Below are 55,781 nucleotides of genomic sequence, written 5' to 3'. Positions count from 1 at the left end.
TGCTGTTCCCCGAGATCGGCACGAATCTTGTGCAGGTACACGGAATCGAGGAATTCCCGGACGGGAGTTTCGACGGCTGCGAGGTCGTCGTCACGCAGACCATCGTGAACCAGCGCGTCGCGCCCGCGCCGCTCGAAGTGCGGGGCGCCTCCTGCGTGTGGGGCGAGGACGGCCGCCTGACGGTCTGGCTTTCCACCCAGAACGCCCAGCTGGCCCGCAGGTCGATCGCGAACGGACTCGGGGTCGGCGAGGACAAGGTCCGGGTCATCACGCCGGACGTCGGCGGCGGTTTCGGGGCGAAGATCGGGGCCGACCCTGACCCGGTCGTGCTCGGCTGGGCGGCGCGGCAGGCGGACCGGCCGGTGCGCTGGATCGAGTCCCGCAGCGAGAACCTCACCTCGATGACGCACGGCCGCGGCCAGCAGAACACCGTGACCATCGGTGGCCGCCGCGACGGGACGGTCGAGGTGTTCCGGCTCGACGTGGTGCAGGACGCGGGCGCCTATCCGCGGTCGGTGTTCCTGCCCACGCTGACCGAGCTGATGGCGTCCGGCGTCTACCACTTCCCGAAGATCGAGACGCGCAGCCGAGCGGTGGTCACCAACACCACCCCGATCGCCGCTTACCGTGGCGCGGGCCGGCCCGAGGCGACCGCCGCGGTGGAACGGGCGATGGACCTGTTCGCCGCCGAGCTCGGGCTGGACCCGGCGGAGGTCCGGAAGATCAACTTCATCCGCCCGGAAGAATTCCCGTACAAGACGAAAACGGGCGCCCACTACGACTCCGGCGAGTACGAGGCCGTGCTCGACAAGGTACTGACGGCCGCGGACTACGCCGGGCTGCGGGCCGAGCAGAAACGCCGGCGCGAAGCCGGGGATCCGGTCGCGCTCGGGCTCGGTATCGCCAGCTACGTCGAGATCACCGGCGGCGACAGCTCGGGTGAGAGCGGTCGCGTCGACATCAACCCGGACGGCACGGTCACCGCCTACACCGGCAGTTCGCCGCACGGGCAGGGGCTGGCCACGTCGCTGGCGATGCTGCTGTCGGACCAGCTCGGCATCCCGATGGAGCGGATCACCGTCAAATACGGGGACACCGACGACGTGCCCAAGGCGATCGGCACGTTCGGTTCGCGTTCCCTGCAGCTGGGCGGTTCCGCCGTGCGGCAGGCCGCGGACCAGGTGATCGCGAACGCCCGCGAGATCGCCGCGGACCTGCTCGAAGCCGCGCCGGACGATCTCGAACTCGACGTGGACAGCGGCGCCTGGCGGGTGCGGGGCGCGCCGTCGAGCGGCTCGGTGGACTGGGTGCAGCTCGCGGCCCGCGCCGAGGAAGGCGTGCTGTCGGCCGACGTGTGGTTCAGCGACGGCACCCCGACGTTCCCGTTCGGCGCCCATCTCGCGGTCGTCGAGGTCGACACCGAAACCGGGAAGGTCGTGGTGAAACGCATCATCGCCGGCGACGACGCCGGCCCGGTCGTCAACCCGCTGGCGTTCCGCGGGCAGCGGCACGGCGGGCTCGGCCAGGGCATCGCGCAGGCGTTGCTGGAGGTGATGGCGTACGACCCCGACGGCAACCCGACCACGGCCACACTCGCCGACTACTCGTTCATCACCGCGACCGAACTACCGGACTTCGAGCTCGTCGACTCGGCCACGCCGACGACGCGGAACCCGTTGGGAGTCAAGGGAATCGGCGAGGCGGCGACGATCGGCTCGACACCGGCGGTGCACAACGCGGTGGTGGACGCGCTGGCGCACCTGGGAGTGCGCCACCTGGACATGCCCATGACCCCGCTGCGGGTGTGGGAAGCGCTCTCTTTGAAAGGTGAGGCGAAGTGAGGGTCTCCATCGAGGTCAACGGCACGGCGGTGACCGAGGAGGTCGAGGACCGCACGCTGCTGGTGCACTACCTGCGGGACAACGCGGGGCTGACGGGCACGAACATCGGTTGTGACACCACGTCATGCGGTGCCTGCACGGTGCTGCTGGACGGTGAGTCGGTGAAATCGTGCACGGTGCTCGCGGCGCAGGCCGACGGGCACCGGGTCACCACGGTCGAAGGACTGTCCGATCGCGACGGTGAGCTGCACCCGGTGCAGCGGGCGTTCCGGGAGCAGCACGGGCTGCAGTGCGGGTTCTGCACGCCGGGCATGATCATGGCGTCGGTTTCGTTGCTGGCACACAATCCCAAGCCCACCCGGGATGAGGTGCGGGAGGGGCTGGAAGGCAACCTGTGCCGCTGCACGGGATATCACAATATCGTCAGCGCCGTGATCGAGGCGTCGGGACAGGAGGTGGACCGGTGATCCCGGCTCCGTTCAGCTATCGCCGGGTGTCCACTGTGGACGAGGCGCTGACCGTGCTCGGCGAGCACGGTGACGAAGCGAAGGTCCTCGCGGGCGGGCATTCCTTGCTGCCGCTGATGAAACTGCGGTTCGCCACGCCGGAGATCGTCGTCGACTTGGCGCCGATCGACGAGTTGCGATACGTGCGCGTCGAGAGGGACACGGTCGCGATCGGTGCGCTGACGCGGTATCACGATCTGCACCATGACGAGACGCTGCGCGAGCACGCCCCGTTGCTGGCGCACGTGGCCGGTGCGATCGGTGATCAGCAGGTGCGGCACCGCGGCACCATCGGTGGTTCTCTCGCGCACGCCGATGCGGCGGCCGACCTGCCCGCGGCGCTCCTGGCTTCCGGCGGCTCGCTCGTGGTGCGCGGTCCCGGCGGGCAGCGCGAGATTCCGGCGGACGAGTTCTTCCTGGGCCCGTTCACCACCCCGCTGGAGCCCGATGAGCTGGTCACCGAGGTCCGGGTGCCGGTGGCGACCGGAATCGGCTGGGGTTTCGAGAAGTTCACCCGCCGCTCGATCGACTGGGCCATCGTCGGGGTCGCGGTGCTCGGGCAGGCGGTGGGCCTGATCAACATGGGTGGCACCCCGATCCGCGCGACCGCGACGGAAGAGGCGCTCGCCTCCGGCGCGTCCATTGTGGACGCTGCCGCGCTGGCCGCGGACGGTGCGTCGCCGGTCAGCGAACCCCATGCCAGCGCCGAATACCGCGGGCACCTGGCGCGTGTGCTGACCGCACGGGCGTTGAATACCGCGGCTGTGTGATTCCACTTCGGACCGGAAAAAAGAAAAACAATTCCACGATAAAGCCGGTGAAAATCGCCGGACGCGATCTTCCCGATCGATGCGGATCGGGTAGTCGATGAGGCATTTCCGGGAACGCGATTGACATCAATGTCGTGACCCGCGCATACTCGCTCAGTGGATATGGGGCGCACGACGCTCATTTATTGATGTCTCATTCTGCGGGGCGGTTCACGTGGATTCGGTGCACGCGGATATCGTGGTTGTGGGCGGTGGAATCATCGGCAGCTGCGTTGCTTTTTATCTCGCGAAATCAGGTGCGGATGTCGTCGTTCTCGATCCGGAACCGGGTCAGGGTTCCTCGGCGGGCAATGCGGGAATGCTCGTGCCCAGTCAATCCGTGCCGTTTGCGAGTCCGGCCACCGTCGCCGCCTGGGTTGCCGCACTGGCCAGCCGGGACAGCACCATCAGTTTCCGGCGGCCGGTACCGCTGAGCCTGGTGCCGTGGTTCGCGCGCATGGCGATCGAGGCGCGTCCCGGACGGGCCCGGCGAGCCACCCGGAATTTGTTCGAACTCGCCGGAAAGAGCCTCCACCTCTATCAGGAGATGGTCGATAACGAAGGAATCGACCTGCATCTACGCCCGGTGGGATCATTGCGGGTTTTCCGCAGCGTGGTCGCACTCGAGCGGCAGCGCCGAGCGCTGGACGAATTGGCTGGATGTGGCGCCGAATTCGAAATGCTGGGGCCGCGAAAACTCCGGGAAATCGAACCGGCTCTGCGGACGGGTCTCGCGGGCGCGATCAAGTTTCCGCATGATCGCAGTCTCGATCCCGCGCGTGCGACGCGGGCTATCGCCGATGCGGCACGTGCCCGGGGTGCCCAATTCCGAGCCGAGCGTGTCGTCGGTTTCCAGCGCGCCGGAGGGCGGGTCGTCATGGTGCGGACCGACCGCGGCTGCTTGAGCGCGGACGAATTCGTCGTCGCGGCCGGTGCCGCCAGCGCGCAGGTCGGGAAATTGCTGGGGGCGCGGCTGCCGGTGCGGGCCGGGTACGGATTGAGCGTCACCTATCCCACCGGGAGCCCCCTGCTGCGCAGTTCGGTGATGCTCGAGGAAGAGCATGTGGTGATCAACTCCCGGGAGTCCTGGGTGCGGTTGACCACCGGAATGGAATTCGGCGGGACGGCACACGACAGACCCGGTGCCGGCGCCGTCCGGCGGCTCGACGCGGTGACCCGGGCCTACGTGCCCACGCTGCCGGCCCATGACACCGCCCAGCCGCCGTGGCGGGGTGCCCGGCCGATGACGCCGTCCGGAACACCCTGCATCGGCCGGATCGCCGCCAACGTCATCGCCGCGACCGGACACGGCACCCTGGGCATGACCTTGGGCCCGGTGACCGGGCACCTGGTCAGCTCACTCGTCGCCGGCTGAGGCACTGCCCGCCGGAAACCCGGACTCTCACGTTCTGGAGAAAGCCTTGAACGCTTCGCACAAGCAGTTGCTCGTCGGCGACGCACACAACGATCTGCTGGCCCTCGTCGCGTTGCGCGACCCGGACCGCTGGGGCACCTACTTCCGTGATCACTGGCATCCGCAGTTGGTGGCGGGCGGGGTGAAACTCCAGGTGCTGCCCGTCATGATCGACCACGAGTTCCGCCCGGAAGGGGCGCTGCGGCGCACCCTCCGGATGATCGAGGCCGCGTACCGCATCGCCGAGGAGAACTCCGACCTCGTCGCCTTGTGCCAGTCGGGAGCCGAGATCGACGCCGCGCTGGCGGAAAACCGCATCGCACTCGTGCTCGCACTGGAGGGGTGCGCGCAGATCGACGAGGACGTCGAACTGCTCCAGACCATGACCAGGCTCGGGGTGCGCATGGTGTCGCTCACCCATTTCGGCCGCACGGCGCTGGCGGACGGGTCCGCCGAACAGGGCACCGGCAGCAGGCTGAGCCGGGCCGGGGTCGAGGCCGTCGGGTTGCTGGACCGGCTCGGCGTGCTGATCGATGTGTCCCACCTCAACCACGCGGGGGTGGCGCACGTACTGGAACTCACCACCAGGCCGGTCATCGCGAGTCACTCGGCGGCGTTCGCATTGCGCGCGCACCACCGGAACCTGGATGACCACCAGATCAAGGCCATCGCCGCCACCGGCGGGGTGATCTGCTTGAACCTCTACGCCGGTTATCTGACCGACGACGATCCCACGATCGACCATGTGGTCGAGCACATCCTGCATATCGCGCGGATCGCGGGCGAGGATCACGTCGGCATCGGAAGTGACTTCGTCGCGGAATTGTTCGCGGAGACGATGCCTGCCTGGCAGCGTCCACTGGTGATCGAAGGGACCGACGCCGAAAGGCTGGTACCGGGCCTGACCGGGCCTGCCGGCTTTCCGTTGATCGCCACCGCAATGCTAGACCGGGGAATTCCCGGGCCTGTTGTCGAAAAGGTCATCGGCGGCAATCTCCGTCGCCTGCTGACGGAAACCGCAGCAATCGACTGACGCGCAGAAAGGAATGAATTCATGGAAGCCGGACGCGCTCTGTCTCCCGCACAGGTCGACGAGTACCGAACCAGGGGATTCCTGGTCGAGGAAAGCGTTTTTCCCGACAACGAGATGACAGCGCTGAATGCCGAAGCAGCCAAGGAGTTCGCGTCGGGAGGTGAACGCGTCACCCTCGAAGAAGGCACCGACACCGTGCGCGGTGTGCACGGCTGCCACCTGTACTCCGAGCTGTTCGCGGAGCTCGTTCGCTCGCCGAGGCTGCTCCCCATCGCCGAGCAACTGCTGGACGACGAGGTGTACGTCCATCAGTTCAAGATCAACGCGAAGCGGGCGTTCAGAGGCGAAGTATGGGAATGGCACCAGGATTACACGTTCTGGCACCGCGAGGACGGGATGCCGGCGCCCCGCGCGCTCTCGGCGGCGATCTTTCTCGACGAGGTGACGGAGTTCAACGGCCCGCTGATCTTCGTGCCCGGCGGACACCGGGCCGGAATGGTCGAAACGGACGTCGAAGGCGACGGCTGGGCCAATACGCTGACCGCGAGCCTCAAATACTCGATCGACATCGAATCCATGCACAGGCTGGTCGAAAGCCATGGCATGGTGGCCCCGAAGGGCCCGCGCGGATCGGTGCTCTGGTTCGACGCGAATATCCCGCACAGCTCGGTTCCGAACATTTCTCCACGTGATCGCGGTTTGCTGTTGATCACCTACAACAGCGTGCGGAACAAGGTCGACCTTTCCCGCGCCACGCGGCCCGAATGGCTTTCGGCTCGCGATTTCACGCCGTTGGCGGCAGCGCACGCCACCTCCCGGTGAGGGAATTCGATGCCGACTTCGTTCACCGGCCGGATTGCGGTGGTCACGGGTGCCTCGTCCGGTATAGGCAGGGCAACCGCCGAGGCGTTGTCGGCGGCGGGTGCTCGCGTCGCGTTGATCGGCCGCACTCCGGCCGCGCTGGCGAAGGCCGCGGCGGGCCTGCCCGGCGACTCACTCGAGTTGCCCGCCGACGTCGCCGACGACGCGGCGGTGACCGCCGCCCTCGACCGGGTCGAGGCCACCTGGGGCGTACCGGACCTCGTCGTCACCTCGGCGGGCGTGGCTGAGCCGGCGGCGCTGACCGAGCTCACCCCGAGCCGCTGGCGGCACACCATCGACGTCAATCTGTCGGGCACGTTCTACGTCGCTCGCGACGCCGGCGTGCGCATGCTCCGCGCCGGCAGCACCGGCGACATCATCATGATCGGCTCCGAACTGGCCACGATGGGCATGTCCTGGTACGCCGCCTACTGCGCCTCGAAAGCCGGTGTAGTCGGCCTCACCCGCGCCCTCGCGGCCGAGCTGGCACCCCGGATCCGGGTGAACGCGGTCTGTCCCGGGCCGGTCGACACCCCGATGCTCGCCGCGGAATTCGAAGCCTTCGGCGATGCCGGCGCGGTCCGGGAGCAGACCATCGCTCGAGTGCCGCTCAACCGGCTGGCCACCGCCGCCGAAGTGGCCGCGGCCGTGATGTATCTCCTCGCCCCGACCACCTACGCCACCGGAACGGCGTTGCACCTCGACGGCGGCACCACCAGCTGAGCACGGGAGAAAATCTATGCACGCCACCAAGATCGTGCACACGGTCGAGTCGCACACGGAGGGCATGCCCACCCGCGTCGTGATCGGTGGGGCCGGGGTGATACCCGGCGCGACCATGGCCGAGCGCCGCCGCTACCTGTCCGCGCATCTCGACGATTTCGCGCACCTGCTGATCCGTGAACCACGGGGGCATTCCGCAATGTGCGTGGCGATCCTGCAACCACCGGCCCGGCCCGGTACCGACTACGGCGTCCTGTATGCCGAACTGGCCGGCTGCGTGCCGATGTGCGGCCACGGCACGATCGGGGTCGCCACGGTGCTCGTGGAAACGGGCATGGTGGAGGTGCACGAGCCCACGACGACGGTGCGGCTCGACACGCCGGCCGGGCCCGTCGTGGCGGAGGTTGCGGTCGCCGACGGCAGGGCACGATCGGTCACCATCGACAGCGTCCCCGCCTTCGTGGTGGAACTCGACCGGGAGCTCAAGGTCGCCGGGTTCGGCGCGATACGGTGCGATATCGCGTACGGCGGAAACTTCTACGCCATCGCCGACCTCGCCGACGTGGGTCTTCCCTTCGAACGTGGCGCCCGGCAACGGATCATCGAAGCCGGCTTGGCGATCATGGCCGAAGTCAACGCGACAGGCCGCCCGGTGCACCCCGAGGATCCGGGAATCACCGGATGCGATCACGTGTATCTGGCGGCACCGGGCTCGACAGCGCAACGCTCCCGGCACGCGATGGTCATCAGTCCCGGGGTGCTGGACCGGTCTCCGTGCGGCACCGGAACCGGCGCTCGGATGGCCCAGTTGCGTGCCCGTGGGGCATTGGAAATCGGCCAGGAGTTCCGCAACGAATCGATCATCGGCACGCATTTCCACGGCACGCTGACCGCCGAGCACCGGGTCGGCGAGCGCACCGTCGTGCAGCCCCGGGTCACCGGCCGCGCATGGCTGACCGGGACGGCACAATACTTTCGCGACCCGCAAGATCCGTTTCCGGCCGGCTTCGAACTCTGAACGCCGGGGGACGAGAAGTGAGCACGGGACGGGGCCTGACCGGCCCATCGGCCCTGCGGTTCCTCCTCGTGGCCGCACTGGGGGGAGCCAGCTTCCCCAGCGTGCGAGTCGCACTGGAGGGACTGAGCCCGGCGCAGCTGGTGTTCGGCCGGGTACTGCTCGGTGCGGCGGTGGTACTGGTGATCGCCTGGATGCGCGGCGCCGCGCTGCCGCGCGGGCGCATCTGGGGGCACGTGATCGTGGCCGCGATGCTGGGCAACGTGCTGCCCTTCACCCTGTTGTCGTGGGGGGAGCGCACCACCGGGGCCGGCATCGCGGGTGTGCTCGTGGGAAGCACCCCGCTGCTGACGTTGGTACTGACGGCGCTGGCGTTGCCGGCGGAACCGGCGACCCGGCGCAAAGTGGCCGGCATGCTGGTCGCCTTTCTCGGCGTCGTCGTGCTGATCAACCCGTGGCACACGGCGTTCGGTTCCCTCGGTGGGCAGGTGGCCTGTCTCGGCGCGGCGCTGAGCTATGCGGCGTACTTCTTCTATGTCCGCAAGTGCCTCACTCCGCGCGGGCTCGCCCCGTTGTCGCTGATCGCCGGGCAACTGAGTGTGGCCGCGGTGCTGGAGGCTCCGGCGGCTCTGCTCCTGGGTGCGGCGGCGCCGCACCTCACCGCCAGGGTCGTGGCCGGGATGCTGGTTCTCGGGCTGCTGTGTACCGGACTGGGCTACGTGCAGCTGTTCCGGCTGATCGGTGAAGTCGGCGCGGCGACCGCTTCCGCGGTCAACTACCTCGAGCCGCTGTTCGCCGTGGTGCTCAGCGTCAGCCTGCTCGGCGAACCGGTCACCTGGAACATGATCGCCGGTGGCCTGGTGTTGTTCGCGGGCGTGGCTTACGCGGAGAACCGGATCGGCACCCCGCCGCGGTCCGGTCTTTCGGAGGAGTCGGTATGAGCATCAGGAACGTTCTCCGGATGGCCGCGGACGATCTGGACATGATCCGCGAGCGCGATCCGTCGATCACCTCACGCACCGAAGCGCTGCTTCATCCCGCGCTGCCGGCGATCTGGACCTACAGGGTCGCGCACCGGCTTCACCTGCGTCGCCTGCGCCGCACGGCCAGGGCGCTGTCAGCCGTTGCCCGGGTTGTGGGTGGCGGCATCGAAATCCATCCCGGGGCCCGGATCGGCCGTGGCTTCTTCATCGACCACGGGGCCGGCGTTGTGATCGGGGAAACGGCGGTGATCGGCGAAAATGTCACGATTTTCCACCAGGTCACGCTCGGCTCGGTCGGCTGGTGGCACGACCGGGAACGTCCCGCCGGGGCGCGCCGGCATCCGCGGGTGGGCGATCGTGTGGTGATCGGCGCGAATGCCACGCTGCTGGGGCCGATCACCATCGGCCAGGACAGTGTCATCGGCGCTCAGGCGCTCGTCATCGAAGACGTGCCGAGCGGGTCCCGGGTCCTGGCGGCGGCCGCCGGATCCCGGCCGCGATTCCGCGGTGGCGCAGCTTTCGTCAATGGTTCAGACCATTCTGCACTGGGCGGCTTCCCGACCTGGTGAGCCGATCGACCGACAGGGAGCATCGTGATGACCAGTATCAAGCGGCCACCCGCAGAGTCGCTCGCCGACCTGATCGGCGGCACGCCACTCGTCCGGCTGCACTTCGGGCCCGACGCGGTGGCCACCACCTATGCGAAGCTGGAGTCGGCCAACCCGTTGGCGAGCGTGAAGGACCGGACCGCGCTGTACATGATCGAAGGCGCTGAGCGGCGGGGACAGCTGCGCCCCGGTGAAGGCACGGTCGTGGAGGCTTCCTCCGGGAACACCGGAATCGCGCTCGCCGCCCTGTGCGCGATGCGTGGCTACGAATGCGTGATCGTATTGCCGGACAATGTGACCGCCGAGCGAATCCAGCTTCTGCGGTCGTTCGGCGCGGAGGTCGTGCTGGTGCCGTATGAAGCGAATTACGCGGCCGCGGTGGAACGGGCCGAGGAGATCCACCGCGCTCGGCCGGGCTCGTGGTTCGTCTGCCAGCACGAGAATCCCGACAATGTGCAGGCGCACTACGCCACTACCGGACCCGAAATCTGGGCCGATCTCGACGGGCGGATCGACATCCTGGTGTGCGGGTACGGCACCGGCGGCACGCTGACCGGGTCCGCGCGCTATCTCAAGGAGCAGAACCCGGCCATCAAGGTGGTGGCGGTCGAGCCGGAGCGGTCCCCGTTGCTGAGTCAGGGTGTCGGTGGCTTGCACTGCATCCCGGGCCTCAACGGTGGATTTCTCACGTCCACAACGGATGTCGGCTGTATCGACGAGGTCCTGACCGTCAGCGACGACGAAGCCCAGACGGCCGCGTTGCTGCTCGCTCGCACAGCCGGTCTTCTGGTGGGCATTTCCTCCGGTGCGGCCGCGCACGCCTGCCGGACCCTCGCCACCCGGACGGAACATGCTGGAAAGACCATCGTCACGGTGTTCCCGGACACCGGCGAGCGCTATCTTTCGTCGCTCGCCGGTGCTTCCGGTCAGTGAGAGGCAGGCTACTCGAACCGTGCCGGGTCACCGGCGCCGTAGCGGACGATTTCCGGTGCCTCGCCGGAGAAATCGACCACAGTGGTCGGTTCGGTGCCGCAGTCGCCGGAGTCGATGACGGCGTCGAGTGAGTGGTCCAGCTCCTCCTTGATCTCCCAGCCGTGCGTCAGCGGCTCCTCGCGGTCCGGCAGCAGCAGCGTGCTCGACAGCATCGGCTCACCGAGCTCCGCGAGGAGCGCTTGCGCGACAACATGGTCGGGGATGCGCACGCCAACGGTTTTCTTCTTGGGGTGCAGCAATCGGCGCGGCACCTCCTTGGTGGCCGGCAGGATGAATGTGTAGCTGCCTGGCGTCGACGCCTTGATTGCGCGGAACACCACGTTGTTCACGTGCACGAACTGGCCCAGCTGCGCGAAATCGCGGCACACCAACGTGAAATGGTGCCGATCATCCAGGTCCCGGATCGTGCGGATGCGGTCGATCCCGTCCTTGTTCCCCAGCTGGCAGCCCAGCGCGAAGCACGAATCGGTCGGGTATGCGATCAGCCCGCCGTCACGCACGATCCCGACGACCTGGTCGATCGAGCGCCGTTGAGGGTTGTCCGGATGGACATCGAAGTACTTCGCCATGGCGCGAGCTTAAGCGGGCGCCCGATCGAGACACGATCAGTCGTCCCTCACCGGCTGACGGGCCGAGGGAACCGCCGGTGCGCCCGGTCGAGGACGCGGCTGATCGGCGCCTCGTCACGGCGATCCCGGCGCCACGTCATGTACGTCACGATCGTGGGTTCGGGGTCATGGAGGCGGCGCAGGAGGATCCGTTCACCATCTGGTGCCGCGAAGTGGCTGTGATCCTGCCAGCCGGCGGGCAGGAACGAGCAGTGTGCGCCGTCGGAGAGCAGCATCAGCAATCCTTCCTCGACGGCGGCGTTGACCCGGTCCACCAGCGGAACCATCTCCAGGTAGGGATGGAGGACAGCGGGGAAGGTCCAGGGGTCGATGTTGGTGGCCAGGCGCAGTCCGACGATGTCGGAGGGCCCGATTTCCTCGAGGCGGTGAAACCGCGGCGTGTCCGGGAGCGCGATCACGAAGCGCTCCTCGAGCAGCGGGAGTTGTGCGAGCTCCGCGTCGTCTCGGAGCTCGGTCCACAGCAGGCCAAGCTCGAGCTCCCGCGAGCGCAGCAACTCGACCTGGTGGTGGGAATCCAGCGGGCGCAGCGACAGGGACGAGCGTCCGACAGCGGGGCGGATGACCTGATCAACGAGTGATTCCCGGAAGTCCGTGGGCAGCGAGCGCATGCCGACGCGGACCGGGGGTGTGTGCGCCGTGCGGAACATCGTGTGGATGAGATCGAACTCGGCGACGATGGCGCGTGCGCGGGGCAGTAGCGCCTCACCGGCAGCGGTCAGGGTCGCCGGACGCGTCGTGCGGTTGAAGAGGCGGGCGCCCAGCTCGGACTCCAGTTCCTGGATCCGCTCGCTGACCCGGGACGGCGCGACATGCAGCTGGCGAGCCGCGACGGTCACGCTGCCGGACTGCGCCAGAGCGAGGAAGACCTGCATGTGAACAAGCTGGGCCTTCATGCCGGGCTCACCGGCCGGCCGCCGCGAACTGACCTCGACACAACTTTCGACAATACCGAAAGTGTGGCTCTTGTTCCGGCTCTAGTGTCAACGACGAACACGAGCACTCAGGGAGAACCACATGCTGACGAAGCGCCCACGCCGGATCCGCGCGGCCTGGGAGGCGGGCACCGTCGCCTACGGGGTCGCGGTCCAGCTGCCCAGTCCTGACCTGGTGGAGATCGCGGGGCAGGCCGGACTCGACTACGCCTGGATCGACGCCGAGCACGGATCGTTGTCGCTGGCCGAGATCCGCGAGCTGATCCGCGGTGCGGACGCCGTCGGAATCGACGCCATCGTGCGGATCGCCGACCACGACACGTCGTTCATCCAGCGCGTCCTCGACCTGGGGGCGGCCGGGATCATGGCCGCTCACGTGTGCACACCCGAGCAGGCCGCCGCACTCGTGGCGGCGGCTCGCTACGCGCCCGCGGGCTTGCGGGGCGCCTGTCCGGCGGTGCGGTCGGTCGGGCACGTCACGACCGACTGGGCAGGTGACCGGCGGCGCGCCGACGAGGACGTTGTGGTCTTCGGGCTCATCGAGGACCTCGAAGGGGTGGAGAACGTGGAGGCCATCGCGTCGCGATCGGGTCTCGACGGACTCGTTTTCGGTCCCTTCGACCTGAGCATGGCCCACGGCCTCGACGGCGACGTCGCCCACGACGAAATCCAGAAGCTGCACGACCGCGTGGTCCGGGCCTGCCGCGAGGCCGGGATCGAATACGTCGTCGCGAACGCGGCGTGGGAGTTCGGGGGTGTCGCCGTCACCGGGTCGCGGACCGTCACCCTCGCCGGTGACCGGGGTGTGTTGTTCGACGGACTGCACCGGTTGCTGGACTCGGCGCGGTCGGCAGGAGCGGCAGGATCGCAGCCATGAGCGTGAGGGACACGAGCCTGACCGAGGGCGAGGTGCTCAGGTTCTTCACCTCGCTGTCCAACTGGGGCCGCTGGGGCGACGACGACCGCCTGGGCACGCTGAACACCATCACCGACGAGGTGCGCGCGGCGGCGGCCGCATCGATCCGCACCGGGCGCGCCGTGTCACTTTCCCGGGACATCGACCCTCGCACCCCCGACCCGCTGGCCTCCGGCAACTCCGTGGTGCAGCGGTTCACCGGCACGAACGAGGTCGAGGAACACTTCGGGCGGCCGTTGCGGTTCGACGCGGTCACCGAGTTCGTCGGGATCGCCGCGCACGGCTCGAACACCCACGTCGACGGCCTGGCCCACTACTCGTGGGACGGGCACAACTACAACGGCTTCCCCGCCTCCGAGACGACCTCGCTGGGCGGTGCGCGGAAACTGTCGGTCCACCACGCCGCGCTCGGTTTCCTGACCCGGGGCGTGCTGCTGGACATCGCGGCGTTGCACGGCGTCGACTGGCTCGGGCGTGGTCAGCCGGTCACCCCCGAGGACCTCACCGCCGCGGAACGACGGCAGGGCGTCACGGTGCGCCCGGGCGACGCGTTGCTGGTCCACACCGGCAACGCGGCCAGGATCCTGCACGAGGGCCCCGACGCCGTGGGCCCGGCGGCGCGGCAGGCCGGGCTGCACGCGAGTTGCCTGCCGTTCCTGCGCGAGCGCGACGTCGCCATGCTGGGTAACGACGGCGTGCAGGACGTGCAGCCCTCAGGGTACGGACCGGACCTGACGCGGCCCGTGCACACGGTGGCTCTGGTCGCACTCGGCCTTTGGCTGGTGGACAACATGGAACTCACCGAGCTTGCCGCGGTGTGCCGCGAGGAGCGCCGCTGGGAGTTCTTCTTCGCCGCGTTGCCGTGGCGCATGGTCGGCGTGACCGCCAGCGCCAGCAATCCCGTCGCGATCTTCTGACCTTGCCGCTGCGAAAGGACTTTCCTGTGCCCACTACGGCAGTTCTCGTCATCGACATGCAGAACGGCTTCCTGCATCCGGAAGGGTCGCTCGCCAGGGCCGGGATGGGCCTTCCGGACGCCGAGCCCGCCGTCCGTGCGACCCGTGCCCTGCTCGCCTCCGCTCGTGCGTCCGGTCTGCCCGTGCTCTACACGCGCCAGGTCGTCAGCGAGGGGGCTCCTGAGATGTCCCCCCGCTGGCGGGCGGCCGCGGCACCGGCCCTCGCCGTCGAACCGCGCATGCTCAGCCACGGAAGCTGGGACGCCGAGATCATCGACCGGCTCGCCCCCAAGACGGGCGAGGTGGTCGTCGACAAGAACCGGTACGACGCCTTCCTGTACACCGACCTCGAGGACATCCTGCGCGGCCTGGGGACCGAGCGCCTCGTGGTCGCCGGAGTGCTGACCAACGTGTGCGTCGAGTCCACCGTGCGGTCCGCGCTCGAGCGCCGGTTCAACGTCGCAGTGGCCGCCGACGCCACCGCCGCTTACGACGGGTTCCTGGCGCCCTCGCTCGCCGCCATGACCGCGCTGTACGGGACCGTGGCGCCGTGGTCCGAACTCGTGCCCGCGACCCGCTGACACCGGGCCACCCCCGCGGGACCGGGCGTCAGCCGGTTCCGAGGTTTTCCAGTGCCTGCTTCGCGAGTTCGTCATCACGGTCGGCCGCGCGCTGGTACCAGGCCCGGCCTTCCTCGAGGTTGCCGCGGCGCCAGTGCAGCGCGCCGAGGTTCACTTCCGCGGGCAGGTGACCCGCCTCGACAGCCTGGCGGTACCAGCTTTCCGCCTCGTCGAACTCGCCCCGTTCCTGCAGCACCATGCCCAGGTTCAGCATCGCCTCGGGCAGGCCGTGCGCCGCGGATCGCCGGTACCACTCTTCGGCCTCGCCGGTCCTGCCACGCTGCTCCAGCAGGACCCCCAGCCCGAACGCCGCGACCCGCCCGTGCTCGCCGTCGGCCGCCCGCCGGAACCACGTCTCCGCCGCGTCCAGATCGCCCTGGTGCCACAGGTTCCGCGCCAGATCGAGCGCCGCCTCGCCATCGCCGATCTCCGCCGCCAGCCGCCGCAGCGCCTCGACATCCGCGCGGTGCGCCCCCGGCTCACCCGTCGGCGACAACAATCCCATCAACCGCACCGCGGCCGGATCCCCGGACAACGCGACCCGCCGCAACAGCTCCGCGCCGCGCTTGCGGTCCCCGTGCAACAGCTCGAGCACGGCTTCCTTGCGCACCCCGTTCGGATCACCCGCCGACGCCGCGCGCCGGTACGCCTCACGGGCCTGATCGATCCGGCCCGTCTGCGCGAACAGCCCGCCGAGATTGGTCATGCCGGTGGTGTCCCCGGCGTCGGCCGCCCGTTGATACCACAGCTGGGCCGTCGCGAGGTCCTGGCGCTGCTCGGCCATGCTGCCCAGGTTCGACATCGCCCAGCTGCTGCCCGCATCCGCCGCACGCTGGAACCACTGCTGCGCGCGCGCCTCGTCACCGTCCAGCCGCGCGGCCCAGCCGAGGTTGAACAGCGCGAACTGGTCGCCGGAGCGGGCGAGCTCGGTCCACAACAGCACGGCGTCGCCGATGCGCCCGAAGCACACCGCGGCGCGCGCGATCCGGAAACGCTGGTCCGTGGTGAGCAGGTTTGTGCTCAGCAGGCCCTGCCACACCGCATCCGGCACCGCACCCGACGCGGCGTCGACGAGATAACCGGACGCGACATAGCGATTCGACCCGGCCGGGATCAGGCACGGCGTCGCGCCGCGCACCGGCTGGATCGCCCAGTCCAGCGCGCCCGCCAGGTCCGGCTCGCCGATGCGGCTGCGGAACCGCTCCGAGAGGTAACCGCCGTGCAGCGACATCAGCCAGTCCAGCGGCACCGGGTCGAGAAAACCGGCGCGCCGCAGGTCGACCGCCGCGCTGACCAGCGCCGCACCGGCCTCGTTCTCGCCGGAACGCCACCGCCGCAGTGCCTCCGGGCCGGCGGAGATGTGCTCGCCCAGCCCGATCTCCTCGACGATCGCGCCCGCGATCCGCGGATCGTCACGGTAGCGGTGCGCGGCCGCGGTTTCGGTGCGGTCGAGCTGCCGGCCCAGCTCGACCGGCGTGACCCGGGTGAGCACGCGGTGCGCGCTGTCGCCGTCGATGCCGAGATCGGCGCGGGCGCGCGTGCGCAGCGTCGCGAGCACGACACCGTTCAACGCCCGCAACAGGGTGTCGTCGAGGCTGTCGGTGGTCAGGTACCGCTCGAGATCATCCAGCCACACCACGGCTTTCGCCGGCGGGGCGGCCGCGAGTTCCCGCAGCGCCGCCTCGTCGCGCGGCACCATCACCGACTCCCAGCCGAAGCGGGAAGCGTTGCGCAGCAAGGCTTCGTAAGCCGTGCGAGTCTTCCCCGCGGCCGCGTCGCCCTGGACGAGGACGAGCCCGCCGCCTGCCAGCGCACGGTCGAGCGCGGCGTCCGCGGTGCGCGGTACGTACGGGGGCATCGCGGCCCCGCCGGGCACGGGCCACGCCGGGCGCACCCCGAGCGCGGCCGGGTCGAGGTCATCGATCCGCAGGACCCGGATCGCCGCCGTGCCGGCCGGTTTCGGCCGCGGTGGCGGATCGGGCGCGGGCACGGTCGGCCGGGGACGGAACGCGAGCAGCACAAGGAGCCCGGTGGCGATCGCGGCCAGTACCTCGACCGGCCAGCCCACGGCCTGAGGCAGCGTGCCCTGGCTGGTGAGCAGCCCCGTCACCACGGCGACCGCGGCGGCCACTCCCGCGCCGAGCAGGCGCCCCGTTCTGCTTCCCGTCTCGAACGACATCGCGGGTTACTTTTCCATAGCCCCCGCGGGCGAGGAATGACTGTTCGGCAACGTTCGCACCGCCGTGGATCGGCGCTGGTCCCGGCAAGGTCAGTACTGCAGCCGCGGGTCGTCGTAGTTCTTGAACTCGATGACGTTGTTCGACGGGTCGGCGAGCGCGATCGTGCGATGCTGCTCGGCGGTCCCTTCGAACCGCACGGCCGGCCCGGCGAGTACCCGCAGCTTCCGGTGCTCCACCACCCGCACGAGCCGGTCGAAGTCCTCGGCGCGGGCGAAGCTGAGCCCGAAATGCCGCGGGTACATCACCGCCTCCGCGGGGATGTCGTCGGAGAGATGGCAGACCAGCTGGTCGCCGAAGAAGTCGAACGTGACGCGGTCGGCGTAGCGGCGGGCGAGCTTGGCCCCGAGGCCGAAGACGTAGAACTCGACCGCCTCGTCGAGGTCACGCGCGGGAACCGCGAAGTGCGCGGCGTCGTGCATATCACGCATGGATGCTCCTTTGTGGACAGTGCTCAGGCGAAGGAAACGGTGCGGGGCAAGGTCATCTGGAGCAACGTGTCACCGCGGAGGCCGCGGCGGAGGGTCTCGACGGCGACCAGGTCGGCGGCGGCGATGTTGCCGAGGTTGACGTCCACGCCGATCGCCCGGATCAGGTCGACCTGGAGCTCCTTGGTGGGCGCCTCGAACAGCAGCCGGTCGGCGTCGACGCGGGCGAGGACGGCGTCCAGTACGTCGTCGCGCAGGTGCCCGTCCGGCCGCGCCATCCCGCTGCGGCCGCTTTCCCTGGTCTCGGTGATCACCAGTTCGGCGCCGGCGTCGAGATCCTCCAGGATCGCGCCGGCCCAGTCGGCGGGGGAGAGCGTCGCCGAGCGTTCCGCATCCTTGTAGCCGACCTCCGCCAGCACCGGCCGGTATCGCGTCATCCGCCGCACCCAGCCGGCCTTGCCCGGCTGGTCGAGCGGGATCGTGCCGTTGGAGACCTCGATGTGGGTGGCGCCGGTGCGGTCGACGAGCGTGAGGTAGTCGTCGAGCCGGCCCTGCACGAGGTACCACTCGAACAACGTGCCGCCGAAGTAGAAACCGATCCCCGCCTCACGCAGCACGGCGATCTTGCGGTCGAGGTCCCGGGTCACCAGCGCGGTGCCCCAGCCGAACTTGACCAGCCCGACATGGTCGCGGTGGCTGGAGATCACGTCGGTGAACTGTCCCGTGGGCAGGCCGGGGTCGATCATCATCGTGGTGTGGCTCATCGGGCTCCTCCTGTGGTGACGAGCGCGAGGTCTTCGCGCGGGGGTACGGGAATGGGCGCGCGCGCCCGGCCGGTGAGCGCGAGGCTCACCGGGGTGCGCCGGACGGCGGCGGTGAGCAGCCCGGACACGAGATAGGTCAACGGCAGCAGCACGAGCACCAGCACGGCCAGCACCAGTGCGTCCGGCGCGGTCTGTGCGAGACCGGCGAGTCCGGACGCCGTGGCGCCGAGCAGAATCCCTTGCAGCACGAGGGGATGCAGCAGGTAGACCCCGAACGAAGCGTCCGAAGTGGACATGACGAGCCGGGCACCGAACCGCCCGCGCTCCGCCCAGATCAGCCCGGTGGCGAGGAACGCCCACGCGATGGCCAGGCTTTCCACGACGATCACCGGCTGGAACACCATGCCGGCCTGCAACGGCGGCTGCCCGCCCCGCACCTGCCCGAGGTAGCCGCCGATCGCCAGGGCCACGACGCCCGCCGCGCCGCCGAACACGAGCCGTACCTGCCGCCGGGTCCATCCGACGAGCGCGTCCCGGTGCCAGGCGGCGATCGAACCCACCAGGACATACCCGGCGTAGCTGGGCAGCAGCGCGTCCGGGGCGCGCAGCCAGCCCGACAGCGGACCGAGATCCCACTGGTGCTGCACGGCGCTCGCGAAGATCAGCTGGAACACCACCGCGAGCACCAGCAGCGCGCCGTGCCACCGCCGTGCCGCCCGCAGCAGCATCCGTAACAGCGGGAACACCAGGTAGATCTGCATCGAGACGAGCAGGAAGTACAGGTGGTAGCGCGCGGTGCCGGTGAGCAGCTGCTGCACGAACACCTGGCCGAGATACGGGCCGCCGTCGGCGAAGAAGTACAGCACCGTCCACATCAGATACGGCACGGCGACGAACAGGTACCGGCGGCGCCAGAACGCCGGCCAGCGCACCGTCTTGCGCGTGCTGTAGGTCAGCACGAACGCGGTGAGCAGGAAGAACACCTCGCGGCTGACGTGGAAGATCATGCCGAGCGCGCCGTCGAGGACGCTCGGCGCCACCGGCGCGAGAGCCAGGACATGGGTGCCGATGACCAACCCGACCGTCAGCACCCGGACCAGGTCGACGTAGTAGAGGTGTTCCTTGTTCACGGGCGCCCTGCCGGCTCCGGTCGTAGCGCCCGGCGCAGTACCTTGCCCGTCGGGCCGACCGGCAGCGCGTCGATGACCTCGACGACCACCGGCCGCTTGTACCGCGTCAGCCGTTGCGCGCACCACGCGAGAAGGGACGCCTGGAGTCGTTCGGCATCGCGGCTCTCGGTGGTGACGAACGCGACCGGGACCTGCCCGAGCCGTTCGTGGGGCGCGCCCACGACCGCCGCCGCGGCGACGCCGGGATGCGCGAGTAGAACGTTTTCGACTTCCTGCGGGTAGACCTTCTCGCCGCCGCGGTTGATCACGTCGTCCACGCGGCCGGCCAGGTACAGGAACCCGGCTTCATCGCGGACCCCGATGTCCCCGGTGCGCAGCCAGCCGTCCGCGGCGCGGGCGGGGCGACTCCGTTCTGGACCGTCGAGTTCGACGTACTCGCGGACGATTTCCGGCCCGCGCAACAGAACGTCGCCCTCTTCGCCGGGCGCGGTCTCGCGGCCGTCCGACCCCGCGACGATCAGGTCCACGTCCACCGGCAGCCCTACCGACCCGTCCCGCCGCCGCGCCGGGTCCAGTGGGTTCGCGGTGAGCTGACCGGCGGCCTCGGACATGCCGTAGGTTTCCAGCACACCCAGCCCCGTGCGCGCGGTGAACGCCCGCGCGGTCTCGCGCGGCAGCGGCGCCGACGCGGAGCGGGCGAACCGGATCCGGTCGACGACCCGCGTGGGCGGGGCCGGGCACCGGGCGAGCGAGGCCAGGATCGCGGGAACCGCGTTGAGCCAGGTCGGGCGGTGCCGTTCCACCCGCGCCCAGTACTCGCCCGCCTCGAACCGGCGGTCGATCACCAGCTCGGCGCCACTTACTACCGTCGCGAGCAGGCCCATGACCTGGGCGTTGACATGGAACAACGGCAGCGGGGTGTAGCCGCGCTCGCCGGGGCCGAAACGATGATGCCGCGCGACCCGTTCCGCCGCGTGCAACAGCTGCCATTCGGTGAGCGGGATGCCCTTGGGTGCGCCCGTGGTGCCGGAACTGGTGAGCAGCACCGCGGGATGCGACGCGCCGGTCCGGTGCGGGGTGTTCGCCGACCGGATCCGGCGCGGGCCGGCGAAATCTGCCAGCACCGTGTTCAGTCCGGAATGGACAGTCGGGTCGTCACGATCGGTGGCGAGCACATCGATCCGCAAGCGGGCCAGCGCGCCGGCCAATTCGGCTTCCGTGAGCCGCGGGTCGACCGGCGCCGCGGTCGCGCCCGCGGACAGGCAGCCGAGGTAGGCCATGGTGAACAGCAACGGGTCGGCGATCACCAGTCCCACCCGGCTGCCCGGCGGGATCTCGTGGCGCCAGCGCTCGGCGTGCGCGGCGACCTCGCGCCAGGTCAGGACCCGCTCGTCCGCGCCGGAAAGGAACGCGGGCGAGTCAGGCCGCTCGCGGGCCCGGGTGGACAGCAACCGCGACACCATCGCCATGAAACCCTCCACACGCGTTTCGCCGGACTTTCGCCGAGTCTGGCCGGTTTCCCTATGCACGCGCTGGAAGCCGGATGAGAAAAAACTGAGAAGGCATCGTTTTTCCGTGGCTCGCGGGCACAATATCCGCATGAATCTGCGGCAACGCCTGCTCGTCCTCGCCGGTGCGCTGGTCGCACTGGCGGCCTGTGCACCGGCAGGCGTCAACGAGTCCGTGCAGCCGCAGGGACATGCCACACCGGTACCCGCCGCGGTGTCGGCCGGCACGACCACCGTGCCGCGGCAGCTCACGGTGGACGGGACGAAGCGGACGTATCTCGCGGTCGGGTCTTCCGTGCGGCACAAGGGAATTCCGTTGCTGATCGTGCTGCACGGCCGGGGCGTCACGGCGCAACTGGAGTCCGTGCGCACCGGGTTTCTGCCCTATGCCCAGCGTGGGCAAGTGAATCTCGTCTATCCACTCGGGATCGGCGAGTCGTGGAACGCCGGGCACGGATGCTGTGGTGTCGCGGCGAAGGAAGGCGTGCCCGATCCGCGGTTCCTGACCGCGGTCGCCACGGACGCGGCACGGTATTTCGAAAGCGACCCTCGCCGTATTTATCTCGCCGGTTACAGCAATGGGGCGAAATTGTCTTTCGAGGAGGTTTGCGCGCATCCGGGGGTTTTCGCCGGGCTTGCGACTTATGGCGCGGTTCCGCTCGCGACCTGTGGCGGTAAACCGATCTCGGCGTTGCTGGCCGGCGGGACGGACGATCCGGTGGTGCGCGCCGAGCATTTCTCGCCGACCGCGACGATCGCGCTGAACCAGGCGGTGACGCAGTGGCAGACCCGGAATGGCTGCCACGGCCCGGGAAGTGTCCGCCACACCGGCCGGCTCACCCTGACGTCGTGGACCGGGTGCCATGCCGGCACCGAACTGTCGTCGGCCGTCTACTCGGGACTGTCACATTTGTGGCCCACGGCCGCCCAGGCGGCGCCCCCGTACACCACTTATGTCGGCGAGGACGCCGCCGCCGCGACGATCATGTGGAACTTCCTGAGCCGCCAGCGCCTGCCCTGACGCATCATCAGCTCGCTCTGCGCGGCTCACGCAGTCCCGCGATGAGCAGTCCGACCAGCCGGCGCGCGTCGTAATCAGCGTCGTTTTCGGCGCCGATGCACAGGTTCCCGACGCCGCGCATCAGTTGATAGGCCTCCAAACCCGGGCTGATCTCGCCGGAATCCGCGGCGGCGTCGAGCAGCTGCGTGCACACCGGCATGAGGCGCTCGAGGAAGTAGGAGTGCAGCGTCTCGAAACCGGCGTTGTCGGACTGGAGTACCCCGGCGAGGCCGTGCTTGGTGACGAGGAAATCGACGAACAGGTTGATCCACTGCCGTAAGGCGGCGTACGGGGTTTCGCTGCTCTCCAGCAACGCCGGGCCGGCCTCGGCGCATGCTTCGACCTGGTGCCGGTAGACGGCGATGATCAGATCCGCGCGCGTCGGGAAGTGGCGGTAGATCGTGCCCATCCCGACCCCGGCCTTGGCCGCGATGTCACGGACGGGCGCGTCCACACCGGACGCGACGAACACCGACGCGGCTGCGTCGAGCAGCGTCTGCTCGTTGCGCCGGGCGTCCGCCCGCTTCGACCGGGCCGTTCCCTCTTTGCCGGCACTCACCAGCACTCCCTCCCGTTTGCCAACCGGAGCAATGTTCCGTATTGTCGGCGGAGCAATGTTCCGTTTACCCATGATGCCAGAGGGAGGATGTATGCACTACCGCACCTTGGGGCGGACCGGTGTGCAGGTGAGCTCGCTCACGCTCGGCGCGATGAACTTCGGCCGGATCGGGCGAACCACCCAGGACGAGGCCACCGCGCTCGTCGACGCGGCGCTCGAGGCGGGGATCAACCTCATCGACACCGCGGACGCCTACAGCGGCGGCGAGTCGGAAACGTTGGTGGGCAAGGCAATCGCCGGTCGCCGCGACGACATCGTGCTGGCGACGAAGGCCGGCCTGCCGATGGGCGACGAGCGCAACCACAAGGGCAGCTCCCGTCGCTGGCTGGTCACCGAGCTGGAGCGCAGCCTGCGCCGCCTCGGCGTCGATCACGTGGATCTCTACCAGATCCACCGGTGGGATCCGGCCACGAGCGACGAGGAAACCCTGTCGGCGCTGACGGATCTGCAGCGCGCGGGGAAGATCCGCTACTTCGGGTCCTCGACGTTCCCGGCGTACCGGATCGTGCAGGCGCAGTGGGCCGCCCGCGAGCATCACCTGAGCCGGTACGTCACCGAACAGCCGAGCTACTCGATCCTGCAACGCGGGATCGAAACCCATGTCCTGCCGGTCGCCGAGGAATACGGGCTGGGGGTACTCGTGTGGAGTCCGCTGGCGTCCGGCTGGCTGTCCGGCGCGATCCGCGAAGGCCGCGAAATCACCACCAGCCGCTCGGGATTCATGCCGCAGCGTTTCGACACCGCCATCCCCGCGAACCGGGCGAAGCTGGACGCGGTCGAGCAGCTGGCCAAGGTCGCCGACGAGGCCGGGCTGACCATGATCCAGCTCGCACTCGGCTTCGTCACCGCCCATCCCGCCGTGACCAGCGCGCTCATCGGCCCTCGCACGCTGGAGCACCTGAGCTCGCAGCTCGCCGCCGTGGACACTGTGCTGACTGCCGATGTGCTCGACGCGATCGACTCCATCGTCGCGCCGGGGGTGGACCTGGCCCCGGAGGAGAAGCTCGACGCCCCGCCGGCGTTGCTCGACCCGGCAGTGCGGAGGCGTCGATGACCGACGTCCGGTTCGGCCTCATGACTGCGCCGATGCAGGTCGGCTACCACGACATCCTGCGGGTCTGGCGCGAGGCGGACGCGATCGAACAGATTGAGCACGCGTGGTTGTTCGATCACCTCATGCCGATCGGCGGTGATCCGGACGGGCCGACCCACGAGGGCTGGACACTGCTTTCGGCGCTGGCGGCGCAAACCGAACGGCTGCGGCTCGGCCTGCTGGTGACCAGCAACCGGTTCCGCCCGCCCGCGATGCTGGCCAAGATCGCCACGACCGTGGACATCGTTTCCGGTGGGCGCCTCGACTTCGGGATCGGGGTCGGCTCGCGTCCTGGCCATCCGCTGGCGCGGCGCGAGTACGCGGCACACGGCCTGCCCTTCCACGACACCGCGCATGCCGTCGGCAGCCTCGCCGAGGCGTGCACGGTGATCAAGCGGCTGTGGACCGAGCCGGAACCGTTCGATTTCGACGGCACCTACATCCGGCTCACCGGGGCGTTCGGCAACCCGAAACCGGTGCAGCGCCCGCATCCGCCGATCCTGATCGGCGGGCGTGCGGCCGCCACGCTGCGGATCGCCGCCGAGCACGCCGACCTGTGGAACATCCCGGGCGGGGATATCGATGACGTCATCAGCCGCAGCGCGCTGCTGGACCGCTACTGCACCGAAATCGGCCGGGATCCGGCCTCGATCGTCCGCTCGATTCACCTGCCTGTTTCCTACGAGCAGCCGGGCGCTACGCGGGATGCGATCCGGGAAGCGGTCGACGGCGGTTTCCGGCATGTCGTGCTCGGGCTGGCGTCGCCGTATCCCGCGGGCGTGGCCCGGTGGGTCGCGGACGAGGTGATCAGCAAGTCGGCGTGATCAGCGGCCGGCGGCGTACCCCTGCATGCCGCGCGGGTTCGCCGCCGCCGAGAGCACCCCGGTCCCGGGATCCCTTGCCACGGCGCACAATCGTCCTTCCGACCACGGTGGCGCGACCGTGACGTCATGCCCGCGCCGCCGCAACCCGGCGATGATGTCGGCACCGATCCGTGATTCCACGGTGACGCTGCCCGGGGACATCGAGCGCGGGTAGAACGAGCCGGGGAAGCTGTCGGTGTGCCAGTTCGGGGCGTCGATCGCACCCTGCAGGTCCAGCCCGCCGCGCACCTTTTCCCGCAACGCCACGGCGAGGAAGAAATGGGTGTTCCACTGGTCCTGCTGGTCACCGCCGGGCGTGCCGAAGGCCAGCACCGGCACGCCGTCGCGGAGAGCGAGTGACGGGCTCAGCGTGGTGCGCGGGCGTTTGCCCGGCATGAGCGAGTTCGGCAGGCCCGGTTCGAGCCACGTCATCTGCAACCGGGTGCCCAGCGGGAAACCGAGCCCGGGGATGACCGGGTTGGACTGCAGCCAGCCCCCGCTCGGGGTCGCCGCGATCAGGTTGCCCCAGCGGTCGGCGACGTCCAGGTGGCAGGTGTCGCCACGGGTGGCGCCGTCCTTCGCGACCGTGGGTTCGCCCGCCCCGGCCGGGACCGGGATGTCGCCTCCGGTGAACCGGGCATGCTTGCTCAGCCGCGGTTCCCGGCCGTCCGGACGGCCGGGACGCAGCTCGCGTGAGGCCCGGTCCCCGACGAGCGCGCGGCGGGATTCGTTGTACTCACGGGAAAGCAGGGCGCGCAGCGGCACGTCCGCGCCGTCGCCGTACCACGCCTCGCGGTCGGCCATCGCGAGCTTCGTGCCTTCGATGAGCGTGTGGTAGTAATCCGGCGTCGCGTAGTCGAGCTCGCCGGGCAGCAGGGCCAGCTGCTGCAGGAACACCGGACCTTGGCTCCACAGCCCGGGTTTGGCGATCGTCCAGCCGTTCCAGGTGAATGTGGCCGGGTCCTCATAGGACGCCGAGAACGACGCGAGATCGTCTCCGGTGAGCGTGCCGGCATGCCGCTCACCAGTGGTGTCCATTGTGGACTTGGCGGCGAATTCCACGATCGCCTCGGCGATGAAGCCCTCGCGCCACACCTTCCGTGCCGCGTCGATCCGCGCCTCGCGCGTCGGGCCGGTGGCCTCGGCGAGCATGCGCCGCCAGGTCGCGGCCAGCGCCGGGTTCCGCAGTAGCTCGCCCGGCGCGGGCGATTTGCCGGCACGCAGGTAGATTTCCGCCGAAGTGGTCCATTCCGTCTCGAACAGCTCACGCACCGTCTCGACGGTGGCACCGATCCGCTCGACCGCGGGATGGCCGCGCTCGGCATAGCCGATCGCGTACTTCATCACCTCGTCCAGCGACTTGGTGCCGTGATCGCGCAACAGCAGCAGCCAGGCGTCGAACGCGCCGGGGACCGCGGCAGCGAGCGGACCGGTGCCGGGCACGAGGTCCAGACCAAGTGCGGTGTAATGGCTGATGGTCGCCCCGGCCGGGGCCGGGCCTTGTCCACAAAGGACCTGCGGGGCCGCACCGGTGGGCGCGAGGATCATCGGCACCTCGCCCGCGGGGCCGTTGAGATGGGGCTCCACCACGTGCAGCACGAATGCCGCCGCGACCGCCGCGTCGTAGGCGTTCCCGTCGTCTTCCAGCACGGCCATCGCGGTGGCCGAGGCGAGCCAGTGGGTGGACGACACCATGCCGAAGGTGCCCTGGAGGGTGGGCCGGGTCTGGAACATCCTCGCAGTCTCTCCCGGCGCGAGGCCGCACGTCCAAGACATCCGGCGCACCATTTCGATAGCGTCTGGCTATGGAACGGCGGCAACTGGAGTATTTCGTCGCGATCGTCGAGCACGGCGGGTTCACCCACGCCGCTCGCGCGCTGCGGGTCGCCCAGCCGTCGCTTTCCCGCGCCATCGCCAAACTCGAACACGAACTGGGCGTCGAGCTGTTTCACCGGGTCGGCCGCAACGCCGTGTTGTCCAGCGCGGGGGAGCTGATGGCCGACCGCGCCCGGCTGGTGCTGCGGGATTTCGATGCCCTGCGCGCCGCGGCGCGCGCGGTCGGTGCCGGGCCGGTGGGCCGGGTCGACGTCGCCGCGACGTCGTCGGCGCTCGAACCGGTCATCGGGGTGATCGCGGAGCTGGCCCGGCGGCATCCCGGCGTGCTGGTGAGCACGTCGTCGGCCCGGTCGGCGGCCGAGGTCGTGGCGCTGGTGGTGCGCGGCCGGTGCGAGGTGGGGGTGTGCGGCAGCGCCGAGCGGCCGGCCGGCCCGGGGCTGGTGGTCCATCACCTGCGGGACGAGGAGTTCCTCGTCGTCGCACCGCCCGGGTCGGAAATCGGGACTGGAGAAGGGATCCGGCCCGGAGACCTCAAGGGCATGCGGTTCGTCGTGACGCCACCCGGGACCGCGGTGCGGGCGCTGTTCGACCGGCTCGCCGTGAGCGTCGGCGACGTGCCGATCGCGGCCGAGGTGGCGGACCGCAGCGTCGTGCTTCCCATGGTGCTGGCCGGAATCGGGGCCGGGCTGATGCCCGACGGCTGGCGCGACGCGGCAGACCGGGCCGGCGCGCGGGTGTACCGGTTCGCCCCGCCGGAACGGATCCCGCAGTGGCTGGTGCACCGGTCTGGACCACTCACCGCGGCTGCGCAGGCGTTTGCCGGTGCGACGCTTTCGAGGGCGGCTGCGCTCGTTACCAGAACGTAAAGCGGTGAGCGTTCTGAATCGATACCGAAACCTAGCGTCAGTGCGGTGCGAGTCGTATGTTGTCGTACACAACATTCAAATGTTGCCGACCACAACATTTCCCTAGGGGACGCAATGAAGCGGAGAAAGACCCTCGCCCTGCTCGCCGCCGGCACCGGTGTCGCTCTCGCCATGACGGCCTGTGGTGCCAACAGTTCGGGCGGCTCCAGCAACAGCAATCAGTCGGGCGGTGCCAGTGGCGGCCCGAAGGTGGGCGTGATCCTGCCGGAAACCGCCACCTCCGCGCGGTGGGCCGGTTTCGACCAGCCGATGCTGCAGTCGGCGCTCACGAAGGCGGGCATGAGCCCGATCATCGAGAACGCGCAGGGTGACAACCAGAAGTTCTCGCAGTACGCGGACAGCATGCTCAGCCAGGGCGTCAAGGTCCTGATCATCGCGGCGCCGAGCGGGGATGTCGGCGCCACGGTCGAGCAGAAGGCCGCGCAGCAGGGTGTCCCTGTCATCGACTACGACCGGCTCAACCTGGGCGGCAGCGCGAACTACTACGTCAGCTTCGACAACACGCGCGTCGGTGAGCTGCAGGGCACCGCGCTCAAGGACGCGCTGGCGAGCAAGCCGGGCGCGCAGGTGATCGAGATCGAGGGCTCGCCGACCGACAACAACGCGACCCTGTTCCACAACGGGCAGGAGAACATCGTCGGCCCGCTCTACACCTCGGGCGCGCTGAAGAAGGTCGCGAGCCAGGCCATCGACGGCTGGGACAACCAGAAGGGCGGAACCACCTTCGAGCAGCTGCTGTCGGCCAACGGCGGCAAGGTCGACGGCGTGCTCGCGGCCAACGACGGCCTCGCGGGCGCGATCATCACCGTGCTGCAGAAGAACGGCCTCGCCGGCAAGGTGCCGGTGACCGGGCAGGACGCCAGCGCCGCGGGCCTGACCGCGATCCTGGCCGGCACCCAGTACTCGACGGTGTTCAAGCCGATCCAGCAGGAGGCCGACGCCGCCGCGCAGCTCGCCGCCAAGCTGATCAACGGCGACACCGCCGGTGCGGACGCGATCGCCAAGGCCTCTTCACAGGACCCGAAGAACAACCGTACGGTCAAGTCGGTCCTGCTCACGCCGCAGTCCATCACGAAGCAGAACGTGAAGGTCCCGGTCGACCAGGGCTACGTCAAGGCCAGTGAGATCTGCACGGCCGAGGTCGCCGCGGCATGCACCCAGCTGGGCATTTCCTGATCCCTCGCAGCACCAAGGAGGGGAAGCGCCACCGCGGTGGCGCTTCCCCTCCGGCGATGCTCCCAACCATGTGGAGGTACCCGCGGTGAACGAGCCGATCCTCGAACTACGCGGTCTGAACAAGAGTTTCGGCCCGGTCCACGTGCTGCACGATGTGGACCTGACGGTGCGCCCGGGGGAGGTGACCGCCCTCGTCGGCGACAATGGCGCCGGCAAGTCGACGCTGGTCAAGTGCATCGCCGGGATCCACGGCGCCGACAGTGGCGAAGTCCTCTTCAACGGCCGGCCCGTGCACATCCACAACCCGCGTGACGCCGCGGCACTCGGCATCGAGGTCGTGTACCAGGACCTCGCGCTGGCCGACAACCTGGACATCGTGCAGAACATGTTCCTCGGCCGCGAGCGCGTCAAGAACGGCCTGCTCGACGAGGCCTCGATGGAACTCGACGCGCGCAAGACGCTCGCCTCGCTGTCGGTGCGCACCGTCAAGTCCGTGCGCACGCTCGTCGCGTCGCTGTCCGGCGGGCAGCGGCAGACCGTCGCGATCGCCAAGGCGGTGTTGTGGGAGAGCAAGGTGGTGCTGCTCGACGAGCCCACCGCCGCGCTCGGCGTGGCACAGACCCGCCAGGTCCTCGACCTGGTGCGGCGGCTCGCCGAGCAGGGTCTCGGTGTCGTGCTGATCAGCCACAACATGAACGACGTGTTCGAGGTCGCGGACCGCATCGCGGTGCTCTACCTCGGCCGGCTGGCCGCCGACGTCGCGACCAAGGACGTCACCAACAACCAGGTGGTCGAGCTGATCACCGCCGGCCGGTCGGGCGAGCTCGGCCTGGCCAGGCCCGAAGTCGCGGCCGTGTAGGCGAGGAATCCGAAAATGACTGAGACACCCACCAAGTCTTCCGGCTCCGACTCGGCGATCGCCGACTTCGGGATCGACACCACCTCGCGCACCACGACCGAGGCGATCGGTGACTACTTCCGGCGCCTGCGTGGCGGTGAGCTCGGCGCGGTGCCGGCGCTGCTCGGCCTGCTACTGCTGGTGATCGTGTTCACCAGCCTGTCCGACTCGTTCCTGACGCTGAACAACATCGCGAACCTGTTCGCCCAGGGCGGCGGTCAGACGATCATCGCGATGGGCATCGTGCCGGTGCTGCTGCTCGGCGAGATCGACCTGTCCGCGGGCACCGCATCCGGCGTCGCCGCGTCCGTGCTGGCGTTGCACTGGACCCAGCACGGCAACCTGCTGGGCGCGATGGGACCGACCATGTTCTACGGCTTCATCGTCGGGTCCGTGGTCGCGGTCGGGCTGTGCGTGCTGATGCGGATCTGGATCGGCGCGGCGCTGTCCGCGGTCGCGCTTCTGGCGCTGCTGATCGGTTTCTCCGCGAACCCATGGATCGAGATCATCCTCGCGATCACCATCGGCACCGTGATCGGCTCGCTGACCGGGGCGCTGGTGTCGAAGATCGGCATCCCGTCGTTCGTGGTGACACTGGCGCTGTTCATCGCGTGGTACGGCGTCGTGCTGGCGCTCGTCGGCGAGGGCGGCACGATCCCGATCCGCGACAGCCACGTGCTGTTCGACGTCGCCAACGGCAACCTCAGCGTGCTGACCAGCTGGCTGCTGTTCATCGTGGCCGGTGGTGGCTACGCGGTCGTGCTGCTGTTCCGGCACTTCTCGCGGCTGCGGCACGGGCTGGTCGCGCAGCCGACGATGCTGATCGCGATCAAGGCCGGTGCCGTCGTGGTGCTGGGCGCGGTCGCGACCTACCTGTTCACCATCAACCGCTCGCCCAACCCGACGCTGACCACGATCCAGGGTGTGCCGTGGGTCGTGCCGATCATCCTGGTGCTACTGGTCGTCGGCACGTTCGTGCTCGACCGCACGCGGTACGGGCGGCACGTGTACGCGGTCGGCGGCAACAAGGAAGCCGCCCGCCGGGCCGGGGTCAAGGTCGACAAGATCCGGATGAGCGTGTTCGTGATCTGCTCGTCGATCGCGGCCATCGGGGCGATCGTGTACAGCTCCAAGGTCGGGTCGGTGGACGGCAACGCCGGTAACGGCAACACGTTGCTGTTCGCGGTCGGCGCGGCGGTCATCGGTGGTACGTCGCTTTTCGGTGGCCGTGGCCGGATGCGGGACGCGGTGATCGGTGGTCTCGTGCTGGCGACCGTGCAGAACGGGCTGGGACTGCTCGGTTACCAAGCGGACACGGTTAACATCATCACCGGTCTCGTGCTGCTCGTCGCGGCGGCCGTGGACGCTCTGTCGCGCAGGCGCGCCGCCGCCGCGCGCTGACGCGGCGTGGCGACGGAGAAGGAGACGACGGCAGCAGGGACACCATAAGTGACGACAACCTCGACCTCCGGGACACGCCCGGACGACGTTCGTCGCCACAACCGGGCGGCTCTGCTGCGCCGTCTCCACGTGGACGGCCCGTCCACCAGGGCCAGTCTCGCGACGGCGCTCGGGCTCAACCGCAGCACCATCAAGGCATTGGTGGACGGCCTCGCCGAAGACGGGGTCGTGGAGGAACGGGTGCCCGCCCAGCGCAGCGGGGCGGGCCGGCCGTCGCTGCTGGTGCTGCCGCAGCCGCAGGCGGCGGTGGTGCTGGCGATCGACATCAGGGTCGAGCGGGCGGCGATGGCGCTGGTCGGCATCGGCGGGCAGATCCTCGGCCGGGACAGCTGGCGCGCACGCGGTAGTCACGGCGAGCCGACCGAGGTGTTCACCAAGATCATGGACTACGTCGGTCCGCTGGTCGCCGAACAGGAGGTCGGGCCCGTCGCGGTCGGCGTGTCCGTGCCCGGTGTGGTGCGGCGCTCGGACGGTTACGTGCACGAGGCACCGAATCTCCACTGGGCGGACGTGCCGCTCGGCGGCTGGCTGTCGCACGCGCTGAAACTGCCCGTGCACATGGGAAACGACGCGGAACTCGGGGCGATGGCCGAACATCTGCGCGGCATCGCCCGTGGCGCGGACGACGTCGTCTACCTCGGCGTGGACGTCGGGGTCGGCGGTGGGGTCATCTCCAACGGGGTGTCGTTGCGGGGGGCCGGCGGGCACCACATCGGCGAGATCGGCCACATGGTCGTGAAACCGGGCGGGCGGCCGTGTTACTGCGGATCGCGTGGCTGCTGGGAAACCGAGATCGGGGAGCGCGCGCTGTGCCGGGCGCTGGGCATCGAAGAGGACTCACCGGTCGGTGCCATCGTGGCGGAACTGCGGGCGCTCGGCGAGTCCGGGGACACCGTGCTGGCGAAGCTCGACGAGTTCGTGGAATGGCTCGCGCTGGGCCTCGCCAACGTGGTGAACCTGCTGTGCCCGCAACTGGTCGTGCTCGGTGACCTGTTCACCGCGCTGCCCGCCCCGCTCGTCGCCAGGGTCGAGAAGATGGTGCGGGAACGCAGCCTGGTCAGCCGCGCACTCGGCGGCGCCAAGGTGGCGACATCGAAGCTCGGCTCGGACGCGAAGTTGCTGGGTGCGGCGGAGTTGGCGTTCGAAACGGTGTTGTCGGACTGGTGAGTCAGGCGACCTCGGTGAGCCTGCCGGTCGCCACGTCGAACACGAACCCGCGCACCGAGTCCTTCTTCGGCACGAACGGGCTGGCCTTGACCCGGGCGATGGATTGCCGCACATCGGCTTCGACATCGGAGAAGGCTTCCGCCGCCCACGGTGGCTTGATGCCGACTTCGTCCTCAATGGACTGTTTGAAGCCGTCGTCGGTGAAGGTGAGCATGCCGCAGTCGGTGTGGTGGATGAGGATGATCTCCTCGGTGCCGAGCAGGCGCTGGCTGATCGCGAGCGAGCGGATCTCGTCCTCGGTGATCACCCCGCCGGCATTGCGGATCACGTGCGCGTCGCCCTCGGCGAGCCCGAGCGCGCCGTAGACGTTGAGCCGCGCGTCCATGCACGCCACCACGGCGACGTGCTTGGCGGGCGGCAGGGGCAGCGGACCGGAGAAGGTTTCGGCGTACCGGGCGTTGTTCGCGAGCAGTTCGTCGGTCACGGACATGAGTGCTCCTCGTCGCTGGGATAGTCCAGACCACGAGTCCATCGCCGCACACGGTGAAGCGCAAATTTGCCCAGATGGCGGAAGTCAGGCGCCCGGCACGCCGACCCGGTCCGGGATCGCCCGGCCAAGGCCGCGGAGCCACTCGTCCGGTGGGTCCGGCCACCAGCGGCCGGACGGCAGGCGGGAGAGCACGTCCGCCACCGCGCCCGCGCTCGGCTTCGCCGGGATGACCCGGCTCGGCGAGACCCCGGCGAGTACGCCGAGCCACCAGTGTTTTTCCGTCTCCGGCAAGGATTCCGGGTCCAGCACGACGTAGTAGTCCGGCAGCTGCACGGTACCGCGGCGCAGACCCGCCAGTGTCGTCTCGACTGCGACTTCCAGCGTGCCGGGAGTGTCGGTGCGGTCGAAGAAACCCGCCCACGCCGTCGCGACCCCACTGAGCGGGTCGGCGTCATGCACGACGTAGGCGGCATGGGACTGTGCGACGAGTTCACGCGCGGAATCGTCGTCCTGTCCGGCGGCGGCGCGGACGTTCGCAAGCCCGTCGAGGCGGGCCGCCACCTTCCCGGCATCGGCGCCCGCGACGATCACCACGGTGCTGTTCGGCCTTGGCACCCAACCAGATTAGCGATGCTCTGGGCATTGGCTTGCGCGAGTTGCGCGTTCCCGGTGCGCGAGTTGCGCGTTCCGGCTGTGCGAGTTGCGCGTTCCGGCTGTGCGAGTTGCGCGTTTCCGCCGCACGCAACGCTCAACTCGCGCTCTCGCAACGCTCAACTCGCGCGGTTCAGCCGCCCGCCATGGCACCCACGACGAGGAACGGCTCGTGCCCACTGGCCACCTGCTCCGGCAGCGGCGCGTCCGGCGCTTCGTGGGAAAGGTCCTCCTCGCACGCGAAGAACCGCACGAAAGCCCGGCGCCGGTGTGTCGACTGGTCCCGGATCGTGCCGCACAGCATCGGATATCGCGCCTCGATCGCGTCAAGCACGGTGCGCTGCGTGACCGGGCCGTCGAGCTCGAGCCGGACCTCACCGTCGATCCGCGCGAGGGTCCGCAGATGCGCCGGCAGCACCACCCGGATCATGGCAGCGTCTGGACTTCCACCGACAGCACGGCAGGCAGGTCACGCACGATCGGCGCCCAGCTGTCTCCCGCGTCGTTGGACGTATACACCTGACCGCCCGTGGTGCCGAAGTAGACACCGCATTCGTCGAGCGAATCCACGGCCATCGCGTCGCGCAGCACGTTGACGTAGCAGTTCTCCTGCGGCAGGCCCCGCGTCAATGGCTCCCACTCGTCGCCCCCGGTGCGGCTGCGGTACACGCGCAACCGACCGTCCAGCGGAAAATGTTCCGAGTCGCTCTTGATCGGCACCACGTACACCGTGTCCGGGTCGTGCGCGTGCACGTCGATGGCGAACCCGAAGTCCGTCGGCAGGTTCCCGCTGATCTCACGCCAGTTGTCCCCGGCGTCGTCGGTTCGCATGACGTCCCAGTGCTTCTGCATGTACAGCGTGTCCGGGCGATCGTGATGCTGGGCCAGCCGGTGCACGCAGTGCCCGACTTCGGCGTCCGGGTCGGGAATGCCCTCGGACTTGAGCCCGTGGTTGATCGCCTTCCACGTCTTGCCGGTGTCGTCACTGCGGAACGCGCCCGCGGCCGAGATCGCCGAGTAGATCCGCTCCGGGTTTCGCGGGTCGAGTTTGATCGTGTGCAGGCACATGCCGCCCGCGCCCGGCTGCCACGACGGGCCCGATCGATGGGTGCGCAGTCCCGGCAACTCGTGCCAGGACCGCGCACCGTCGACGGACCGGAACAGCGCGGCGTCCTCCACACCGGCGTAGACCAGGTCCGGATCGGAAGGGGAGGGCTCCAGGTGCCATACCCTGGTGAACTCCCAAGGACGTGGGGTGCCGTCGTACCACAGGTGGGTGCCGGGGGTGCCCTCGTAGTCGAACTTGTTGCCCATCGCGGTCCAGGTGCGGCCACCGTCGTCGGAGCGCTGGATGAGCTGCCCGAACCAGCTCGTGTGCTGTGCCACGAACAACCGCTGCGGGTCGGCGGCGGAGCCGGTGACATGGTAGATCTCCCAGCCGGCGAAATGCGGGCCGTCGACCTGCCAGTCCGTGCGCTTGCCGTCCGAGGTCAGGATGAAGGCGCCCTTGCGTGTGCCGACCAGTACCCGTACGCCGCTCATCGCCGTACTCCCTCCGCGTGTGTGCCTCAATCTAGGCGCGGCGACGGCGGGCGTCTTCTCCAATCTTGCGCGATCAGCCCTTGCGCCACTCCTCGTCCCGGACCGCGCCGGCATGCTGCGGACCCATCAGCAGCATGCCGCCGTCCACGACGTACGACGCCCCGGTGACGTAGCTCGCGACCGGGGAAGTCAGGAACGCCACCATGGCGGCGACCTCACGCGCGTCACCGGTACGGCCGAGCGGCAGGCCGGGACGCGCCTGCTCGCGGGGATCGACATCGGCCTGCCCGGTCATCGGCGTCGAGATTTCCCCTGGTGCCACCGAATTCACGGTGATGTCGTGCTCGGCGAGCTCCAGCGCCAGCACCTTGGTAAGCATCCCGACGCCGGCCTTGGCCGCGCAGTACGGCGCGGCGCCGACCCGCGGCGCGTGCTCGTGCACGCTGGTGATGTTGACGATCCGGCCGCCCGTGCCGGCGTCGATCATGCGCCGGGCAGCTCGCTGCGCGCACACGAAAGCACCGTCGAGGTCCACCGCGACGACGTCGCGCCAGGTGTCGAAGTCCAGCTCCATCACGGGGGTTCTGGTGCCGGTGCCGGCGCAGTTGACCAGCACGTCCACCCCGCCGAGCGCCTCGGCGAGCTCGTCGATCGCGGCGGCGGAGGTGGGCAGGTCGGTGAGGTCGAGCCGGCGGATTTCGGCGCGGGCACCGAGTTGCCGCACCTCGTCGGCGGTCTGGCGGGCGCCCTCGTGGTCTTCGTGATAGGTGATGCCGACGTCGACTCCGCCGCCGCCGAGTGCGGCGGCGATGGCCCGGCCGATACCGGAGTCGGCGCCGGTCACGATCGCGGTCCGCGGCCGGCCTTGCTGGTCCTGGGGGAGTGGTGCTCGGTGTGTCATGCCCCTGCGCATACCCGCCCGCCAGGCGCCCGACTCGCTCAGCCGACCGGTCCTTCGGCGAGCGTGACGGTTGCGGACTGCTGCTGCCCGGTCTGGTCGAGCCAGCTGAGCGTGATCTTGTCGCCGGGGTGGAAGCCGTCCATCAGCGTGGTGAGCGTGGTCGCCGAATCGACTTGCTGATCGTTGATTCCGGACAGCACGTCCCCGGCCGACAGCCCGGCCTGCGCGGCCGGGCCACCGGGCACGACCTCCTGGATGGCGGCACCCTGGCCGGAGTCGGCGACCGACACACCCAGGAACGCCGAGGCGCCGATGTGCACGGTCGAGGAGGACGAGCCCGCCTCGATCTGTTTCGCGATCGACAGCGCCTGGTTGATCGGGATCGCGTAGCCGGTGGCAGCGCTGCTCTGGCTCTGCCGCTGGCCGTGGCGCCCCGGACCGAACTGGTACCCGCTCGACGCGGCGGTGTTCATGCCGATGACATGCGCGTCGCGGTCGGCCAGCGCACCGCCCGAGTCACCGGACTGGATGTTCGCGTTGACCTGGATGAGCCCTTCGAGCTGTTCGGAACTCCCGCTCGACTCGTCGCTCGCGGTGATCGACTGACCGAGTGCGGTCACCGTGCCCGGTGCGACGCTCGGCGCGCCCCCGGTGCCGCCCGCGTTGCCGATGCCGACGACCGGCTCCCCGACGCCGACCTGCCCGGAGTCTCCGGTGGTGATGGTCGCCAGACCCGACGCGCCCTGTAGTCGCAGTACGGCGACATCCTCGGTCCGGTCATAGCCCGTGACGGCCGCCTTGTACGTCTTGCCGGTGTCGATGTCGGTGACGGAGATGCTGGTCGCGCCCTCGACGACGTGGTTGTTGGTCAGCACTTCGCCGTCCGGGGTCAGCACCATCCCGGTGCCTGCGGCCTGCGCGCCCTGGTAGCCGAGCGTGGTGTTGACGTCGACGAGCCCAGCCGCGACCTTGCCGGCGACGGTGTTCGTGTCGAAGGACTGGGCGGTGTTCTGGCCCGAGTCGCCCAGCCCCTGCGGTCCCAGCGACCGCAGCGATGGCGCCCGGTGCAGGCCGCCGACCAGGAACGCGGCTCCGATGAGTGCGGCGAGTGCTACCGCGGCCATCACCAGCCCGAACGTGCGCAGCGGGCCGGGCTGATGCCGCGGGGGTGGTGGCGGGTAGTAACTCATGACCCCAGTGAACCCCGGCGGGCTGAGAACCGGCTGCGCCGCGACCGTGAAAACGCTGAGAAGGGTTCAGAGTCCGGGCCACACGCGGGCCGCGAGGTTCCGGGTGGCCAGGCCGAGCCGGGTCTTCGGGACCAGCATCGCCGCGGACCGGTTGATACCGCGTTGTTTCGGCCTGACCCGCGCCCGGTGCACGGTTTCGTACCGGGCGAGGCCCCCGCCGTCGGCGAGCGCGGTCGCGAGGGTGTGCGCGCCGGCGATCGCGAAGCTGGAGCCGTCACCCAGCAGCGAGACACAGGAGGCGGCGTCCCCGAGCAGTACGACGCGGCCGGTGGACCAGCTCGGCAGGTCGACGACGCTGACCGCGTCGAAGTACAGGTCCGTGGTATCCGCGACGCGTGCCAGCAGTTCGGGCACCCGCCAGCCGAGGTCTGCGTACGCATCGGTGACGATTTGCTTGTGTTGCACCGGGTTCCGGTGGTCGAAGTCCACAATGGACGAACGGAAGACGAAGGCCACCAGTGCGTCGCCGCGGGACGGGTGGATGGACACCAGCCTGCCCGGTGTGCTGGACACGAGCAGATCGTGCGGGTGCTCCGGCGGCTCGCCCAGCGGCATGGTCGCGACAAACAATCCGGCGGGGCGCACGAACTTGCGCTCGGGCCCGAAAGCCAGCCGTCGCACTGTGGAGTGCACCCCGTCCGCGCCGATCAGCAGGTCGAACCGGCGTGGTGGAGCGTGCTCGAACGTGACGTCCACCCCATGCTCGTCCTGGTCCAGTGCGGTGATCGTGTCGTCGAACAGGAACTCGGCGTGCTCCCGCGCCGCCTCGTACAGCACGCCGGCCAGGTCGGTCCGCGGCACCTCGACCTCGTCGCCCTTCCCGGCGGGCAGGCGCAGGGTGGCCACCGGTTTGCCGGTGCCGCTGAGGATCCGCATCCTCGTCGCGCGCGTGGCGACCTCGCGCAACCGCGGCATGATGCCCATCGCCCGGGCCACGGGCAGCGCCGGACCCCGTACGTCGACGGGATTTCCACTGGAGCGGGCGCCCGCGGACCGCTCCACCACCGTGGGCCGGAAACCGTTGCGCGCCAGCCAATACGCCAGAGCCGGGCCGGCCACACCGGCGCCGGAGATCAGAACCTCGTTCATGCCGTGAACGATAACCGCAGTCAGTGCAAATTTGCAACGACTGCCGATTTGCGCTGAGTGTCGTACGATCACGGCATGTCGCTCCGCGAACGCAAGCGAGCCCGCACCCGGCAGGCGCTGATCGACGCGGCGATCGACCTGTTCGGCCGCCAGGGGTACGACGAGACGACCGTCGCGGACATCGCCGCCGAGGCCGATATCGGTAGCCGGACCTTCTTCAGCTACTTCGCCAGCAAGGAAGAGCTGCTGTTCCCCGAGTCCGACGAGCGCGTCCAGGCGACGCTGGACGCCATCGCCACGCGTGCCCCCGGCGAGAGCCCGCCCGAGGTGCTGCTGCGTGCGCTGCGCACCGTCGGCGAGCGCAGCGATGACCTGGTGAGCCCGCTGGCGGCGCTGCGGTTGCGGCTGATCCAGACCGTGCCGGCGGTGCGAGGGCGCGCACTGCAGGTCCAGTTCGAAGCCCAGCGCGAGATTGCCCGGCAGCTCGCCGCGGCCTTCCCGGACCAGCTCGACGAGGTCGGCGCCGCCGCGCTGACCGGTGCCTTCGTCGGTGCCGTCACCGGTGCGCTGCAAGTACTTCTCGACGAGGAAGCCGCCGGTCCGGCCGCGCGCCACAAGGCGATCCAGGCCGCCACCGACGTCGCGCTCGCCCCGTGGCGGGAGCAGCTGAACACCCGCAAGGCGAAATCGCGGTGACCGTCCTGCGCTCGGTCGCCTTGTTCCTGCTCGCGGCCGTGCTGGAGATCGGCGGCGCGTGGCTGGTCTGGCAGGGTGTGCGTGACCATCGCGGCTGGGCGTGGATCGGCGGGGGAGTGATCGCGCTCGGCATCTACGGGTTCGTCGCCACGCTCCAGCCGGACGCGCATTTCGGCCGGATCCTCGCCGCGTACGGCGGGGTGTTCGTCGCGGGCTCGCTCGCCTGGGGCGTCGTCGCCGACGGCTACCGGCCGGACCGGTTCGACGTGCTTGGCGCGTTGATCTGCCTCGCGGGCGTCGCGGTGATCATGTACGCGCCTCGCTGACGATTCACACCAGTTGCACGTCGTGCCGCGTCCGCTCACCGTGGTCGACCCGGACCACGTCGCGGGACGGCGAGTAGCTCGTGGCCACCACGGTGTAGGTGCCGGGATCGAGGTCGTGGAACGCGTAGTGCCCGTGCTCGTCGGCGAACCCGGTGCGCACGACCTGACCGGCGTCGTCGAGCAGGCTGACGCTGACCGTCGGCCGCGGCTCGTCGGGCACGCGCACCGAACCGCGGATCGCGGCACCGTCGGCGAGCTCCACATCCTGTTGTGCCGTCCCGGTTTCCGCCGTCACCACGGCGACCGCGGCCGGGCGGTAGCCCGACGCCCCCGCCGCGAGCACGTACGTGCCCGGCGCGAGCGAGGCGAACGCGTACTCGCCGCCGGGGCCGGACAGCCGCGAGTCGACGACGTCACCGCGGTCGTCGGTGAGGGTGACGGCGGCGCCCATGATCGGCACCCCCGTCGTCGCCGCACGGACCACCCCGCGCAGCCCTGCCGAGCTGCGCAGCGTGATCTCCAGCCGCACCGGCGAACCGCCCACGGTCACCGTGGCGGCGTCCGGCTGGTGCCCGGGTGCCGAGGTGATCAGCACATACCCGCCCGGGTTCGGCGCGGTGAACCGGAAATGGCCGGTGTCGTCGGTGGTGGCCCGGCCGGTCTGCTTGCCGCTGGTGTCGACCAGCGTCACCGCGGCTCGCGCGACCGGTGTGCTGACGGCGTCGTAGACCCGCCCGGAAATCTCGACCCCGCGCCGGTTCTGCTGCGGAATGCTCATGACGCCGCGTCCGCCCGCGCGCCGGTCGAAAGGTCCAGGTCCACGTCGGCGGATTCCCCGGTCGTCAGGTCCACCTGCCGCACGGCGGGCTCGTACAGAGTCGTCACAACGGTGTACTCGCCGGGCTCCAGATCGCGCAGCTCGTACTGCCCGCCCGGTCCGCTCAACGTCGTCGCGACCGGCCTGCCCTGGCTGTCGTTGACCGTCACGGTCGCGTTCGGCAGGCCGTTGCCGTCCGGCCCGGTGACCGTTCCGTGCAGGACGCCGAACGCTTCGACGAGCAGTTCCACCTCCGCCGGATGGGCGGCGCCGGCGAGCACGGTGACCGCGTGCGGGTGGTGGCCCTCGACGTCCGCGGTGATCGTGACCTCGCCCGCGGGCAGCCCGGTGAGCAGGAACTTCCCGTCGTGCGCGGTGGTGGTCTGGCCGACCACCTGACCGTTCGTGTCGGTGGCGAGCACCGTGGTCTCCCCGATCGCCGGGCCACCGGAACGCCGCACCGTACCGGCGACCACCCCGCCGCCGAGGATCACGAAATCGTGCACCGCGCCGACCCCGTTCACCGACACCGAAGCGGCCGCCGGCTGGAACCCGGGCGCGGTCACGATCAGCGTGTAGGTCCCGGGGCCGACCCCGTCGAGCGCGTACCCACCCGCCTCGTCCGCCCTGGCCCGCCCGATCTGCACGCCGTCGATCCCGGTCACGGTGATCACCGCGCCGTGCACCCCGGCCCCGGCGGGCGTGCGCAAATGACCGCTGATCCCCCCGGACGGCTTCGCCACGGGCGCGGGCGTCTCGTCCACCAGTTCACCCGCTTCGGCGGCCAGTTCCGCACCCACGGACTCGCGCGGCACATCCACGGCGGGCTTCGGCTTGCCGACCAGCCACGAGCACACCGCGGCGACGAGGGACACGATGATCGCGAACCAGAACGCCTCGGTCAGGCCGTCGGAGAACGGGCCGGAGATCAGGTTGGGGAAGAAGCTGCGCCCGGTCAGGAAGGTGGCCTGGTCCGGCGGCAGCTGACCGAGCACCGGGCCCAGCAACTGCTGGATCGGGTTGTAGCCGAGGAAAGCCGCGAAGAGCACACCCACCGGGGGCAGCTGCGCGATCCCGTTGGCCGCGTCCGCGGGGACCCCGTGTGCGGTGAGCCCCTGTGTCAGCGCGGTCGGCAAGTTGGCGGCCAGCCCGGCGATCATGAGGCTGAAGAAGAACCCGATCGACAGCACCATGGACGAGTTCTGGAACGTCGCGGTCATCCCCGCGCCGGCGCCGCGGGCGTTGGCGGGCAGGCTGTTCATGATGTCGGCGCGGTTCGGCGACGCGAACAGGCCCATGCCAAGACCGTTGAGCAGCAGGATCGCGGCGAACGCCCAGTAGTTGAAGTTGACCGGCAGGATCTCCAGCAGCAGGAAGCTCACCGCGGTCGCGACCATACCCACGGTCGCCAGCGCGCGACCGCCGACCCGGTCGGTGATCACGCCGGAAATCGGTGCGGCGACAAGGAATCCGATCGTCATGGGCAGCATGTAGATGCCGGCCCACAGTGGGGTCTGCTCGAAGCTGTACCCGTGCTGCGGCAGCCAGATGCCCTGCAACCAGATGATCAGGATGAACTGCAGACCACCGCGGCCGAGCGAGGCGAGCAGGTTCGCGGCGTTGCCGAAGGTGTACGCGCGGATCTTGAACAGGCCGAGGTTGAACAGCGGGTTCGCGACCTTCGTCTCGATGAATGCGAACACGAGCAGCACCGCCACCCCGCCGATGAGGCAGCTCAGCACGAAGGGGCTGGTCCAGCCCATGGTGTGGCCGCCGTAGGGCTGGATGCCGTAGGTGATGCCGACGAGCACCGCGATCAGGCCCACCGCGAAGGTGATGTTGCCCCACCAGTCCATCTTGGCGCGGTGCCGCTCACTGGTGTCGTGCAGCTTGAGGTAGGCCCAGATGGTGCCGAACACGCCGAACGGGACGGACACGAGGAAGACGAGGCGCCAGTCGACCGGGCCGAGCAGACCGCCGATGACCAGACCGAGGAACGAGCCCGCGATCGCGGCGACACCGTTGATACCGAGCGCCAGTCCACGCTGCTTGAGCGGGAACGCGTCGGTGAGGATGGCGCTGGAGTTGGCCATCAGGAACGCGCCGCCGATGCCCTGGACGACGCGCCAGCCGATCAGCCAGATCGCGGCGGTACTGCCGTCCATCCAGGTCACCGCGAGCAGCACCGAGGACACCGCGAACACCGCGAACCCGAGGTTGTACATCCGCACGCGGCCGTACATGTCGCCGAGCCGCCCGAAACCCACCACCAGCACGGCGGTGACGACGAGGAAGCCCATCATCATCCACAGCAGGTAGCTGGTGTTGGCGGGTTCGAGTGGGTTGATGTGGATGCCGCGGAAGATGTCCGGCAACGCGATCAGCACGATCGAGGAGTTGATCGTGGCCATGAGCATGCCGAGCGTGGTGTTCGACAGCGCGATCCACTTGTATCGCGGGCCGAGCTCCTCGACCGACCAGGTTCGCTGGTGCCGGTGGTTTCCCACCGTGGCGTCCACCGGCTGCTGGGCAGAGGGCACTTCCATCACTCCCACCAAGGACACTCACGTCGCCGTTGACCGTACGAAAGGGAAAATTAGTTGACCTATGCTAACTTATTTTCCCTCGGACCGGCGACCGGTATCAGTACCCGGGACAACGTGATTCGCGTCGCAAGATGCCCTCAGCCGCGCGAGCGCGGTATCGAGATCGTCGCCGGCGTCGCGGGGGAGCCGGCGGTAGATCTGCGCCGCGGCGGCGCCGAAACCGTCCGGCAGGCCCGCCGCGGTGAAGGTCCGCCCGATCTCCTCCAGTTCGAACGCCCACCGCCAGCCACGTTCGAGACCGGCCCGCGCCGCCTGTTCGGACCGGGCCGGCAGGTCGGGCTGGCTCAGCTGCCACTCGCGGACCAGCGCCTCCTCCACGCCGAGGGACCGGGCGGCGGCGCGCACGGCGAGCAGCATCGCGGTGGTGCCCTTCGTCCACGCCGCGTACATCATCTTGAGCGCGGAGGCGTCCGGCGCCGGCCGGGCGTCGAGATGCGTGCCGTCGAACAGCGCGGCCACCGTGTCCGCTTCCGCGCCGGACAGGTACAGCCGCGTCGTCCCGGCCCGACGTGGTGGCGGGCCGATGATGCCGCCGTCGACGAACCGCGGCACCAGCTCCGCGATCCCCGCCGCGGTCGCCGGGCTGACCGCGTTCAGGTCGGCATACAGCCCTTCGTAGTCGCGGAACGCTCGTGCCGTCTCGGCGGCGGCATGAGGCGGGCACACCGACAGCACCACCTCGCACTCGCGCTTGAGTCGCTCCACGGTGCCGAGGTCCGTGATGCCCGCGGCCCGTCGCCGGGTGTCCTCGCTACGGCCTTCCGAGGCCCACGCCGCGGTGCTGAGCAGGTGCGCGATCGCCGCGCCCATCTCGCCGGGATGCACGATGCCGATCATGCTAGTACTGGGCTTAGTGGTCTAGACCTTTGTGGTATCGTTGCGGAAATCCGCTGTTTCTGTGAAGGAGTCGTGATGCCGGAACGCCGGGTGATCGTCGGTTCGAAGGTGGGCTTGCATGCTCGCCCGGCCGCATTGTTCGTCAAGGCCGCCGCGGCGCAGCCGGTGCCGGTGACGATCGGGGTCGGCGAAGGGGAGCCGGTCGACGCGCGGAGCCTGCTGTCGGTGATGGGTCTCGGCGCCCGCGGCGGCGACGAAGTCGTGCTGCGCGCCGACGGTCCGGAGGCCGACGCCGCACTGGCCGCGCTCGCCACCGTCATCGCCGCGGACCACGACGCCTGAGCTATCCTTACAGTTGAACTTTCAAATTCAGCTGGAGGTGTGTCGTGGAGATCAGGGAGCTCGGACATCTGGTGCTCTACGTGCGCGACCTCGACCGCTCGGCCCGGTTCTACCGGGACGTGCTCGGCTGGCGGCAGATCCTGCCTGTCCCTGGTCCAGACGGTGAACGGGAGCCCAGGCGGCTCGCGGTGTTCAATGCGCCGTCCGGCCGGACGCATCACGAGCTGTTGCTGATCGAGGTCGGCGAGGATGCCGCCGCCCAGCCCGCCGGGCGCCGTGTTGGTCTGTACCATTTCGGGCTCAAGATCGGCACCACCGACGACGAGCTGCGTGAGGCACTGGCGACGCTGCGGGAGGCCGGCACGCCGGTGCTGGGCATGAGTGACCACACGGCCACGCACAGCCTGTACATCGCCGACCCGGACGGGAACGAGATCGAGCTGTACGTCGACGTGCCGGGCGTGGACTGGGAAAAACCGGAGGAGACGATCGGAGTCCCGGCCAAGCCGTTGCGGCTCTAGGTGTAGGCGGGGGCGAGCAACCGCGCCGCTTCGAGCAGGACCGGAACGTGCGTGAGCAGTTCTCCGGCGGGGGTCTGGAAGGTCAACGCCGAGATGCTCACCCCGCCGGCCGGGGCGCCGGCACGGTCCAGTAGCGGCGCGGCGACACAGCGGACGGTGTCCTCGTTCTCCTCGTCGTCGATCGCGTAGCCGCGCTCCCGGACCCGCGCCAGGTCGGCTTCCAGTGCGGCCGGATCGGTGTGGGTGCGGGCCGTCCGCGCCGGCAAGCCCGTTCCCGCCAGCAGCTCCGCGCGGCGCGGCGGGTCGAGATGGGCGAGGATCGCCTTCCCGATCGCCGTGCAGTGCAAGGAAATCCGGCCGCCGACGCGAGAAGCCATCCGGTACGGCCGGTCGCTGTCGAGCTTCTGCACATAGACCGCCTGGCTGCCGCTGCGCAACGCCACATGAACGGTGTGACCCGTCTCGTCCCGCAGGCGGCGGAGCACGGGCTCGTCATGGCGACCCGACCCGAACAGTGCCGACAATGCGAACGCGCGGGGCCCGGGCCCGTACGTCCCGTCGCCGCCCGCCACCGCATAGCCGGCGTCCACCAAGCCTTGCAGGATGCGGTGGGTGCTCGGTTTCGGCACGCCCGCCTCGTGGGCGATCCGGCCCAGCTGGTGTGGCCCGCCCGGTGCACCGAGCGCTTCGAGTACCCGCAGTGCCCGTAGCGCGCTGCCCTCGCTGACCGGCATTTGACGCCCCTTCCGGCCGGGTCCTACGCTCATTCAGCTCAACGAAATGCTATTCCGTTCCCCGGAACGAACGAAACACGAGGTACCGAACTTGGCCACCCGCGTGCTCGCCATCGGCGAGTGCATGATCGAGCTGACCCACACCGGCGACCGCACGCTTGCCCTCGGCTACGCGGGAGACACCTTCAACACGGCGGTCTACCTCGCGCGCCTGACCTCGCCGGACGCGGTCGAAGTCGGCTACCTGACCCGCCTCGGGGACGACGAGTACAGCGCCGGCATCCTCGCCGCGATGCACGCCGAAGGCCTCGGCACCAGCCTGATCGACCGGATCCCCGGCGGCAGGCCCGGCCTCTACCTCGTGCGCACCGACGACGGCGGCGAGCGCAGTTTTACTTACTATCGCTCGGATTCACCAGCGCGGCGGCTGTTCGACGGCGCGCACGGCCCGGACCTGTCCGGCTATGACGTGCTCTACCTGTCGGCCATCACGTTGCAGTTGCTCACCCCGCCGGCACGGGAACGGCTGTGGTCGCGACTGGCCGCGGCCCGTGCGCGCGGCGCGCAGATCGTGTTCGACAGCAACTACCGTTCCGCCGGCTGGGAATCCGCGGCCGTGGCACGGGAGGCGGTGCGGCGGACCTGGGAGCTGACCACCGTCGCGCTGCCCACGTTCACCGACGAGCACGCCCTGTTCGGCGACACCTCACCGGCGGCGACGCTGGAACGCTTGCGGGGACTGGGAATTCCCGACATCGCGGTGAAGGACGGCGGCAACGGCTGCCTCGTCGGTGACGGCACCGTCGTGCCGGCGGAGAAAATCGAGTCCACAGTGGACACCACGGCGGCCGGTGACGCCTTTGACGCCGGCTATCTCGCCGCTCGCCTCGGCGGCGCCGATCAGGTCTCGGCCGCCCGCGCCGGGCACGCGATCGCGGTCAAGGTCATCGCCCACCCCGGTGCGATCATCACCGACCCCACCCTTCCCCCGCGCGGTGGCCGCGATGAGTGAACCGGAACTGGTCGAGCTGGCGCCTGTCACCACCGCCGTGGTCCGCGGGGTGGTCCGCCCGGCCGGATTGCGGAACTTCTTCGACACGGCGTTCGGCGCCCTCGCCCATACGCTCGCCGCGCAGGGGATCGAAGTGCGCGGTCCTGCTTTTGGCCTGTTCCGCGGGATCCCCGGCGACACTCTTGATCTCGAGGTGGGCTTCACGACGGCCGGAGAAGTCCGCCCCGAGGCCGATGTGGTGGCCGCGACGCTGCCGGGCGGTCCGGTCGCGCGGCTGGTGCACGCCGGGTCGTTCGACGGCCTCGGCACCTCGTGGGAGCGGTTGCGTGACTGGATCGCGGCGCAGGGGCTCACCCCCGGGGCGGAACGCTGGGAATGCTACGTCACCCGGCCCACCCCGGACCTGGATCCGCATGACCTGCGCACCGAGCTCAATTGGCCCGTGACGCGGCGCTGACCCGCGAGTCAGCTCCGGCTGGCCGCGACGAACTCCCGTCGTGGGTTCTGCTGTTCGCCCGTCGCGACGACCTGGCGGCGGAACGGCAGCGACAGCAGCCAGTCCGCGGCGATGCGGGCCTTGCGGTGCGCGGTGGGCATCAACGCGAGGTGATAGAGGCGATGCATCGCCCACGCCGGGAAGCCGCGCACCTTCACCCGGTACACCTCCGCGACCCCTTTGTGCAGGCCGATACTCGCCACCGACCCGGCGTTGACATGCCGGTACGGCCGCAACGGCCGGCCGTGCAGTGACGCGATCACGTTGCGCGCCACGCGTTTCGCCTGCCGGGACGCATGCTGCGCGGACGGCGGGCACGTCGCGCTCGGGTCCTTCTTGGTCAGATCGGGCACCGCCGCGCAGTCACCCGCGGCGAACACGCCGGGGCTGCCGGGCACTTCCAGCGTCGCCGACGTCTTGACGCGGCCACGCTCGTCGAGCGGCAAATCGGTGTGCGCCAGCATGGGATTCGCTTTCACCCCGGCGGTCCAGACCAGTGTGCCCGCGTCGAACTCGGCACCGTCGCTGAGCACCACATGACAGTCCTGCGCGGACTTCAACTGCGTGCCGAGGCGTACCTCGAAACCCCGGCCCCGCAACACATCCACGGTGTAGTTCGCCAGCCGTGGGCTGACCTCCGGCATGATCCGGTCCATCGCCTCGACCAGCACCCAGCGCAGCTCGCCCGGGTCGATCTCGTAGGACGGCAGCGCCTGGCGGACCATGTCCTCGAGCTCCGCCATCGCCTCGACCCCGGCGTAACCGCCGCCGACGAAAACGAACGTCAGCAAGCGCCGCCGCGTCTGCGGATCCATGGTCGTGGTAGCCCGATCGAGCCGGGACAGCGCATGGTTACGCAAATAAATGGCCTCTTCGAGCGTTTTGAACCCGATGCCGTGCTCGGCGAGACCCGGAATGGGCAGCGTTCTCGACACCGAACCCGCCCCGACGATCAGCACGTCGTAGCCGATCTCCTCGACATGGTCACCGGCGCGCATGGTCACCGACCGGGCGTCCCGGTCGATGCCGGTGACCTCCGCGGTCAGCACCCGGCAGCCGGGCAGGATCTCGCGCAGCGGGACCACGACATGCCGTGGTTCGACCGATCCGGCCGCCGCTTCGGCCAGGAACGGCTGGTAGGTCAGATACGAGCGCCGGTCGATCACCGTCAGTTCGGCCTCACCGGCGGGCAGCCGCTTCCGCAGTTCCCGGGCGGCGCCGGCGCCGATGGTGCCGCCGCCGACGATCACGATCCTGGTGGACTCAGCCGTAGTCACGTTCCTCCTCGTCCGGATCCTCGGGGTCGCCCACCGGCCGCCACTGCTCGGCGACGTCGGTCGGGTTCGCTTCGACGGGTAGCTCCGGCTCGGTCCCGCCCTGGCCCAGTTCCTGGTCCTGTTCCAGTGCGTCGGCGATCGGTTTCTCGTCGCTCACGCCTCACGCTCCTTCGCTCAGTGGGGTCACGGCCGCCTGGACCGCCGCCACCACATCGGGGTGCCCCAGCGGCAGCGGCGCCGGGATGCGATCGCGGGGACCGCCGGCGCTGTGCGCCACGATCCGTACGTCCACTCCGTGCCGGCTCAGCTCCGAACGCTGCCGCGCGGTCTCGTGCTCCCACCGCTCGTCGGCGTCCGTGCCCTCACCCCGCTCGACGAACCCGGCCGCACCGGGGTCCACCAGCAGCACCGAACGAACCGGTCCGGGGTGCGCCTGCGCGAGCCGCAGCACCGCGTCGGTGCTCGGCCCACTGGCCAGAATGTGCACGATTTTCCCGCTGTCCGGCGGATCCGTGAGGATCTCGTCGGCGGCGTTCAGGCCGCCTTCGGCCGGGGCGCGGCACCACATCACCCGCCAGCTGTCCGGGTGATCCCGCCAGGTCGCGGGCAGGCCGCCGTGTTTGGCCTCCCCGGCCGGGTCGAGTACCAGCACGATCGGCCCGCCGGGGGTACCTTCGGTGACGACGGCGGGGCCGCCGGCACGGATGGGGTCAGGGGCGTCGTTCATGCCTGCTCCTTTCACCGGCAGCGGGTTACCCCGGGCGCCCTGCCGTTACACGGGTCCGCAGGTGTGGAGAGGGGAAAAGCATGCGAGACAACGGGTTCGCGCCGACCACGGCGCCGCACGACATCCTCGACGACACGGCCGCGGTGCTGGACCAGCGCCGTCGCGCGGTGCGTGCGGTCGCGTCCGCGGCGGCGGACGCGGAGGACTGCGCGCTGCTGCTGGAGGCGCTCGGCCTCAAGCCGGCCGAGGGCGTCACCACCGTGCCGGGGCCGCGCAGCGCCGACTGAGAGTGTGTCATCGGTCACGTATTGCGGGGAGCGGGCCGATGCGCGGTGCAGGTTGGTGCTGTCGGCTGATCATCTCGGCACAAGGACGGACGCATGGCACTCGGCGACATCTCGTTACGCACCCTCTCCGGCGAACCGGCGACACTCGGCGGCCTCGACCGCAAGGTGCTGCTGGTGGTCAACGTGGCCTCGAAATGCGGGTTGACCCCGCAGTACGCCGGACTGGAACGGCTGCAGGAACGCTTCGGGGACAAGGGTTTCTCGGTCGCGGGCTTCCCGTGCAACCAGTTCGCGGGACAGGAGCCCGGCGGTTCCGAGGAGATCGCGCAATTCTGCTCGGCGACCTACGGCGTCACGTTCCCGATGTTCGAGAAGATCGACGTGAACGGGCCGGACCGGCACCCGTTGTACGCCGAGTTGGTGCAGACGCCCGACGCGGAAGGCGCCGCGGGCGACGTGCAGTGGAACTTCGAGAAGTTCCTGGTCAGCGGGGACGGCAAGGTCCCGGCGCGGTTCCGGCCTCGGACCGAGCCGGAAGCGGCGGAAGTCGTCGAGGCGATCGAGGCCGCGCTGGTCTGAGCAAAGCCCCAGCCGCGATGTGACCTGCGTTACCAATCCGACCAAAAGCAGGCGGACCCCGAGCAGCACGTCACCGTTGCCACGCAAGCCGCATAGCCGTGACTGTGGTCGGATTGGTAACGAACGGCACAGTACGGTGGTCACACCGTTGATCGCTGGGAGGTGGGCACCGTGGCCCAGAAGGCTTTCGCATCCTCCGCGGACCTGGGGGAGAAGACACAGACGCTGGAGATCCTCGGCGACGGCATCTACGCGCTGACCGCCGAAGGGGACCCGAATGTCGGTGCGATCGAGGGCGAGGACTTCCTCGTCTGCTTCGAGGCGCTCGCCACCCCGGTCGCCGCTCGCGAGTGGCTGGCGATGCTGCGTGAACACACGCGCAAGCCCGTGCGTTACCTCGTCCTCTCGCACTACCACGCCGTCCGCGTACTGGGCGCGTCCGCGTTCGGCGCCGAGGTGATCGTGGCGCACGAGAAGACCCGCGCACTGGTCGCCGAGCGCGGTCTGCAGGACTGGGAAAGCGAGTTCGCCCGGATGCCGCGCCTGGCCAAGGCCGCCGGCTCGGTGCCGGGTTTGACCTGGCCGACGCTCACCTTCTCCGACCGGCTGACCATCGACCTCGGTGGCGACCGCGGCGATCTGGTGCTCCAGTACTGCGGGCGCGGGCACACCGAGGGTGACCTCGTGGCGTGGTTGCCGCGGCAGAAGGTGCTCTACGCCGGGGATCTCGTCGAGGCCGAAGCCGCGCTCTACACCGGCGACGCCTTCCACCGCGACTGGTCTTCGTCCACTTTGGACAACGTGCGGGCACTGGGCGCCGAGGCGCTGATCGGTGGCCGCGGTGCGGTGACCAAGGGACGCGCCGACGTCGACGCGGCGATCGAGCAGACCCGCGATTTCCTGCGCGTGATGATCCGCGAGGTCGGCGCCGTCCGTGACGCCGGCGGGACGCTCAAGGAGGCGTTCGAACGCACCCATGCCGCGCTCGCCCCACGCTACGGGCGGTGGCCGATTTTCGAGCACTGCCTGCCGTTCGACGTGTCCCGGCTGTGGGATGAGCTCGGCGGGATCGAGCGGCCGGTGATCTGGACGGCCGAACGGGACCGCGAGGTCTGGGCCCAGCTGCAGTCGTGAGCGTCGTCGTCATCGGCAACGGGCCGGTGGGGCAGACCACGGCGTTGCTGCTGGCCCGGTGGGGTGTGCCGGTGGTGCTGCTGGACGGCCGCGCGGAACGGGATCTCGTCGGGTCGAGGGCGATCTGCCAGCAACGGGACGTGCTCGACGTGTGGGAGTCGGTCGGTGCCGGGCGCCGGATCGCGGACGAAGGCGTCACCTGGACCACCGCACGCACGTTCTACCGTGACGCGGAACTTTTCGCCTACACCCTCGGCGACGCGGGCCGTTCGGCGTTTCCGCCGTTCGTGAACATCTCGCAGGCGCGCACCGAACAGATCCTCGACGAGCACATCGCCGCACAGCCGCTCATCGACGTCCGCTGGGGGCAGCAGGTCGTGGACCTGCGCCAGGACGGATGCGGGGTCACCGTGCGATGCGCGGGCGGGCAGGAAATCCGCGCCGCGTATGCCGTCGCGTGCGCGGGGGCCCGCGGGGACGCCATCCGGCGGATGCTCGGGGTGTCGTTCGACGGGCATTCGTTCGCCGACCTGTTCCTCATCTGCGACATCCGGGCGGACCTGCCGGGGTGGGCGCACGAGCGGCGGTTCCACTTCGACCCGTCGTGGAACCCGGGCCGTCAGGTGCTCATCCACCCGTGCCCGGACTCGACATTCCGGATCGACTGGCAGGTGCCCGGCGACTACGATCTCGCGGCCGAAGAGCGCGGCGGCGCGCTGGACCGGCGCATCCGGGCGATCATCGGGGACACGGCGTACGAGATCGTGTGGAAGTCGGTGTACCGCTTCCATTCCCGGCTGGCGGCCCGGATGCGGGTGGGCCGGGTGCTGCTTGCCGGTGACTGCGCGCATCTGATGGCGCCGTTCGGCGCGCGCGGGCTCAACTCGGGGGTCGGGGACGCGGAGAACGCCGCGTGGAAGCTCGCGTGGGTGTTGCGTGGCGAGGCGGGGGAGGAGCTGCTGGAGTCCTACCACGAGGAACGGCACGCGGCCGCGGTGGAGAACCTCGAGGTCACCACGGCGACGATGGACTTTTTGGTGCCCCAGAACGAAAAGCAGCACGCGACGCGGCTCGGGACGCTGTCCGCGGCGGCCGTCGATCCGGCGATGCGGGCCCGCGTCGATTCGGGACGGCTGGCCGAGCCGTACTGGTATGTGACGTCCTCGCTGACCACGCCTGATCCGTCGCGGCCCTTCACCGGGCGTCCTCCCGGCGGCGGTGTCCCGCCGGCCGGGCCGGGCATCCTGGTGCCGGACGTCCCGGTGTCCACTGTGGACAAGTCGCGGCTGCGGGAACTGGCCAGGGACGGGTTTCTGGTGCTGGCCACGCCGGGCGCCGAGACCGCGGACCTGCCGGTGCCCACGGTGCGGCTGACGGAGATCGACCGGACCGGCGTCCTCGCCGGGGCACTGGGTGCGCGGCCGGGGGAGCTGTGGCTCTTGCGCCCGGACGCCTATGTCGCGGCCGTGGTCACCGACCGGAGCGCGCTCGAAGCGGCTTTGCGCCGTGCCCTCGCGTCGCCGCACCCGCGGTCCGGCCGGGGGCGCTGACAGGCCGATATCATGGGTTCTCCGCCTGTGCACCATTGTCACGGAGGCCGTCCTCCCCGAGCTCTGAAATAGGCTGATGCTGATAGCCACCGAAATCCTCAGCCTCGTCGCGGTGGTCCTCGTGGTCACCGGGATCGCCCGCCGCCTGGACTGGTCGCCGCCGCTGTGCCTGGTCGTCGTCGGCGTCGGGGCGTCGTTCATCCCGGGCGTGCCCGATTTCGAGCTCGACCCCGAGCTGGTCCTCGTCGGGTTGCTCCCGCCGCTGCTGTACTCCACCGCGATCCGCACGTCGCTCGTCGACATCCGGCTCAACCGGACCCCGATCGCATTGCTGTCGGTCGGGCTGGTCGTGTTCACCACGCTCGCGGTCGGCGTGGTCACCTGGCTGGTCGTACCGGGCCTGCCGCTCGCCGCCGGGTTCGCGCTCGGCGCGGTCGTCGCACCACCGGACGCGGTCGCCACCAGCGCCATCGCCCGCCGGGTCGGCATGCCGAGGCAGCTGGTGCGCATCCTCGAAGGGGAAAGCCTGCTCAACGACGCGGCCGCGCTGGTCGCGCTGCGCACTGCGATCGCCGCCATCGCCGGATCGGTCGCGTTGTGGGAGGCCGGGCTGGACTTCCTGCTCGCCGCCGTCGGCGGCGCCGCCGCGGGCGTGGTCGTCGGCTGGGGCGCGGTGCAGTTGCGCAAGCGGTTGCGTGACCCGGTGCTGGACACCGCGTGGTCGTTCGCGGTGCCGTTCGCCGCGTACCTGCCGGCCGAAGCCATCCACGGGTCCGGGGTGCTGGCGGTCGTGATCGCCGGGCTCATCCTCAGCCAGCAGACCCCGCGCCTGCTGTCCGGGCCGTCCCGGCTGGCCAGCAGGATCAACTGGCGCACCATCCAGTTCCTGCTGGAGAACGCCGTCTTCCTGCTGATCGGCCTGCAGTTGCGGCGCATCATCTCCGAGGTCACCGACAGCAGCCTGTCCGGCTGGGTGATCGCCGGCGTGTGCGGCGCGGTACTCGGGGTGACGATCGTCAGCCGTCTGGTGTGGGTTTTCGGCGCCGCGACCCGGTGGCTCCTGCCTGCGTGGGCACTGCCGTGGCGGTACTCGGCGACCGTCGCGTGGGCGGGGATGCGGGGTGTGGTCACGCTGGCCGCCGCGTTCGTGCTGCCCGCCGACACACCGCAACGCGGGGTGCTGGTTCTCGCGGCGTTCGTCGTGGTCGCCGGAACCCTGCTGCTGCAGGGCACGACACTTCCGCAGCTGGTGCGCCGGCTCGACCTGCCGGCGCCGGACCCGGGCGAGGACGCCTTGCAGAAGGCGGCGTTGCTGCACGACATGACCCAGGCCGGGCTCGTCCGGCTCAAGGAGGTGCAGACGGTCGACGACCCGACCGAGGTGATCGCCCGGCTCGAGGACAAACAGGCCTACCGGGCGGACTCGGCGTGGGAACGGCTCGGCGCGGGCAGCGATCTGGAGGAGACCCCGAGCGCGGCGTACCGGCGGTTGCGGACCGAGATGCTCGACGCCGAGCGGCAGGTGCTGCTGGCCGCGCGGGACAACGCCACGGTCGACGACGAGGTGCTGCGCAGCGTGCTGGACGCGATGGACATCGAAGAGTCCCTGCTGACGCCGCGTGAAGCCGACCTGATCGCGAACGGTCGGGAGCTGCGCACCCCGGCTGCCACCGCCGGCTCGTGCGCGCATCTGACCGACCCGGGGAGCGCGACGTCGGATGCGGTGGGCTGCGAGGACTGCCTCCGCGAGGGCACCACGTGGGTCCACTTGCGGCTGTGCCTGACCTGCGGGCACGTCGGCTGCTGCGACTCGTCCCCACGCCGGCACGCGACCGGGCACTACCACGACACCCAGCACCCGGTGATTCGCAGTTACGAACCCGGCGAGGACTGGCGCTGGTGCTATATCGACCGCCTCGTCGGCTGATGGGTTGACACGGCGTCGAACAAGTGTTCGACTGAAGGCATGCGATGGGATGGTCAGCGCGCGGGCGGGCAGGGGGATCCGCAGCAGACTCTGCTCGGCCTCGACGGGCTGGTGCGGTCCGTGCGATCGCCGGAGTTCGCGGGCGTGACGTTCCACGAGGTACGTGCCCGTTCCGTGCTCAACCGCGTGCCGGGCGAGTCGCGGATGTCGTTCAACTGGACGGTCAACCCGTACCGCGGCTGTAGCCATTCCTGCGTCTACTGCCTGGCCGGGGATACCCCGATCCTGCTGGCCGACGGGCGGGTGAAGGCGCTTTCCGAGCTCGCCGTCGGGGAGGAGATCTACGGCACCAGCTTCGGCCGCTACGTGAAGACGAAGGTCGTCGCGCACTGGCGGACGGTCAAGCCGGCCTACCGCATCCGGCTCGCCGGCGGCACCGAGCTCGTCGCCAGCGGTGACCACCGATTCCTTGCCGCACAAGGCTGGACGTACGTCACGGACCTGGTCGTGGGCGACCGCATCCTGGGCACCGGACGGTTCGCCGCTCCACCGCGCGAGACCGCCGGATACCGCGGCGGGTATCTCGACGGGATGGGACGGCGGCTCACGCTGGGGCACGCCGGCGCCCTCGACCGGACCGCGCGGTATCTCGCGGACGCGCCGCAGTCGCCGAAGCACGACGACGACTGGCGAAAAGGATTTCTCGCCGGGGTCTTCGACGCGGACGGCGGGTGTGTGCACGGCGCCGTCCGCGTGGCGAGCGCCGACCCGGCGCGGATCGACGGATTCACCTTGGCGCTCAAGCATTTCGGCTTCCGCTTCGATCTCGCCGACGCCGCGTCCGGCGTGCGGGTCGTCCGCCTCGAGGGTGGCCTCGCCGAGCAGTTGCGGTTTCTGCACACCACCGGCCCGGCGGCGGCACACAAGCTGTCCTTGGCCGGGATGACGGTCGACGGTGACCTGGCCGTCGAATCGGTCGAACCGGTGGGCACGCGCGAGCTGTACGACATCACCACCGGCACCGGCGACTTCATCGCGAACGGCATGGTCAGCCACAACTGCTTCGCCCGCAACACCCACACCTACCTGGACTTCGACTCGGGGCACGATTTCGACACCCAGGTGGTCGTGAAGATCAACGCTCCCGAGGTGCTGGCCGCCCAGTTGCGCCGCAAGAGCTGGCGGCGCGAACACGTGGCGATGGGCACCAACACCGATCCCTATCAGCGCGCCGAAGGCCGGTACCAGCTCATGCCGGGCATCATCCGGGCGCTGGCCGGATCGGGCACGCCGTTCTCGATCCTGACCAAGGGCACCACGATGAGCCGTGACATTCCGTTGCTGCGGGCGGTTTCCGAGGAGGTCGATGTGGGCATCGCGGTGTCGATCGCCTTGCTGGACCGGGATCTCCAGCGCAGCGTCGAACCGGGCACACCGAGCCCGCAGGCGCGGCTGGAGCTCGTCCGCCGGGTGCGCGACGCAGGACTGCGGTGCGGAGTGCTGATCGCGCCCATCCTGCCCGGCCTGACCGACTCCACCGAACAACTCGACGAGCTCATCGGCGCGATCGCCGACGCCGGGGCCACGAGCGCGACCCCGCTGGCGCTGCATCTGCGGCCGGGCGCGCGCGAGTGGTATGCGCAATGGCTGGCCCGCGAGCATCCTGAGCTGGTGCCGCGGTACCGGGAAATCTACGGCGGTGGCAGCTATGCCGGTGGCCGGTACCGGCGGCTGCTCACCGCGCGTGCCGGCCCGTTGCTGCGGCGGCACGGTTTCGGCCGTGACGAACCAGAGCATCGCCTTCCCGGCCCGCGCGAGCCGGACACCGCGCCCGAACCGGAGCAGCTCAAGCTGCTTTAGCTTGAGTTTTAACGTTCGGGGCCATGACGGGGCACCCGGATGATCATGGATGAGGCCCTTGGTTGATCATGCTTCTTGCTTAGGGAAGACGATCACACCAAGGGTCTCAATTGATCAGTGTGCAC

At 69.7% G+C, this 55,781-nt stretch carries 57 protein-coding genes (1 of these 57 running past the window's edge); 34 read left to right on the top strand and 23 right to left on the bottom strand.

Annotated elements, in window-relative coordinates; translation table 11 throughout:
- The 11 genes from GKO32_RS28495 to GKO32_RS28445 all read left to right on the top strand — a co-directional run.
- Positions 1-1,841, top strand: partial view of a xanthine dehydrogenase family protein molybdopterin-binding subunit gene (locus GKO32_RS28495; RefSeq protein ID WP_154759995.1) — the 3' portion only. It extends 418 nt beyond the left edge of the window; only the last 1,841 of its 2,259 coding nucleotides appear in the window; its start codon lies off the left edge, out of view; the stop codon is at positions 1,839-1,841.
- A complete protein-coding gene (locus tag GKO32_RS28490; protein WP_312868677.1) occupies positions 1,838-2,308 on the top strand; it encodes a (2Fe-2S)-binding protein in 471 nt (156 codons plus the stop codon). The genes GKO32_RS28495 and GKO32_RS28490 overlap by 4 nt, the downstream gene beginning before the upstream one ends.
- Positions 2,305-3,117 (top strand): FAD binding domain-containing protein, encoded by an 813-nt coding sequence (locus GKO32_RS28485; protein WP_312868676.1) that lies wholly within the window; start codon positions 2,305-2,307, stop codon positions 3,115-3,117. The genes GKO32_RS28490 and GKO32_RS28485 overlap by 4 nt, the downstream gene beginning before the upstream one ends.
- 214 nt (positions 3,118-3,331) lie before the next feature.
- On the top strand, positions 3,332-4,531 hold the full coding sequence (locus tag GKO32_RS28480; protein WP_154759994.1) for an NAD(P)/FAD-dependent oxidoreductase: 1,200 nt from the start codon (positions 3,332-3,334) through the stop codon (positions 4,529-4,531).
- 46 nt (positions 4,532-4,577) lie between these two features.
- On the top strand, positions 4,578-5,603 hold the full coding sequence (locus tag GKO32_RS28475; protein ID WP_154759993.1) for a dipeptidase: 1,026 nt from the start codon (positions 4,578-4,580) through the stop codon (positions 5,601-5,603).
- 21 nt (positions 5,604-5,624) lie between these two features.
- A complete protein-coding gene (locus GKO32_RS28470) occupies positions 5,625-6,425 on the top strand; it encodes a phytanoyl-CoA dioxygenase family protein (RefSeq protein ID WP_154759992.1) in 801 nt (266 codons plus the stop codon).
- Between the two features lie 9 nt (positions 6,426-6,434).
- Positions 6,435-7,187: an SDR family NAD(P)-dependent oxidoreductase gene (locus GKO32_RS28465; protein ID WP_154759991.1), complete on the top strand. Its 753-nt coding sequence runs from the start codon at positions 6,435-6,437 to the stop codon at positions 7,185-7,187.
- Between the two features lie 16 nt (positions 7,188-7,203).
- The gene (locus GKO32_RS28460; RefSeq protein ID WP_154759990.1) at positions 7,204-8,205 is read left to right on the top strand and encodes a proline racemase family protein; all 1,002 of its coding nucleotides are present in this window, start codon (positions 7,204-7,206) and stop codon (positions 8,203-8,205) included.
- Positions 8,206-8,222: 17 nt separating this feature from the next.
- On the top strand, positions 8,223-9,143 hold the full coding sequence (locus tag GKO32_RS28455; RefSeq protein ID WP_208024574.1) for a DMT family transporter: 921 nt from the start codon (positions 8,223-8,225) through the stop codon (positions 9,141-9,143).
- Positions 9,140-9,754: a serine O-acetyltransferase EpsC gene (epsC, locus tag GKO32_RS28450; protein ID WP_154759989.1), complete on the top strand. Its 615-nt coding sequence runs from the start codon at positions 9,140-9,142 to the stop codon at positions 9,752-9,754. Before GKO32_RS28455 ends, epsC begins: the two co-directional genes overlap by 4 nt.
- A gap of 27 nt (positions 9,755-9,781) precedes the next feature.
- Complete coding sequence (locus GKO32_RS28445; RefSeq protein WP_154759988.1) at positions 9,782-10,726, top strand: PLP-dependent cysteine synthase family protein; 945 nt, start codon at positions 9,782-9,784, stop codon at positions 10,724-10,726.
- An 8-nt stretch (positions 10,727-10,734) separates the two neighbouring features.
- Here GKO32_RS28445 and GKO32_RS28440 read toward each other — a convergent pair whose 3' ends face one another.
- Together GKO32_RS28440 and GKO32_RS28435 are read right to left on the bottom strand one after the other, a co-directional pair.
- The gene (locus tag GKO32_RS28440; RefSeq protein ID WP_154759987.1) at positions 10,735-11,355 is read right to left on the bottom strand and encodes an L-threonylcarbamoyladenylate synthase; all 621 of its coding nucleotides are present in this window, start codon (positions 11,353-11,355) and stop codon (positions 10,735-10,737) included.
- A gap of 47 nt (positions 11,356-11,402) precedes the next feature.
- Positions 11,403-12,287 carry a LysR family transcriptional regulator gene (locus GKO32_RS28435; RefSeq protein WP_166459763.1) on the bottom strand — a complete coding sequence of 295 codons (885 nt, stop codon included), beginning with the start codon at positions 12,285-12,287 and terminating at the stop codon, positions 11,403-11,405.
- A 142-nt stretch (positions 12,288-12,429) separates the two neighbouring features.
- On the opposite strand from GKO32_RS28435, the gene GKO32_RS28430 reads away from it, so the two are divergent.
- Genes GKO32_RS28430 through GKO32_RS28420 form a run of 3 tightly spaced genes read left to right on the top strand, consistent with a single transcriptional unit; the run spans position 12,430 to position 14,800 of the window.
- Entirely contained in the window at positions 12,430-13,224 is a 795-nt protein-coding gene (locus tag GKO32_RS28430) for an HpcH/HpaI aldolase family protein (protein WP_154759985.1), read from the top strand.
- Complete coding sequence (locus GKO32_RS28425; RefSeq protein WP_154759984.1) at positions 13,221-14,180, top strand: cyclase family protein; 960 nt, start codon at positions 13,221-13,223, stop codon at positions 14,178-14,180. Before GKO32_RS28430 ends, GKO32_RS28425 begins: the two co-directional genes overlap by 4 nt.
- Before the next feature lie 26 nt (positions 14,181-14,206).
- On the top strand, positions 14,207-14,800 hold the full coding sequence (locus tag GKO32_RS28420) for a cysteine hydrolase family protein (RefSeq protein ID WP_154759983.1): 594 nt from the start codon (positions 14,207-14,209) through the stop codon (positions 14,798-14,800).
- Between the two features lie 28 nt (positions 14,801-14,828).
- Here the strand turns inward: GKO32_RS28420 and GKO32_RS28415 are convergent, their stop codons facing one another.
- The 5 genes from GKO32_RS28415 to GKO32_RS28395 all read right to left on the bottom strand — a co-directional run bounded on the left by GKO32_RS28415 (position 14,829) and on the right by GKO32_RS28395 (position 20,867).
- Positions 14,829-17,018, bottom strand: a complete 2,190-nt coding sequence (locus GKO32_RS28415) for a tetratricopeptide repeat protein (protein WP_154759982.1) — start codon at positions 17,016-17,018, stop codon at positions 14,829-14,831.
- 90 nt (positions 17,019-17,108) lie between these two features.
- Positions 17,109-17,507: a VOC family protein gene (locus GKO32_RS28410; protein WP_154759981.1), complete on the bottom strand. Its 399-nt coding sequence runs from the start codon at positions 17,505-17,507 to the stop codon at positions 17,109-17,111.
- A 23-nt stretch (positions 17,508-17,530) separates the two neighbouring features.
- Positions 17,531-18,268, bottom strand: a complete 738-nt coding sequence (locus GKO32_RS28405; RefSeq protein WP_154759980.1) for a phosphosulfolactate synthase — start codon at positions 18,266-18,268, stop codon at positions 17,531-17,533.
- A complete protein-coding gene (locus GKO32_RS28400) occupies positions 18,265-19,398 on the bottom strand; it encodes an acyltransferase (protein ID WP_154759979.1) in 1,134 nt (377 codons plus the stop codon). The genes GKO32_RS28405 and GKO32_RS28400 overlap by 4 nt, the downstream gene beginning before the upstream one ends.
- Positions 19,395-20,867, bottom strand: coding sequence for a class I adenylate-forming enzyme family protein (locus GKO32_RS28395; protein ID WP_166459762.1), 1,473 nt, complete (start codon positions 20,865-20,867; stop codon positions 19,395-19,397). The genes GKO32_RS28400 and GKO32_RS28395 overlap by 4 nt, the downstream gene beginning before the upstream one ends.
- Positions 20,868-20,997: 130 nt before the next feature.
- On the opposite strand from GKO32_RS28395, the gene GKO32_RS28390 reads away from it, so the two are divergent.
- On the top strand, positions 20,998-21,927 hold the full coding sequence (locus tag GKO32_RS28390) for a CE1 family esterase (RefSeq protein ID WP_166459761.1): 930 nt from the start codon (positions 20,998-21,000) through the stop codon (positions 21,925-21,927).
- A 7-nt stretch (positions 21,928-21,934) separates the two neighbouring features.
- Here GKO32_RS28390 and GKO32_RS28385 read toward each other — a convergent pair whose 3' ends face one another.
- A complete protein-coding gene (locus GKO32_RS28385) occupies positions 21,935-22,525 on the bottom strand; it encodes a TetR/AcrR family transcriptional regulator (protein ID WP_312868674.1) in 591 nt (196 codons plus the stop codon).
- Between the two features lie 91 nt (positions 22,526-22,616).
- Here GKO32_RS28385 and GKO32_RS28380 point away from each other — a divergent pair, with 91 nt between their 5' ends.
- Positions 22,617-23,639 carry an aldo/keto reductase gene (locus tag GKO32_RS28380; protein ID WP_154759975.1) on the top strand — a complete coding sequence of 341 codons (1,023 nt, stop codon included), beginning with the start codon at positions 22,617-22,619 and terminating at the stop codon, positions 23,637-23,639.
- Positions 23,636-24,502 (top strand): LLM class flavin-dependent oxidoreductase, encoded by an 867-nt coding sequence (locus GKO32_RS28375; RefSeq protein ID WP_154759974.1) that lies wholly within the window; start codon positions 23,636-23,638, stop codon positions 24,500-24,502. The genes GKO32_RS28380 and GKO32_RS28375 overlap by 4 nt, the downstream gene beginning before the upstream one ends.
- On the opposite strand, the gene GKO32_RS28370 is transcribed toward GKO32_RS28375, so the two are convergent.
- Positions 24,503-26,275 (bottom strand): gamma-glutamyltransferase family protein, encoded by a 1,773-nt coding sequence (locus GKO32_RS28370; RefSeq protein ID WP_154759973.1) that lies wholly within the window; start codon positions 26,273-26,275, stop codon positions 24,503-24,505. It lies immediately after the preceding gene.
- Between the two features lie 71 nt (positions 26,276-26,346).
- On the opposite strand from GKO32_RS28370, the gene GKO32_RS28365 reads away from it, so the two are divergent.
- The 5 genes from GKO32_RS28365 to GKO32_RS28345 all read left to right on the top strand — a co-directional run bounded on the left by GKO32_RS28365 (position 26,347) and on the right by GKO32_RS28345 (position 32,005).
- The gene (locus GKO32_RS28365) at positions 26,347-27,243 is read left to right on the top strand and encodes a LysR family transcriptional regulator (RefSeq protein WP_154759972.1); all 897 of its coding nucleotides are present in this window, start codon (positions 26,347-26,349) and stop codon (positions 27,241-27,243) included.
- A gap of 114 nt (positions 27,244-27,357) precedes the next feature.
- The gene (locus tag GKO32_RS28360) at positions 27,358-28,479 is read left to right on the top strand and encodes a sugar ABC transporter substrate-binding protein (protein WP_154759971.1); all 1,122 of its coding nucleotides are present in this window, start codon (positions 27,358-27,360) and stop codon (positions 28,477-28,479) included.
- A gap of 85 nt (positions 28,480-28,564) precedes the next feature.
- The gene (locus GKO32_RS28355) at positions 28,565-29,338 is read left to right on the top strand and encodes an ATP-binding cassette domain-containing protein (RefSeq protein WP_312868673.1); all 774 of its coding nucleotides are present in this window, start codon (positions 28,565-28,567) and stop codon (positions 29,336-29,338) included.
- Between the two features lie 15 nt (positions 29,339-29,353).
- Entirely contained in the window at positions 29,354-30,778 is a 1,425-nt protein-coding gene (locus GKO32_RS28350; protein ID WP_154759970.1) for a sugar ABC transporter permease, read from the top strand.
- 48 nt (positions 30,779-30,826) lie between these two features.
- On the top strand, positions 30,827-32,005 hold the full coding sequence (locus GKO32_RS28345; RefSeq protein ID WP_312868672.1) for an ROK family protein: 1,179 nt from the start codon (positions 30,827-30,829) through the stop codon (positions 32,003-32,005).
- Between the two features lies 1 nt (position 32,006).
- Here GKO32_RS28345 and GKO32_RS28340 read toward each other — a convergent pair whose 3' ends face one another.
- From GKO32_RS28340 to GKO32_RS28310, 7 genes are all read right to left on the bottom strand, one after another.
- A complete protein-coding gene (locus GKO32_RS28340) occupies positions 32,007-32,495 on the bottom strand; it encodes a beta-class carbonic anhydrase (protein ID WP_154759969.1) in 489 nt (162 codons plus the stop codon).
- Positions 32,496-32,579: 84 nt separating this feature from the next.
- Positions 32,580-33,110 (bottom strand): hypothetical protein, encoded by a 531-nt coding sequence (locus GKO32_RS28335; protein ID WP_208024573.1) that lies wholly within the window; start codon positions 33,108-33,110, stop codon positions 32,580-32,582.
- A gap of 169 nt (positions 33,111-33,279) precedes the next feature.
- Complete coding sequence (locus GKO32_RS28330) at positions 33,280-33,576, bottom strand: MoaD/ThiS family protein (protein ID WP_154759968.1); 297 nt, start codon at positions 33,574-33,576, stop codon at positions 33,280-33,282.
- A complete protein-coding gene (locus GKO32_RS28325) occupies positions 33,573-34,688 on the bottom strand; it encodes a WD40/YVTN/BNR-like repeat-containing protein (protein WP_154759967.1) in 1,116 nt (371 codons plus the stop codon). Before GKO32_RS28325 ends, GKO32_RS28330 begins: the two co-directional genes overlap by 4 nt.
- Before the next feature lie 73 nt (positions 34,689-34,761).
- Positions 34,762-35,589, bottom strand: a complete 828-nt coding sequence (locus GKO32_RS28320; RefSeq protein ID WP_154759966.1) for an SDR family oxidoreductase — start codon at positions 35,587-35,589, stop codon at positions 34,762-34,764.
- Between the two features lie 38 nt (positions 35,590-35,627).
- On the bottom strand, positions 35,628-36,779 hold the full coding sequence (locus GKO32_RS28315; RefSeq protein ID WP_154759965.1) for a S1C family serine protease: 1,152 nt from the start codon (positions 36,777-36,779) through the stop codon (positions 35,628-35,630).
- A 66-nt stretch (positions 36,780-36,845) separates the two neighbouring features.
- The gene (locus tag GKO32_RS28310) at positions 36,846-37,928 is read right to left on the bottom strand and encodes an FAD-dependent monooxygenase (RefSeq protein WP_154759964.1); all 1,083 of its coding nucleotides are present in this window, start codon (positions 37,926-37,928) and stop codon (positions 36,846-36,848) included.
- A gap of 75 nt (positions 37,929-38,003) precedes the next feature.
- Between GKO32_RS28310 and GKO32_RS28305 the strand changes: the two genes are divergently transcribed.
- Positions 38,004-38,624, top strand: coding sequence for a TetR/AcrR family transcriptional regulator (locus GKO32_RS28305; protein ID WP_154759963.1), 621 nt, complete (start codon positions 38,004-38,006; stop codon positions 38,622-38,624).
- The gene (locus tag GKO32_RS28300; RefSeq protein ID WP_312868671.1) at positions 38,621-38,950 is read left to right on the top strand and encodes a YnfA family protein; all 330 of its coding nucleotides are present in this window, start codon (positions 38,621-38,623) and stop codon (positions 38,948-38,950) included. The genes GKO32_RS28305 and GKO32_RS28300 overlap by 4 nt, the downstream gene beginning before the upstream one ends.
- A 4-nt stretch (positions 38,951-38,954) precedes the next feature.
- On the opposite strand, the gene GKO32_RS28295 is transcribed toward GKO32_RS28300, so the two are convergent.
- From GKO32_RS28295 to GKO32_RS28285, 3 genes are all read right to left on the bottom strand, one after another.
- The gene (locus tag GKO32_RS28295; RefSeq protein WP_154759962.1) at positions 38,955-39,728 is read right to left on the bottom strand and encodes an MSCRAMM family protein; all 774 of its coding nucleotides are present in this window, start codon (positions 39,726-39,728) and stop codon (positions 38,955-38,957) included.
- Positions 39,725-42,313: an MFS transporter gene (locus GKO32_RS28290; protein WP_154759961.1), complete on the bottom strand. Its 2,589-nt coding sequence runs from the start codon at positions 42,311-42,313 to the stop codon at positions 39,725-39,727. Before GKO32_RS28290 ends, GKO32_RS28295 begins: the two co-directional genes overlap by 4 nt.
- 69 nt (positions 42,314-42,382) lie before the next feature.
- Entirely contained in the window at positions 42,383-43,210 is an 828-nt protein-coding gene (locus GKO32_RS28285; RefSeq protein WP_154759960.1) for a DUF1932 domain-containing protein, read from the bottom strand.
- A 75-nt stretch (positions 43,211-43,285) separates the two neighbouring features.
- Between GKO32_RS28285 and GKO32_RS28280 the strand changes: the two genes are divergently transcribed.
- The gene (locus GKO32_RS28280; protein ID WP_154759959.1) at positions 43,286-43,552 is read left to right on the top strand and encodes an HPr family phosphocarrier protein; all 267 of its coding nucleotides are present in this window, start codon (positions 43,286-43,288) and stop codon (positions 43,550-43,552) included.
- 44 nt (positions 43,553-43,596) lie between these two features.
- The gene (locus tag GKO32_RS28275) at positions 43,597-44,073 is read left to right on the top strand and encodes a VOC family protein (RefSeq protein WP_312868669.1); all 477 of its coding nucleotides are present in this window, start codon (positions 43,597-43,599) and stop codon (positions 44,071-44,073) included.
- Here GKO32_RS28275 and GKO32_RS28270 read toward each other — a convergent pair.
- Positions 44,070-44,807, bottom strand: a complete 738-nt coding sequence (locus GKO32_RS28270) for an IclR family transcriptional regulator (protein WP_166459760.1) — start codon at positions 44,805-44,807, stop codon at positions 44,070-44,072. The genes GKO32_RS28275 and GKO32_RS28270 overlap by 4 nt on opposite strands.
- A 91-nt stretch (positions 44,808-44,898) precedes the next feature.
- Here GKO32_RS28270 and GKO32_RS28265 point away from each other — a divergent pair, with 91 nt between their 5' ends.
- Both GKO32_RS28265 and GKO32_RS28260 read left to right on the top strand, forming a co-directional pair.
- Entirely contained in the window at positions 44,899-45,819 is a 921-nt protein-coding gene (locus GKO32_RS28265) for a sugar kinase (protein WP_208024572.1), read from the top strand.
- On the top strand, positions 45,812-46,276 hold the full coding sequence (locus tag GKO32_RS28260) for a GyrI-like domain-containing protein (RefSeq protein WP_154759956.1): 465 nt from the start codon (positions 45,812-45,814) through the stop codon (positions 46,274-46,276). The genes GKO32_RS28265 and GKO32_RS28260 overlap by 8 nt, the downstream gene beginning before the upstream one ends.
- Before the next feature lie 8 nt (positions 46,277-46,284).
- Here GKO32_RS28260 and GKO32_RS28255 read toward each other — a convergent pair whose 3' ends face one another.
- Genes GKO32_RS28255 through GKO32_RS28245 form a run of 3 tightly spaced genes read right to left on the bottom strand, consistent with a single transcriptional unit; the run spans position 46,285 to position 48,319 of the window.
- Positions 46,285-47,592: an NAD(P)/FAD-dependent oxidoreductase gene (locus tag GKO32_RS28255; RefSeq protein ID WP_312868667.1), complete on the bottom strand. Its 1,308-nt coding sequence runs from the start codon at positions 47,590-47,592 to the stop codon at positions 46,285-46,287.
- Positions 47,579-47,749 carry a hypothetical protein gene (locus GKO32_RS28250; protein WP_154759955.1) on the bottom strand — a complete coding sequence of 57 codons (171 nt, stop codon included), beginning with the start codon at positions 47,747-47,749 and terminating at the stop codon, positions 47,579-47,581. The genes GKO32_RS28255 and GKO32_RS28250 overlap by 14 nt, the downstream gene beginning before the upstream one ends.
- Before the next feature lie 3 nt (positions 47,750-47,752).
- A complete protein-coding gene (locus GKO32_RS28245; RefSeq protein WP_154759954.1) occupies positions 47,753-48,319 on the bottom strand; it encodes a hypothetical protein in 567 nt (188 codons plus the stop codon).
- Between the two features lie 80 nt (positions 48,320-48,399).
- Between GKO32_RS28245 and GKO32_RS28240 the strand changes: the two genes are divergently transcribed.
- From GKO32_RS28240 to GKO32_RS28215, 6 genes are all read left to right on the top strand, one after another.
- The gene (locus GKO32_RS28240) at positions 48,400-48,606 is read left to right on the top strand and encodes a hypothetical protein (protein WP_154759953.1); all 207 of its coding nucleotides are present in this window, start codon (positions 48,400-48,402) and stop codon (positions 48,604-48,606) included.
- Between the two features lie 93 nt (positions 48,607-48,699).
- On the top strand, positions 48,700-49,185 hold the full coding sequence (locus tag GKO32_RS28235; protein WP_154759952.1) for a glutathione peroxidase: 486 nt from the start codon (positions 48,700-48,702) through the stop codon (positions 49,183-49,185).
- A gap of 171 nt (positions 49,186-49,356) precedes the next feature.
- Positions 49,357-50,319 carry an MBL fold metallo-hydrolase gene (locus GKO32_RS28230; RefSeq protein WP_312868665.1) on the top strand — a complete coding sequence of 321 codons (963 nt, stop codon included), beginning with the start codon at positions 49,357-49,359 and terminating at the stop codon, positions 50,317-50,319.
- Positions 50,316-51,869, top strand: coding sequence for an FAD-dependent monooxygenase (locus tag GKO32_RS28225; RefSeq protein WP_312868663.1), 1,554 nt, complete (start codon positions 50,316-50,318; stop codon positions 51,867-51,869). Before GKO32_RS28230 ends, GKO32_RS28225 begins: the two co-directional genes overlap by 4 nt.
- A 76-nt stretch (positions 51,870-51,945) precedes the next feature.
- Positions 51,946-53,796: a Na+/H+ antiporter gene (locus GKO32_RS28220; protein WP_154759950.1), complete on the top strand. Its 1,851-nt coding sequence runs from the start codon at positions 51,946-51,948 to the stop codon at positions 53,794-53,796.
- Positions 53,797-53,835: 39 nt separating this feature from the next.
- A complete protein-coding gene (locus GKO32_RS28215) occupies positions 53,836-55,656 on the top strand; it encodes an intein-containing Rv2578c family radical SAM protein (protein ID WP_154759949.1) in 1,821 nt (606 codons plus the stop codon).
- Positions 55,657-55,781 lie beyond the last annotated feature (125 nt).

The sequence above is a fragment of the Amycolatopsis pithecellobii genome, from assembly GCF_009707865.1.
Lineage (GTDB): Bacteria > Actinomycetota > Actinomycetes > Mycobacteriales > Pseudonocardiaceae > Amycolatopsis_E > Amycolatopsis_E pithecellobii.
This window is presented reverse-complemented; position numbering and strand designations above follow the sequence as displayed.

Excerpts from the sequence above, each read along its gene's own strand:
- GKO32_RS28380 (WP_154759975.1), top strand. The coding sequence starts at position 22,617 with ATGCACTACCGCACCTTGGGGCGGACCGGTGTGCAGGTGAGCTCGCTC.
- GKO32_RS28315 (WP_154759965.1), bottom strand. The coding sequence starts at position 36,779 with ATGAGTTACTACCCGCCACCACCCCCGCGGCATCAGCCCGGCCCGCTG.
- GKO32_RS28435 (WP_166459763.1), bottom strand. The coding sequence starts at position 12,287 with ATGCAGGTCTTCCTCGCTCTGGCGCAGTCCGGCAGCGTGACCGTCGCG.
- GKO32_RS28295 (WP_154759962.1), bottom strand. The coding sequence starts at position 39,728 with ATGAGCATTCCGCAGCAGAACCGGCGCGGGGTCGAGATTTCCGGGCGG.
- GKO32_RS28415 (WP_154759982.1), bottom strand. The coding sequence starts at position 17,018 with ATGTCGTTCGAGACGGGAAGCAGAACGGGGCGCCTGCTCGGCGCGGGA.
- GKO32_RS28425 (WP_154759984.1), top strand. The coding sequence starts at position 13,221 with ATGAGCGTGAGGGACACGAGCCTGACCGAGGGCGAGGTGCTCAGGTTC.
- GKO32_RS28405 (WP_154759980.1), bottom strand. The coding sequence starts at position 18,268 with ATGAGCCACACCACGATGATGATCGACCCCGGCCTGCCCACGGGACAG.
- GKO32_RS28445 (WP_154759988.1), top strand. The coding sequence starts at position 9,782 with ATGACCAGTATCAAGCGGCCACCCGCAGAGTCGCTCGCCGACCTGATC.
- GKO32_RS28375 (WP_154759974.1), top strand. The coding sequence starts at position 23,636 with ATGACCGACGTCCGGTTCGGCCTCATGACTGCGCCGATGCAGGTCGGC.
- GKO32_RS28310 (WP_154759964.1), bottom strand. The coding sequence starts at position 37,928 with ATGAACGAGGTTCTGATCTCCGGCGCCGGTGTGGCCGGCCCGGCTCTG.
- GKO32_RS28245 (WP_154759954.1), bottom strand. The coding sequence starts at position 48,319 with ATGAACGACGCCCCTGACCCCATCCGTGCCGGCGGCCCCGCCGTCGTC.
- GKO32_RS28220 (WP_154759950.1), top strand. The coding sequence starts at position 51,946 with ATGCTGATAGCCACCGAAATCCTCAGCCTCGTCGCGGTGGTCCTCGTG.
- GKO32_RS28280 (WP_154759959.1), top strand. The coding sequence starts at position 43,286 with ATGCCGGAACGCCGGGTGATCGTCGGTTCGAAGGTGGGCTTGCATGCT.
- GKO32_RS28390 (WP_166459761.1), top strand. The coding sequence starts at position 20,998 with ATGAATCTGCGGCAACGCCTGCTCGTCCTCGCCGGTGCGCTGGTCGCA.
- GKO32_RS28460 (WP_154759990.1), top strand. The coding sequence starts at position 7,204 with ATGCACGCCACCAAGATCGTGCACACGGTCGAGTCGCACACGGAGGGC.
- GKO32_RS28370 (WP_154759973.1), bottom strand. The coding sequence starts at position 26,275 with ATGTTCCAGACCCGGCCCACCCTCCAGGGCACCTTCGGCATGGTGTCG.
- GKO32_RS28260 (WP_154759956.1), top strand. The coding sequence starts at position 45,812 with ATGAGTGAACCGGAACTGGTCGAGCTGGCGCCTGTCACCACCGCCGTG.
- GKO32_RS28285 (WP_154759960.1), bottom strand. The coding sequence starts at position 43,210 with ATGATCGGCATCGTGCATCCCGGCGAGATGGGCGCGGCGATCGCGCAC.
- GKO32_RS28290 (WP_154759961.1), bottom strand. The coding sequence starts at position 42,313 with ATGGAAGTGCCCTCTGCCCAGCAGCCGGTGGACGCCACGGTGGGAAAC.
- GKO32_RS28240 (WP_154759953.1), top strand. The coding sequence starts at position 48,400 with ATGCGAGACAACGGGTTCGCGCCGACCACGGCGCCGCACGACATCCTC.
- GKO32_RS28330 (WP_154759968.1), bottom strand. The coding sequence starts at position 33,576 with ATGATCCGGGTGGTGCTGCCGGCGCATCTGCGGACCCTCGCGCGGATC.
- GKO32_RS28215 (WP_154759949.1), top strand. The coding sequence starts at position 53,836 with ATGCGATGGGATGGTCAGCGCGCGGGCGGGCAGGGGGATCCGCAGCAG.
- GKO32_RS28350 (WP_154759970.1), top strand. The coding sequence starts at position 29,354 with ATGACTGAGACACCCACCAAGTCTTCCGGCTCCGACTCGGCGATCGCC.
- GKO32_RS28340 (WP_154759969.1), bottom strand. The coding sequence starts at position 32,495 with ATGTCCGTGACCGACGAACTGCTCGCGAACAACGCCCGGTACGCCGAA.
- GKO32_RS28430 (WP_154759985.1), top strand. The coding sequence starts at position 12,430 with ATGCTGACGAAGCGCCCACGCCGGATCCGCGCGGCCTGGGAGGCGGGC.
- epsC (WP_154759989.1), top strand. The coding sequence starts at position 9,140 with ATGAGCATCAGGAACGTTCTCCGGATGGCCGCGGACGATCTGGACATG.
- GKO32_RS28465 (WP_154759991.1), top strand. The coding sequence starts at position 6,435 with ATGCCGACTTCGTTCACCGGCCGGATTGCGGTGGTCACGGGTGCCTCG.
- GKO32_RS28410 (WP_154759981.1), bottom strand. The coding sequence starts at position 17,507 with ATGCGTGATATGCACGACGCCGCGCACTTCGCGGTTCCCGCGCGTGAC.
- GKO32_RS28395 (WP_166459762.1), bottom strand. The coding sequence starts at position 20,867 with ATGGCGATGGTGTCGCGGTTGCTGTCCACCCGGGCCCGCGAGCGGCCT.
- GKO32_RS28470 (WP_154759992.1), top strand. The coding sequence starts at position 5,625 with ATGGAAGCCGGACGCGCTCTGTCTCCCGCACAGGTCGACGAGTACCGA.
- GKO32_RS28360 (WP_154759971.1), top strand. The coding sequence starts at position 27,358 with ATGAAGCGGAGAAAGACCCTCGCCCTGCTCGCCGCCGGCACCGGTGTC.
- GKO32_RS28365 (WP_154759972.1), top strand. The coding sequence starts at position 26,347 with ATGGAACGGCGGCAACTGGAGTATTTCGTCGCGATCGTCGAGCACGGC.
- GKO32_RS28270 (WP_166459760.1), bottom strand. The coding sequence starts at position 44,807 with ATGCCGGTCAGCGAGGGCAGCGCGCTACGGGCACTGCGGGTACTCGAA.
- GKO32_RS28320 (WP_154759966.1), bottom strand. The coding sequence starts at position 35,589 with ATGACACACCGAGCACCACTCCCCCAGGACCAGCAAGGCCGGCCGCGG.
- GKO32_RS28235 (WP_154759952.1), top strand. The coding sequence starts at position 48,700 with ATGGCACTCGGCGACATCTCGTTACGCACCCTCTCCGGCGAACCGGCG.
- GKO32_RS28440 (WP_154759987.1), bottom strand. The coding sequence starts at position 11,355 with ATGGCGAAGTACTTCGATGTCCATCCGGACAACCCTCAACGGCGCTCG.
- GKO32_RS28305 (WP_154759963.1), top strand. The coding sequence starts at position 38,004 with ATGTCGCTCCGCGAACGCAAGCGAGCCCGCACCCGGCAGGCGCTGATC.
- GKO32_RS28325 (WP_154759967.1), bottom strand. The coding sequence starts at position 34,688 with ATGAGCGGCGTACGGGTACTGGTCGGCACACGCAAGGGCGCCTTCATC.